Here is a 57,671-nt window from a genome sequence, read left to right on the forward strand (position 1 = left end):
AGGTTAAATTAAGGTTGTTGTAACAATTGCGCTTTTATGGCTTTATCTGTTTCCATATGTTGAGCGTTGAACAGAAATACGAACAATGATTTTCAAAGTTGATTGACCATGAAATCACTAAAATATCCATTCTAGATATTTAGATTGAGATTTCAGTATAAAAGCTGAGAAAGGCCTAGTGTGCTAGGGTCAAGCGCAATGCTAAACTAAGCGGCATAAACTCTGGTGACAGAGATATGATCAATCAGTTTGAAAAAGGGATTCATTTTGGCGCAATTGTACTTTTACTATTCAGCAATGAATGCGGGTAAATCTACCTCTTTATTACAATCTTCCTATAACTACCGTGAGCGCGGTATGAATACGTTAGTGATGACGGCTTCTATCGATGATCGATACGGTAAGGGCAAAGTAGCTTCGCGGATTGGTATTGAGACCGAGGCGCAGGTTTTTAGCCGTGATGACAACTTGATTGAAATGATTACCGCTGCCCATCAAGTGAATCATCTGAGTTGTGTGTTGGTAGACGAATGCCAGTTTTTAACTAAAGAACAAGTCAAACAACTTACATATATTGTTGATAATATAGATATCCCTGTATTGTGCTATGGATTGAGGACTGACTTTCAAGGTGAGCTTTTTAGTGGTAGTCATTATTTATTAGCTTGGGCAGATAAATTAATTGAGCTAAAAACCATTTGTCACTGTGGTCGCAAAGCGAATATGGTGGTGCGGCTAGATGGTGAAGGAAAAGTCATGCGCGAAGGTGAGCAGGTCGCAATTGGCGGTAATGAAAGTTACGAATCGGTATGCCGTAAACATTTTCGTGAGTTTATTTGGGATTAACCTAAGCTCGGTTAGCACTTAACCAAAATATAAGAATTTTTGTGCTAACCACTTTGAGGCTTGCTGCCAAGTCATTAAAATATGGTGAGATATAACACATATAATCCATCATCCAAGAGCAGTTAGATCTTGTTCGAGCAAGGTAATAAGAATGTATCGCGGCGATACACTCAGATAAGCATAAGTGTGAGTTTTGCCGTTGTACTTCATGTTGATGTATTAAGCATAAGTTGGGAAAAATCCCACGTAGAAAGGATGTGTTAAGTGATTTTTTGGAGCCGTTTTGCCTAATTCTACGCAAGAAATGCAATTTGAAAACTATCGTCCTCGTCCGCCACAACCCGAGCCTAAGGCAAAGCGTGAGCGTAAGCCTAGATCTAAAGGGCGTGCTTGGTTTCTATTATTTATTCTTGTTTTTTGTTTAGCGATTTTGATTGGTCAGGAGGTCAAAACCTCTTATTACCAGTCTAAGTATATTCACCAATACGCTAAAACTCTGACCTATGAGCTGAAAAACGAGCCTACTCAGTCGATTATCTATCCAAGTTATGGCCCCTTCGATGAGCGTCATGGCTACAGTAAGTTGCCACAATATATTGATCGCTTATTGCAACGTAATTTCCAAGTGACACAGCAGGTTGAGTTTTCTCCTGCGTTGCAGGAATACGCCCAGATAGGCTTTTTCCCGCCTTACCATGAGAAAGCACAATCGGGTTTGACTTTGCTTGACTGTCGCAATACCGATCTCTACGAGTTCACTTATCCAAAACGTGTGTATCAGGATGACGATAAAATCCCGAATGAAATCGTCAATACTTTGCTGTTTATTGAAAACCGCGAGTTGTGGACCACAGAGCCAAAACTAAATCCGGTGATTGATTGGCCACGTTTTATTGTGGCGGGGATGAGCCAAATCGCTGAAATGGTGGGGATGAATGTCTCAACAGCGGGTGGCAGTACACTGGCGACGCAAATTGAGAAGTTCCGCCATTCTTCTCAGGGATTAACTTTAAGTATCAAGGATAAATTGCTACAAATAGCCTCAGCAACAGTGCGAGTGTACCAACAGGGAGAAATCACTGAACCTGCCCGTAAACGTATCATCCAAGATTACTTAAACACAGTGCCTTTATCCTCAGCCCCTAACCACGGTGAAGTGCATGGCATAGGTGACGGCCTATGGGCTTGGTTTGGTACAGATTTCGATACAGCAAACCAGCTGTTGTCTTCACCCCAAATTAAAGCTAATACAGCCAAACGTGGCCAAGTATTTCGCCAGGTGGTAGCACTGATGATTGCTCAGCGTCGTCCTTCCTATTACCTATTACAGGGACATGAAGATTTAGAGAATCTAGTTGATAGCCATATCCGTTTACTCGGCCAATATTATCTGATCGACCGTAAACTCAGGGATGCCGCACTAGGACAAAAATTACAGTTTAAAGTCGCTAAACCTCAGCGTAATATCCAATCGGGCGCAGACAAGGGCGTTAACACTATCCGTATTCGTACCGCGGGTATGTTGAATGTCGGCTTATATGATTTGGACCGACTCGATTTAACCGTGAATAGTAGTCTACACAGTGAGTTACAACAGCAAGTAAGTAACTACTTACGCAGCCTTGGGCAAACTTCAACGGCTGAAAAAGTCGGACTTTTAGGTGAGCGTTTACTCGAACCTAGCCAACTGCAAAACGTACTCTACAGTTTTACGCTGTATGAAAAAACCGCCACGGCCAATCGTGTACGGGTACAAACAGACAGTACTGACCAACCTTTCGATATTAACGAAGGTAGTAAGTTGGAGCTCGGATCGACGGCAAAGCTTAGGGTGCTCGCGACTTACCTTGAGATCATTGCTGAAATTCACGATAAGTATTCGAAAAAACACGGCATTGAGTTGGAGTCGATTGTGATTGAACCTCGCGATCATCTCACGCGCTGGGCGATTGACTATTTGATTGTCAATCCCGATAGGCGCCTTGATCGTATGCTCGATGCTGCGCTGCAACGGGAATATTCCGCCTCACCTAATGAGCAGTTCTTCACCGGCGGTGGTTTGCATGTATTTAATAACTTTAAGAAAACAGAAGATCTTAAGGTTCCGACCATGTATCAAGCGTTGCAGGACTCAATTAATTTGCCCTTTGTTCGTTTGATGCGTGACATTGTCAACTACAGCAGCAGCATGCAAAACGAAGGCAATATGGCGCGCTTACTGCGCAATGATAAGGATCCTCGCCGAGAGGAATATCTGCGGGTATTTGCTGATCGTGAAGGCAATACCTTCGTGACTAAGTTCTACCGTAAATATAAGAAAGTGGCACCCAATGAGCGTTTAGAACTGTTTTTCGATGGTCAAACCCAAGCTGAACAACAACTCACTGCGGCTTATCGTTATTTGCAGCCTAATGAGTCTATCGCCGCCTTTAAGGCCTTTTTACAGGTGCGGCTACCACAAAATAGTTACACCGATAAGCGCATCAAAGAGCTATATAACAAGTACGGCCCCGAAAAATATAACCTCCCAGATCAAGGTTATATCGCGCGGGTGCATCCGCTTGAACTCTGGGTACTCGATTATTTGAATCAACATCCTGAAGCTAACCTCAACGATGTGAAAGAGGCCAGTAAAGATGAGCGTCAGGAAGTCTATCGCTGGCTGTTTAGAACTCGGCACAAAAACGCAAGGGATGTGCGAGTACAAGTAATGCTGGAGGTCGAAGCTTTCCTTGATATTCATCAGCGTTGGGCGCGTTTAGGCTATCCCTTTGAATCTATGGTGCCTTCTTTAGGTTCGGCGCTCGGTAGCTCGGGCGACAGACCTGCTGCTTTAGCGGAATTAATGGGGATTATTCAAAACGATGGTTATCGTTTACCGACGGTGCGGATTAATCAATTGCACTTTGCTGAAGGTACGCCCTATGAAGTACGGCTCGAAAACCAAAATACCCAAGGCGAACGAGTGATGCGTCATGAAGTCGCCCAGGCGTTAAAGGCGGCGTTGGCAAATGTCGTTCAAAACGGCACTGCACGACGTCTTAAGGGCATCTTTACCGATGATAACGGCGAGATGCTGGCCATTGGCGGTAAAACGGGTACGGGCGATAACCGTATTGTGACCCAGATGCAGCAGGGCCGAAAAGTCGCTACCACAGCGATGAACCGTACTGCGACTTTTGTGTTTTACTTAGGTGATAACTACTTCGGCACCTTAACTGCCTTTGTACCGGGCAGTAAGTCCGATGATTTTAGTTTTACCTCGGCGCTGCCATTACAAGTGATGAAAGGGATGATGCCTATTCTTGCGCCTTATGTGAAATCATCAAAAGGCATGTGCGTGCGGGATGAGTAATGACTCACTTTTGCAATATGCGTTTTTGAAACATTAGCATTGTAATCCGAGTTTGAAGTTCCTTAGATAAAGCAAACCCCGCAGCCGTGAACCGGTTTGCGGGGTTTTTATTGGCACCGACAAGCTTATTCGTCGGCGTTGATATATTGCTTGCGGTCTAAATCGTACTTACGCATCTTGTCGTACAAGGTTTTGCGGGGCAGTTCGAGTTGTTCCATGGTTTGCTTAATACTGCCCTTGTTATGACTTAAGGCCTCTTCAATCAAGACACGCTCAAAAAACTCAACCCGTTGCAGTAAGGACATACTGGTATGCAGACTCGGTGCATTACCTAAACTGCCAGCGAAGGCGGCTTCACCACCGAGTAACACATAACGCTCAGCGAGGTTTCTAAGTTCGCGCACATTACCCGGCCAATCGTGGGAGGTAAGGATGGCATTTTGCTCGGCATTGAGGGCAATCAAGGCCTTGTGGTAGCGCGCTGATGCCATACGAGCAAAATGTAAGAACAATAAAGGGATATCTTCGCGGCGATCCCTGAGTGGTGGAATTGGCACAGTCACCAGATTCAAGCGATAAAGCAAGTCTTGGCGGAATTCCCCTGTGTCACATAGGGACTTTAAATCCACTTTAGTGGCGGCAATCACCCGAATGTCCAAATGAATGCTTTTATTGGAGCCTAGGCGTTCGACCTTGCGATCTTCGAGCACCCGCAGCAGTTTGACTTGTAACGACAGCGGTGTACTTTCGATTTCATCTAAAAAGAGTGTGCCGCCATTAGCGTACTCAAACTTACCTATCCGTAGCTTATCGACGCCGGTAAACGCGCCGGCTTCGGCACCAAAGAGTTCGCTCTCAATTAAATTTTCAGGAATAGCGCCGCAGTTAATAGCGACAAAGTTGGCTTGATTGCGACTACTGTGGTCATGCAGATAGCGGGCGACCAATTCTTTACCCGTGCCAGTTTCACCTTCAATAAGCACATCTGCGGGGGTGTCGATAACTTGGTCGATAATATGGCGCATACGCAAAATGCCGACGCTGTGGCCTAATATTCTCGGCCCTGGCACGTTATGGCTTTCTAACTCTTTCTTTAACTTGCGGTTTTCGAGGGTGAGGCTGCGTTTATCCAAGGCACGTTTCACCACATCTAACATATGCTCGTTGTTAAAGGGTTTTTCGAGAAAATCGTAGGCACCTTGCTTTAACGCATTGACTGCCATAGCTATATCGCCAAAGCCAGTGAGTAGCACGACGGGTAAATCGGGATCTTGCTGGCGAATTTGCTGCATTAGGCTGATGCCATCGAGTTGCGGCATATTCACATCTGAAATCACCACACCTGTCCAGTCTCTATCAAGGAGTTTAGCAATGCCTTTAGGATCGGTGGTGGCGAAGGCTTTGATGCCTTCAAGCTCAAACAGTTGTACTAGGACTGTGCCAATATGGGGCTCATCGTCGATGATCAGTACGCTATAGTCTTGAATTGAATTGGGAAGACTCATGATGACTGGCGTTCCTCAGCTAAATAAATCGGTAAAATAATGTGGAAAATGGCGCCGCCGTCCTCGGCATTGGCAACATTAATCTGCCCCTGCATAGACTCAATAATGCGCTGGGAAATGGATAAACCTAGGCCAAGTCCTGTACGCTCGCTAGTGGTAAAATAAGGCTCAAAAATTTTCTCCATTTGGCTTTCGCGTACTCCAGGGCCTGAATCTTGAATACTGATACAGAACTTGTCCTGACAGTTTACCCTAATACTCAGTGTACGTTTTGGAGATTGCTGCATGGCAACTATCGCATTGCTGATAATATTGACAAACACTTGCTGCAAGCGCACTTTGTCGCCCCAAACCTGATATTGGCCTTCAGGTAGCAATACATCGAGTTCAACCCCTTGTTTGTCGATTTCGGGCTGCACTATGGTCAGAGCTTGTTTTATACAGCCCTTAAGATCGGTGGCACTATCCGCACCTTTGCTCTTACGGGTAAAGCTTTTAAATTGCCCAACAATATCGGCTAAGCGGTCGGTCAGCTCAATAATAATTTTCAGGTTATCCAGTGCCTTATCTTGCATATTGCGGGCAAGGAAAGTTTGAGTATTTTGCGCGTAGCTGCGAAGGGCCGCTAAGGGCTGATTAAGCTCATGATTGATACTGGCGGATAAACTACCAATCACGGTCAGCTTAGCGGCTTGGATCAGTTCATCTTGGGTATCTTTTAGACGATCATTTGCCTGCTGCAGATCTTGGGTACGCTCCTCGACCCGTTGCTCTAACAAACTTTGTGCTAATTGCATACGCTGCAAGTTACGGCGCCGCTCGCTGCTAAAGAGTAAACCTAAGGCAAGCAGCAAGTAGATAGATGCCGATAGCAGCATCAGTGCGGGTAAAGAGTCATGTAGCGGTTTTAATGGTGCAAGAATATGTACTCGCCAACCCGCTTTAGTCATCAAATGGTGGGTATCCATATATTGCGCTTGATTATTGCCTTGGCGGATTTGGTAGATATGGCCGCTGCTGAGGCTATTTTCTTGATATTGCGGTTTTATTAATAGTTCACCTATCGGGCGTTCGGCGTAACGCTTTGAGGCATTTAAGGCATATTGTTTGGCCTGAGTCAGTGGTGTGAGTGAGGTTAAGCGCCATTCATCCACACTTGAAATAAACACGATATCGTCGGGATCGCTGATTAAAAATTGGTATTGGCCAGCCATTGCAATACTGGTGCTTTGCTGTTCAATATCGGCGATATCCACTTTCACAATAATGGCACCCAGAATGCCTTTTCCGCCTTGCTGATAAATAGGATAAGAAAAGTAAAAACCGCGTTTATCCGAGCTAGTGCCCACCGCATAGTAGCGGCCTAAATTGCCCGAAATCGCATCGGTGTAATAGGGTCTGAAGGAGTAGTCTTTGCCGATAAATGAAAATGGCTGTTGCCAGTTGCTGGCTGCGACTGCAATGCCGAGGGCATCGATAAGATAAATATCAGACGCCTCTGTCACATGCTGAATTTCCTCTAAATACAGGTTGAGCTCTTGCACCTTCTTGGCATTTTGTTGATCGTTGAGCACATTGGCGAGCATGGGATTGGTTGAGAGTACATGAGGGATGCTTTCATAACGTGACAGGGCGCCATCTAAGAAGCTGACTAGCTCTTTGAGTTGTTTCTCAGATTGTTGTTGGATGTCTATTTTTCCCTGATAAAAATGCACCCAGTACGTTAATTTTAAGATGGCAAACAAACCCGCAAGTAGCACTATGGTCATGAATAGACGTTTTTTGGCTTTAGGCGTCATGGGCAACATAGCAGGCGATCCTGATCCACACTGAATAAAACAAAGCGAGCCTGAGTAGGCTCGCTTAAAAACTATCTAGAATCAAGGAATAATCTTTATTCCTGAAGATTAATATCCATTAAGCTTATCCAGTAATTCTGGCAAGAATAGCGAGATTTGTGGCACGTAGGTGATCAGCGCCAGGAAGGCCAACATCAGTGCTAACCATGGCAGTACGGATTGGATCACCCAACCAATGCTGCGGCCAGTGATCCCCGCAGTCACAAAAAGGTTAAGCCCAACAGGCGGCGTTAGCATACCAATCTCCATGTTGACCACCATAATGATGCCTAAGTGGATAGGATCAATACCGAGTTGAGTGGCAATCGGAAATAGAATTGGTGCCATAATTAACACGATCGCTGATGGCTCCATAAAGTTACCCGCCGCTAACAGCAGTAAGTTAACAATGATTAAGAAGCCCCAAGCGGGTAGCCCCATCCCCACAATATACTCGGCAATAATATGCGGGATACGTTCAGTGGTGAGCACGTGTGCAAACAACATGGCGTTGGCAATAATAAACAGCAGCATGATGCTGACCTTGGCACCATCACGCACCACATGGCGAATTTCTTTGTCGATTGGGGTTTTTATCAGCCCCAGCACCATATGACCTAAGTTACGAGCGATCGCGCTTGGGATGGCTTCATTAGGGTTACGCCATGCAACATTTTTCAATGGACCAATATCACGATATCCAAATACCGCAATAAGGTAAGCATACATACAGGCCACGGCAGAGGCTTCAGTTGGGCTGGCTACACCACCGTAGATTGAACCTAACACGATAAAGATCAGCGCCAGACCGCCTAAGGCTTTGGCACTGGAAATTCCCAGTTGCTTAAAGCCAGGGAAGGGACGTGATGGCAGATTCTTAAAACGGGCGACGATATAAATCACTATCATCAGTAGGAAACCCATCATTAAGCCTGGGATTAAACCCGCCATGAACATTTTAGCCGCAGAGACTTCTGTCGCCGCTGCATATACTAGCATCACGATTGAAGGTGGGATCAAAATCCCTAAAGTGCCAGAGGTGGTAATTACCCCTGAAGCAAATTTTTCGGGATAACCTGCTTTTACCATGCCAACGATAACAATTGAGCCAATCGCGGCTACTGTCGCTGGGGAAGAACCTGAAACCGCGGCAAATAACATACAGGCCATCACAGAGGCCATGGCTAAACCGCCACGGATATGGCCGATACTATCCATTGCAAAGTCGATGATCCGCCTTGCCACACCACCGGTTGATAAGAAAGCCGAGGACAGAATAAAGAAAGGGATCGCCAGCAGGGTATAGTGCTCTGACGATGACTCATAAAGTTTTAATGCCACAGAGGCGAGGGAATCGTTGGAAAAGAATAAAATCGTCAGCATGCTCGAGAAACCTAACGCAATTGCGATAGGCATACCTAAAAACATACAGACGAGTAGGGCAGTAAAGAGGGTCGCAATGGCCATTACTTCGCTTCCTTATTGTCTGTTTCTTGTTGTGCGTGCTGAGCAGCTTCATCAATTAAATGCATGCTTTCTTTCGCTTCATCGGCAAATTGGAACCCAGAGACTTGGTTGCGCAGGATAGCGATAAACAGTTCTAAGAAACGCCAAGTCAACATGCTAAAACCAATCAATAGAATGCTTTGGGATAACCAAATTGGCACAGCGCCGTCTTCAATATCAATTTTTAATGTGTTCCAAGCAAAGTCAGGATCTAAGCTGTTTAACAAAAACTTAGGGAAATGAATATCTTCCATCGGAACGCCAATTTGGTACATCTGCGACAGATATTGCCAGCTACCTTTTAGAAATAGTCCGCAATAAGCCAAGCAAATCAATGCTGTCACTAGAGATGTGAGCTTTTTAGCTTTAGGTGGTAGATTTTTTACAAACGCATCAACACCGATGTGAGCGCCGACTTTCACCCCATAGGACATACCAAAGAGTACAAACCAACCACACAGGGTTAAGGTGAGTTCTTGGATCCATAAGAAACCGGTATTGAAGAAAAATCGTGCCACTACCTCTGTAAACACTAAGAGTGTCATTAAGGTGATCAAGAGATTGAGCACCCCTTCTTCAAAGTAACCAAAAATTCGCGATATCACAGCTGTACTCCCCTCGCTTAAATACCGCTTAACCTCAAAATGAGATTAAGCGGCTTATTTCATTATTATTTATTTGCAGCAACAGCGGCTTCAATCACATCTTTACCGACTTGGTCTTCAAACTTAGCCCATACTGGTTTCATCACATCAACCCATTGTTGACGTTCTGCTGGGGTTAAGGTCACCAATTGAGAACGTTTTGAATCAAGGATTAATTGCTTGTCTTCGTTATCTTTTTCTGCAGCGATCTTGTTACCTAAAGCGATAGATTCGTCTAATGCTTCTTTGATCACTTTACGTTTATCCGCAGGTAAGCTTTTCCAGAAGGCATCAGAGGTCACGACCATGTAATCCAATACGCCATGGTTACTTTCTGTAATATGGCTTTGAACTTCATAGAATTTTTGTGAGTAAGTGTTAGACCAAGTGTTTTCTTGACCGTCGATTGCGCGGGTTTGTAGCAGGGTGAACACTTCAGAGAATGGTTTTTTCACGGGGATAGCGCCAACTGCATCAAACTGTGCGGCTAATACGTCAGATGCCATTACACGGAATTTTAAGCCTTTAGCATCGGAAGGTTGCTTGAGTGGTGCGTTAGCAGAAAACTGCTTCATACCATTGTGTAAATAGCCTAAACCCACAATCCCTTTGCGGCTCATTGAGTTGAGTAGTGCTTGACCAGCTTCACCCTGTTGGAAACGGTTTACTGCATCCATGTCATTGAACAGGAAAGGCAAGTCGAAAACTTGTAAGCGTTTGGTGTAACGTTCAAATTTTGAGAGTGAAGGTGCTACAAATTGCACATCGTTTAGCAATAGTGCTGCTAACTCGTTGTTATCCCCAAATAACTGTGAGTTAGGAAATACACTGACCTTGTATTCACCCGGTAAACGTTGCTCAACGAGTTCTTTAAACTTCAGTGCCATTTGGCCTTTGGGCGTATTTTCTGCCACAACGTGCGAAAACTTAATTTCAATCGGTTCTGCAAATACGTTAAAGCTGGTTGCGAATACGGAGGCAACGGCGAGCATTTTGACTAAGGTTTTGAGTGGACGGGTCAATCCAGTTTGTTGATTCAATGTCATTTTGAGTTCCTTTTTCTGTTGTTAGGATTTGTCCTCAGCCTTGGTTAGTTTGTTACCAAGTGTGAGTAGGAATACAGCCTTGATTTCCCTGAGGTCTGTCTTAATAAAGGCAAATACCACGCCAACTTACGATGGATTCTGTAAGTGTTTGGTTAATAAAGTGTAGTTCATTTGACGTTTGTCACACTTTTAGTTTTGTGGGTGAGATCTCGCTCACGTTGATTTTGCCTATGGGTGGAAATCCACCCAAACTGCATTTTGTGAGATATGAGCTGAGGTTTTTAGCTTGATGGTTAACTGAGCAAAATAAGTTGCTTTTAGATCAAAAACGGTTTGAAAAATGACTGTGGAGTAGGGGGAGGTGACATGGATAAAATAAAGCACAGTGACGGTCAGCCGTGATCTTCGCCTATTCTTTTTAAGATCTCATCACTTGGGAGTAACTCCAAGTGTCCACGTTCATCGAAATACCAGCCAGTAATAAACCCTTTTTGGCGCATACTCACAAGGTTTTGCATGACCTCACGGGCTTCTCTTAAGGCAGTTTGCTCGTCACAGGCATGAGTATGTTTAAGATAAGCGGCGATATTGGTGAGGGATGCGGATTGACTGACGCTAGCCATAGTGCTGATCTCCAAATAGCTCAAGACAATGGATCAGCGCGTTTTAGCCAAAATCAGGGTAAATGCTAGGTAATGGACTCAATTAACGTCATGCTGATTTAGAACAAGCATAGTTGAGATACTAAGGCGGTAAAGTTTTTGAGGTAAATATGGTGGTCGCTACTGGGATCGAACCAGTGACCCCCTCCTTGTAAGGGAGGTGCTCTCCCGGCTGAGCTAAGCGACCCGGGGTAAATCAGTAGTGCAGAATATGGTGGTCGCTACTGGGATCGAACCAGTGACCCCCTCCTTGTAAGGGAGGTGCTCTCCCGGCTGAGCTAAGCGACCCGGGGTAAATCAGTAATGAAGAATATGGTGGTCGCTACTGGGATCGAACCAGTGACCCCCTCCTTGTAAGGGAGGTGCTCTCCCGGCTGAGCTAAGCGACCGGAATTCTTTCAATACAAATTTTTATGTCATTCACAAATATGGTGGTCGCTACTGGGATCGAACCAGTGACCCCCTCCTTGTAAGGGAGGTGCTCTCCCAGCTGAGCTAAGCGACCTGGGAATGACTACACAGTGAGGTTATATGGTGGTCGCTACTGGGATCGAACCAGTGACCCCCTCCTTGTAAGGGAGGTGCTCTCCCGGCTGAGCTAAGCGACCCGGGTATATAACAACATGTAAACCATGATTAAATTTGCATTTAACACATGGTGGTCGCTACTGGGATCGAACCAGTGACCCCCTCCTTGTAAGGGAGGTGCTCTCCCAGCTGAGCTAAGCGACCTCTGCTGTGTGGAGCCGTATTATAGGGAGGTTCGATCGGGTGTCAACGCTTTTTAATGAAAAAAGCATTGGTCGCGCTATTTTTGTTCGCATTGACTTAATGTTAATCACGGGCTCATTTAAAGTGTTACTTTATTGGGCAATTTAAGATTGAGTGATTTAAGCAAGCTTTGTATATCAGCCCATAGTGAATATTACCGCACAAATAACCACTAAACTTTATCAGGTTTTCTATATCGACGAGACGATGGATTTTTAGGTCGGTTATAGGGCATGAGTTCAACAGCGTTGGTATACATTTATGATCCTGAGTCGAGGTGAGTGAGCGCGTTTAGTTTCTATTATGATTGGTCAGCTAGCGATATCTATATCGAATTAATACATCGACTTTTGTGTTATCTGTATTATCAGCGGTTATGTTCCATTTGCAGCGCAGACTTAGGCTGCTAGAATAAGCCCACTTTTTATCGTGATTGTCTTTATCTAGACGACTTTATATAGGTTAGTGTCCCACTATGACAACTAAGACGCGTTTTGCCCCTAGCCCAACAGGCTTTTTGCACGTGGGCGGTGCCCGTACTGCACTTTATTCTTGGTTACAAGCCCGTGCCAATAACGGTGAGTTTGTTTTACGTATCGAAGATACGGATATTGAGCGTTCTACTCAGGCCGCTTGTGATGCCATTTTAGAGGGCATGAACTGGTTAGGTCTGACGTGGGATGAGGGCCCGTACTATCAAACTAAGCGTTTTGATCGTTATAACGAAATCATCGCGCAAATGTTAGAGCAGGGCACAGCCTATAAATGTTATTGCTCGCGTGAACGTATCGATGCGTTAAGAGAAGCACAAGCGGCAAATGGCGAAGCACAAAAATACGATGGTTGCTGCCGTGACTTGCCGGCGCGTGATACTGATGAGCCTTTTGTTGTACGTTTTAAAAACCCTATCGGTGGTTCAGTCGTATTTGATGACCATGTTCGTGGCCGTATCGAATTCTCAAACGACGCGTTAGATGATCTGATCATTGCTCGTACCGATGGTGTACCTACCTATAACTTCTGTGTAGTGGTAGACGATTGGGATATGGGGATTACCTGTGTAGTGCGTGGTGAAGACCATATCAACAACACGCCACGCCAAATCAACATCCTTAAAGCATTGGGTGCACCTATTCCTGAATACGCCCACGTATCGATGATCTTAGGGGATGATGGTGCCAAGCTGTCTAAGCGCCATGGTGCGGTAAGCGTGATGCAATACCGTGATGATGGTTATCTGCCTGAAGCACTGCTTAACTATTTAGTACGTTTAGGTTGGTCACATGGCGACCAAGAAGTATTCTCTTTAGAGGAAATGAAGCAGTACTTTAAGTTAGATGATATTAACAAAGCCCCTTCAGCCTTTAATACCGAAAAACTGGTTTGGTTAAACCAACACTATATTAAGACGCTTGATCCTGAATATGTGGCTTCCCACTTACAGTGGCATATGGACGATCAAAAGATTGATACCTCAAATGGTCCAGCTTTATCAGCTGTAGTGACAGCATTAGCTGAACGTGCCAAAACGTTAAAAGAGTTAGCTGCATCTAGCCGTTACTTCTATGAGGATTTTGCAGAGTTCGATGCCGAGCAGGCGAAAAAGCATTTACGTGGTGTGGCGCTTGAGCCATTACAATTAGTGCAACAAAAGCTAGCGGCATTAACGGAATGGACCGTTGAAGGTATCCACCAAGCGATTGAAGCCACCGCTGCGGAATTAGAAGTAGGTATGGGTAAAGTGGGGATGCCATTACGTGTCGCTGTGACCGGAGCAGGGCAGTCTCCAGGCTTAGATATCACCTTATTCTTAATAGGAAAGGCACGCTCTGAGCAAAGAATATCCAAAGCGATTGAATTTGTAGCAGATAGAATAAATTCCTAAAAAACGAGTTGACACATTTAGGTGCGCTGCATAGAATGCGCCTCGCAGTTGAGGCACAGACGAGCAAATGCTTGTAGTGCACTTAAATGTGGTTTAATAAGTTTGGGGCTATAGCTCAGCTGGGAGAGCGCTTGCATGGCATGCAAGAGGTCGACGGTTCGATCCCGTCTAGCTCCACCAAACTTACCGCCGATATTAAGCGAGAGTTTTTAACGAAATTCAAATTAATATGTCCTTGTGTCCCCTTCGTCTAGAGGCCTAGGACACCGCCCTTTCACGGCGGTAACAGGGGTTCGAATCCCCTAGGGGATACCACTATGTTTTACGGCATAGTGCTCCTACCAAATAGCTAACGAGTTGTCTGGTAAGAACAAATCTAAATTTCTGCGATATACTGAGTTTCAGTTTTGTCGAAAGAGTTTGGGGCTATAGCTCAGCTGGGAGAGCGCTTGCATGGCATGCAAGAGGTCGACGGTTCGATCCCGTCTAGCTCCACCAATTTCGCCATATTAAGCGAGAGCACTGTTAGTCATAATAGTTGTCAAATTAATATGTCCTTGTGTCCCCTTCGTCTAGAGGCCTAGGACACCGCCCTTTCACGGCGGTAACAGGGGTTCGAATCCCCTAGGGGATACCACTCTATCCCTAATAAGATAGAGTGCATCACAAATGACTAACGAGTTGTTTGAGATAAATCGCAAGACCTCAGTTATGAGGAAAAACATAAGTCCTTGTGTCCCCTTCGTCTAGAGGCCTAGGACACCGCCCTTTCACGGCGGTAACAGGGGTTCGAATCCCCTAGGGGATACCACCTTAACTAAGGTTAATCGCTAACGTTAGTTGAAGACAATAAACCATCGAAAGATGGTTTTTTTGTATCTATTATTTTATCGTGCCACAAGCCACAAGCCACAAGCCACAAGCCACAAGCCACAAGCCACAAGCCACAAGCCACAAGCCACAAGCCACAAGCCACAACGTTTATTGGTTTCCTCTGTTTCTATTGGGTTTAGACTTGCTTGCTGCATATTGGGATAAAGTCTTGGAACGATGTCTCGCTGTTAGTATGTAAACCAATCACATTAAATATTTAATCAGTTCAGAGCCTCACAGGCATTTCAATCCAAGGCGCATTGACGCAGAAATGGTCATTCCCTTTTAAGTCAATACAACATCGGAGTGGGATGCCTGGGTGGCTCCCAAAGGGCGGCTGATGTTCACTTTATGGCAACGCGCTTTATACTGCGTTTAAGGCTTTCGACAGAGCACCACTATGCCTTCAAGCCTTCGCCTTGTCTAAAGCGCGTTGAATTCCCGCTGAATGAACAGATATTCAATACAATTGGTTTAAGGTGTCAACGCTATTTAGGACGGGGCAGAACAAAATAAAAAGGCGACTTAATGTCGCCTTTAAAATCAGTTCATTAAGTTACAACTCGACACTATTCAACCCCTAAAAATCCGCCAGTTTGGTGAGCCCATAACTGGGCATAGATACCGCCAGCAGCAATCAGCTCTTGATGGGTTCCTTGTTCAACAATCCGACCTTGATCGAGCACGATTAATCTATCCATTGCGGCAATAGTCGATAATCGATGGGCGATTGCAATTACGGTTTTGCCCTGCATCAATTCGTACAAGCTTTCTTGAATCGCAGCTTCAACTTCAGAGTCCAAGGCAGAAGTGGCCTCATCGAGCAGTAAAATAGGGGCATTTTTTAATAGCACCCTAGCAATCGCGATACGTTGTCTTTGTCCGCCAGAGAGTTTCACGCCGCGTTCACCGACTTGTGCATCTAAACCATGATTGCCATTAGGGTCGGTTAGTTCATTAATAAAATCATGGGCCTGAGCTTGTTTAATCGCATGTTCGAGTTGGATTTCGCTCGCCCCTGGATTGCCGTACAGAATATTTTCACGAATCGTGCGGTGCAGTAGGGATGTGTCTTGGGTGACCATACCAATCTGTGAACGTAGCGAATCCTGTTTGACGGACTTAATGTCTTGTCCATCGATACAAATTTGGCCTTTCTCAACATCGTAAAAGCGCATTAACAGATTGACTAAGGTAGACTTACCCGCGCCCGAGCGGCCAACTAGACCGACTTTTTCGCCCGCTTTGATCGTGAGGTTGAGTTTGTCGATTACGCCAGTATTTTCACCATAATGAAAGCTCACCTGATTAAAATCGATCCGACCTTGTTCCACTACTAAGGTGTTTGCATCTGGCGAGTCTTGAATGAGTGTCGTCTTGGAAAGGGTGTTCATCCCATCGGTGACTGTACCAATATTTTCAAATAATGAACTGATTTCCCACATGATCCACTGCGACATCCCATTGAGGCGCAGCGCTAAACTCACTGCAATTGCAATTGCACCCACCGAGATAGCATTGTCACTCCAGAGCGTGATTGATACGGCGGCAATGCTGAACGCGAGTAAGTAGTTAATGATTTGTACGCTGACGCTGATCCCCGTGACAAGGCGCATTTGGCGATAAACGGTATCGAGGAAACTGCGCATACTCGCTTTAGCGTAATCGGCTTCTTTATCCGTATGGGCAAACAGTTTTACCGTGGTGATATTGGTGTAACTGTCGACAATTCGGCCCGTCATTGTCGAGCGGGCATCGGCCTGTTCGGTTGAGACCGTTTTAAGCCGCGGCACAAAGTACCATTGCAGACCAATATAGAGCGCTAGCCAAATCAGCATCGGGACCACTAGGCGCACATCGGCACTGGCCACCATCACCAGCATGGAGGTGAAGTACACTAAAATGTATACCAGTACATCGAGCAACTTCATTACGGTTTCACGCACCGCAAGGGAGGTTTGCATCACCTTAGTGGCAATACGGCCAGCAAAGTCATTCTGATAGAAGGAGACGCTTTGCTTGAGCAGATAGCGGTGCGCAAGCCAGCGGATCGACATGGGATAATTGCCCAGCAAGGTTTGATGCATGATCAGTGCATGAAATAGCACTAACAATGGCATCACCACTAGGACCATTACACCCATTAATATCAGCGTTGAACCTTCATCCTGATAGAGCGTCTCTGGGCTTTTTTTCACTAACCAATCGACTAATTGTCCCATAAAGCCAAAGAGTGAAACTTCGAGCATAGCGATGAAGGCCGTCAGCACTGACATTAATATCAGCGGTAATTCATAACCCTTAGTGTAGTGACGGCAAAACGCATACACCCCCGTGGGAGGCTTGGTTGGTTCGCCATCCGGTAGGGCTTCCACCCAAGATTCAAATCGTTTAAACATGAATTGACTCTATTTTATTGAGAAAAGTAAATGGGGAAAAACGTCGAGGTGTCTAGCATATAGGATCTTGCACTTTAAAAGCACGCGATGATCCAGTTCCGTTTTCCGCGAGTGTGCTAGCATAGGGTGACGTACAGTAACCGACAAGTACAAAATTGTGAATAAGATTGTCGGATAGCCAAATGAAGCTGATAGCAGTGAGTCCAAAACCAACCACTAAACCACTAGTCGTGCCGGTAGTAAACGATTTGCAAGAGTGCTACTTATCCGCGACGATTTGCCGCGAGGCTCGCATCAGCCGTGATCCACGTTTTGACGGTAAGTTCTTTGTGGGCGTGTTAAGTACGGGCATTTACTGCCGAACGGTGTGCCCTGCCGTTGCACCTAAAGAAGAAAACGTACGTTATTTCGACTCGGCCATTAAAGCCGCACAGGCGGGGCTGAGGCCTTGCCTACGTTGCCGCCCAGACAGTGCACCAGGCTCTAATCCGTGGAAAGGGACAGGCACAACCCTAGACAGAGCTATAGGTTTGATTGAAGCTGGCGCCTTATCGGGTGAGCATGGATTAACGGTCGAGGCCTTGGCGGACAAACTGGGGATCAGCAGCCGTTATCTAAATAAGTTATTTACCTCTGGATTTGGCACTTCGCCTAAGCAATTTGCACTCTATCGTCAGTTAATGTTCGCAAAACAGTTGTTGCATCAGACGCAGCTGCCCATCACTCAGGTTGCGCTTGCCGCAGGCTTTAACAGTATTCGCCGTTTCAACGAGGCATTTCAACAGACTCTGCAATTAACGCCCACACAGTTAAGAAAATCCAGTCTGAAGTCGACTGCCAAGTTAGAGGAAGAGGAGAGAACTAATAAGGCTAGTCCGCAGGAGATGCCAGCGCACAGTTTGAGTCTATATCAGTATTACCGACCGTCGCTCGATTGGCCGGCGCAGTTAGCCTTTTATCGCCTGCGCGCCGTGGCGGGAATGGAGTGGTTTAGTGAGGGGGCAAATCATGACTCCAACGACATGATGTCCCAAGATACACTTGAGTATGGTCGCACCTTGCAACTTGAGGATATCTGCGCAGTGGTGCGTATCGCCCATGAGGCACATTTGCATCGCTTTAAAATCACACTGACATTAACACCCGACTCGCCCTTGGCCGGCCTACAAAAACTCATCACCCAAGTGCGGCGCATTTTAGATCTCGATGCAGATATGCAGCTGATTGAGCACAACCTACAGCGTTTGACCGATCTTAAGTTAATCCCTAAATCAGGTCTTAGGATCCCGGGAGCAGGATCTTTATTTGAGGCGGGTTGCCGAGCCGTTTTAGGTCAGCAGGTGAGCGTAGTGCAGGCCACTAAGTTACTCAATTTATTGGTCGAAGCCTATGGCGAACGTTTTAGCTTAAACGGGCAAGAGTATCGCTTGTTCCCTACACCGCAGCTGATCCGTCATGCATGCCTCGATGAGCTTAAAATGCCTGGCGCGCGCAAACTGGCGCTCAATGCGCTTGCTGCGTTTATCTGTGAACACCCAGAAGCCACAGCCGATGAGTGGATTAGGGTAAAAGGCATTGGCCCCTGGACCATTGCCTATGCCAAATTACGTGGGCTTGGCGATCCAAATATCTTCCTGCACACGGATTTAATTGTGAAAAAGCAATTACTGGCGACGATGGGTGAGCAGACAGGGTTAGATACTGAAGCGCAAAAACAACTGGATTATTCAGCGATTGTTGAGCGGATAAGTGCAGATATCGCCCCTTGGGGGAGTTATTTGACCTTCCTGCTGTGGTCCAATGCATAGGACATTTCAGGCCATGTTTATTGATTCAGTACCGAGGCTCTATATGAGAGCCACTATTTGAAACACAGTACGAAAACACTGTACTAAAGCCGTTGACGAGAACCACTATGAGCCCGAATTTATCGCAACTGATTAGCGCCCCAACGGCCAAAGATTATCAGCCCTGCGCTGTCGATATTTTAAGTACCCCTGTGGGAGTACTACAACTTAATGCCAATGCCTACGGATTGAGCCATTTAACGGTCGTCGGGTCGAGTCGTACCGAGATCCCCCTAAAGGTCGCAAGTGATGACGAACTGGTGCGGGCTAAAAGTCATATTGATCAGGCAAAGGCGCAGCTTCTGGATTATTTTCGCGGTAAGCTAACCCAGTTCCACTTAAGCTTAGCGCCCAAAGGAACCGAATTTCAGCAGCAGGTGTGGCAGGCCTTGGTGCAGGTCGGTTATGGCCAGAGTTGCAGTTATGGCGAGATCGCCCAGCGTATCGCAAAACCCAAAGCCGTTCGGGCAGTTGGCGCGGCTAATGGTGCCAACCCCATCGCGATTATTGTGCCCTGTCACCGTATCATTGGTAAAAATGGTCAATTAACGGGTTATGCCTATGGACTTACGATGAAACAGCAACTGTTAATGCTGGAATCGACAAGCAAGGGCGCGCATTTTACGTTAGAATAGCGGTCATATTTGTTATTGATGAGCCATGTAATTTTTTATGACCCAAGCTTCTTCCGCCGTTGCCAGCTTTGCCGAACTTGGCATTATTGCCCCCTTATGTAATCGACTCTCTGAGCTGGGTTATGTTTTTCCCACTCCGATACAAGCGGCTACCATTCCTGCCGTACTCAGTGGACAGGACGTGTTAGCAGGGGCGAATACAGGTTCTGGAAAAACCGCTGCTTTTGCAGTGCCGTTATTGCAGCGATTGAGTGAAGCAAAAAGTGCTGATAAGTCAGCAGGCCAAGTGCGGTGTTTGGTGCTCGTACCTACCCGCGAATTGGCGCAACAAGTCGCCGACAGCTTTTTATCCTATGCATCCCACTTCAATGGCCAACTTAAGATAGTCGCGGCCTTTGGTGGTGTGTCTGTCAATCTGCAAATGCAAAGCTTACGCGCTGGCGCCGATGTGTTGGTCGCAACTCCTGGGCGTTTACTGGATTTATTAGCCAGCAATGCGCTTAAGTTAAATCGCGTCTCGGCCTTAGTGCTGGATGAAGCGGACCGCATGTTAAGCCTTGGGTTTACTGATGAATTAAATCAAGTGCTTGAGGCGCTCCCTGCCAAAAAACAAACCTTACTGTTTTCGGCGACATTCCCCGAAGAAGTGCGCGCGCTAACGACCCAATTACTCCATCAACCGCTTGAGTTTCATCTGCAAAGTGAGCAAGAAAGCACCATTGTGCAGCGTGTGATAACCGTTAACCGCGAGCAAAAAACAGCGTTATTGGCCCATTTGATTAAACAGCATCAATGGTCACAGGCGTTAATTTTTGTCAGTGCTAAAAATACCTGTAACCACCTCGCGCAAAAGTTGTCAAAACGGGGAATTAGCGCCGAAGTCTTCCATGGCGATAAAGCTCAAGGTGCGCGGACTCGCGTCCTTGATGGGTTTAAAAATGGTGACATTAGTGTGCTAATTGCGACTGATATCGCAGCCCGTGGTATTGATATTGATAAACTCCCCGTCGTGATTAACTTTGATTTACCAAGAAGTCCAGCCGATTATATGCACCGTATTGGTCGTAGCGGTCGTGCGGGCGAGGCGGGCCTCGCGGTGACTTTAATTTCCCATGAGGAATATCACCACTTTGGTGTGATTGAAAAGAAAAACAAAATCAAACTAGTGCGTGAACAAATCCCCGGATTTGAAGCCAATGCTGAAATACCGCTGGATGTGTTAGCGCAGGAAAAACCTCAGGCCAAGCCCGAAGGCTCTGGCAAGAAAAAGCGTAAACAGTTACCCGTGGCGAATGTTGAGTTTTGGGGTAAAAAGTCTTAATTCCTCAGGTGTGAGTTATGCTTAGCATATCTTCAGGTTGTTTCGAATTGGTTTGGTAGAGGCAGTATGCAGCATTTATTTTGGTTAGTTGAAGGTAAAATCGCGGGCCGCAGTGGCCCTAATAAGGACCCTTGGGATTTAGCAGAGCTTAAAGCATCGGGGATCCGCGCCGTGTTATCCGTTAATGGCGGAGAAGGCTGCGAGCCCGGTAGTTTTCAGCACCATGGTTTGCGTTATGAATGTATCCCGTTTTCCAGAAACGTGCCGCCACAGGAAGGGGATATCGCCATTTGTGTCGCCCAATTACCTAGAGCGCTAGCCTTTATTCAACAATGTGAAGCCGATGATTTACCCGTGTTAATCCATTGCCGTTCGGGAAAAGATCGTACCGGGCTCATTATGGCTTATTACCTCATGGTTAATGGTGCTGCGCCGTTGCATGCCGTTAGCCAAGTGCGCAGCATTCGCGACATTGCTTTTAGCGCTGAGGGGTGGGATCAGTTTGCCTTCGATGTGCTCTATGCTTTGCAGGATTAGTCCTTGAGAAGGGAAGATTGTTCCAAAGATAAAGTAATTGGCTGATTTGATCACATTTGACCTTAGTCATCACTTTTAAGGCATGTTAAGGTTAATATACTGGCAGTTTAATTTGAGTGAGCGCTTAGTTTTATCATGAAAAGTAAGGCAAATCAGTCACAAGGGCTACTCCTTTTTCGGTTATCTCAACATCAGGTATTTGCCTTAGGCACGCTCAAAATTCGTGAATTAGTGCCTTACACGCCGCTGAGTAAAATTCCTCAATCTCATCCGACAATCATGGGTGCCGCGACCATTCGTGGTCATACCATCCCGGTCGTGGATATGGCGGCTGCCATTGGTTATCGGCCAATCAGTGATGACGAACGTAAACATTGCTATATCATCATTACTGATTGCCAGCGCATGATTATCGGCTTTTTAGTGCGCGCCATTGATAAGATTATTGAGTGCAATTGGCGTGACATTGAAGCGCCATCGGCAAATTTAGGGAGAAATGCCTTTTTAACTGGGGTGACGCGCTACGATAACCAGTTAGTGCAGTTACTTGACGTGGAGCTGTTACTGTCTAAGGTGTTCCCCGATGCACCTGAGGCCAATCGAGCAATCCTAACGGATGTGCAGCGGGAGAAGTTAAAACCCATGCGGATTCTGTTGGTCGATGATTCTAAGGTGGCCCGCAAGCAACTTTCCGATGCGCTCGATAGTATTAATATTCCCTATTTCGTGACCCCTGATGGAAGAGAAGCGCTCTCTATTATGGAGCAGGCGGCTGCTGAGCGTCACCCGATTGATATTTTAGTTAGTGACATCGAAATGCCGGGGCTCGATGGCTATGAACTGGCATTTGAAGTCCGAGATAATCCACTGTTGGCTAATGCTTATATTATTCTCCATACCTCGTTGTCCAGCGAAATCAGCGTCAGCCAAGCCCATCAAGTAGGGGCAAATGAGGCGCTGACTAAGTTTGATGCCCATGAGCTTGTGGAAGCCATGCTACGGGGGGCTGATTTAGCGGCTAAGCGGTCAAATTAGAGCGTGTTGGATTTTTGTAAGGGTTTTGCAGGGACTGGGTAATTTAATTCGCTTATTTCCCTGCAAAGCTAGACAAGTTCCATCACATCCTATAAAACCTTATTGGCCTCAATTTTGAAGGTGTGGGATGGGGAAACTCAGCCGAAATATAATAACGATAGGTTAAGTAATGAAACAAGAATCATCTTTTTTAGCCAAGTTGGCTAATAGCAGTTTGGTGCTGCAAATTCTCGTCGGGATTATCGCTGGTGTCGCTTTAGCCAGTTTTTCACATGAATGGGCCAAACAAGTCGCTTTTTTAGGTAGTTTATTTGTTGGTGCATTAAAAGCGATAGCGCCTATTCTAGTCTTTATTCTCGTGGCATCCTCCATTGCGAATCAAAAGAAAAATACTCAAACGAATATGCGCCCAATCGTGGTGTTGTACTTATTGGGTACCTTTGCTGCTGCATTAACCGCTGTGATTTTAAGTATGATGTTCCCGACTAATCTGGTGTTAGTTGCGGGTGTTGAAGGCACCAGTCCGCCACAGGGAATTGGTGAGGTGATTAACACCCTGTTGTTTAAACTGGTTGATAACCCCGTGAATGCCCTGATGACGGGGAACTATATTGGTATTTTGGCTTGGGGTGTGGGTCTTGGCTTAGCCTTACATCATTCGAGTGATTCAACCAAACAAGTGTTTGCGGATGTGAGCCATGGTATTTCGCAAATGGTGCATTTTATCATTCGGTTAGCGCCTATTGGTATTTTCGGTCTAGTTGCTGCCACATTTGCTGAAACCGGTTTTGCGGCAATTGCGGGCTACGCTCAGTTATTAGCCGTATTGCTCGGTGCGATGGCTATTATCGCCTTAATTATTAACCCGCTGATTGTTTACGTTAAAATCAAACGTAATCCCTATCCACTTGTGATCCGCTGTCTGCGTGAGAGTGGTGTGACGGCATTTTTCACCCGCTCAAGTGCGGCCAATATTCCAGTGAATATGGCATTGTGTGAAAAGTTAAATCTGCACGAAGATACTTATTCAGTCTCTATCCCGTTAGGGGCAACCATCAATATGGGCGGCGCTGCGATTACGATTACCGTACTGACTTTAGCAGCGGCACATACTTTGGGGATTCAAGTTGATCTGCTGACTGCCTTGCTGCTTAGCGTGGTAGCTGCGATTTCTGCCTGTGGTGCATCTGGTGTGGCGGGTGGTTCGTTATTGCTTATTCCGCTTGCTTGTAGCTTGTTTGGCATTTCTAACGATGTGGCGATGCAAGTGGTTGCTGTTGGTTTTATTATCGGCGTGATCCAAGATGCAGCCGAAACGGCACTGAATAGCTCTACGGACGTGATTTTTACCGCTGCTGCTTGTGAAGCCGCTGAAAACAAAGCTAAACTTGGATAAAGTGTGCTGTTGTTAGTGTAGAAGAAAGTATCATAGGAGCAGTCACTTCGGTGGCTGCTTTTTTTATGGGAGTAGTTATGATCCTTTTCGATTTTAAAGAGTTAAATGCGGCAAAGTCTTGGTATGGCGTTAATGATACTGTGATGGGCGGTTTGTCACGCAGTAAGCTCACCATCTCTCCGTTAGGCTATGGGATGTTTAGCGGCCATGTGTCACTCGCCAATGGTGGCGGGTTTGCCTCGGTGCGCTGTGAGTTTGAACCCAAAAATGTGAGTGAATTCACTGGGATTTATCTCGAACTCGACCGTGATAGAAGCAAGCACTACAAAGTGAATCTCAAAGATGCCGACACGCCGCAGAGTACGGTTTATCAAGCACCGATGCCTGATGCTAAGCATCAGTCTTTTGGCGTTAATGGTGGCAGTATTATTCACTGGCAACGTATTGAAATCCCCTTTACGGCGTTTCATCCCCAGTGCCGTGGCAAGCCGATTGAGCGTGCTGAGATTGATTTGAGCCGTCTCACAAGTATTGGGCTAGTGATTGGTGCGCAGCAAAGTGGTGATTTTGCATTAAAAATTAAATCAATAGGCTGTTATTGAGTCATAAGGGGATAAGCTAATGCTTGTCCCCTTAATCTACTGTTACACGCTCAACTCAGCGCGATTTAGGCTCCCACAATCCCTAGGGGCTTAGCATGTTCCCATGCACCGCGGGTAAAGTCGGGAAAGTTTACTGAGTTACTGCGATTATTGAGTGATTGTTCACTTAAAATATTGACCACAGACCAAGCCGCACCATCATAGACATCCTGATCGAGTGCCTCGCCGTTACGTAGGCAATAGATCATTCGCCAAAGCATCACAAAATCCATGCCACCGTGACCGCCGTTGATTTCGGCTTCTTTACCAATACGTTGCCACAGTGGGTGATCGTATTTGTCATACCACTTTTGCATGTCCATATCCCATTCGTGGTAACTCTGACCAAACCCCCCATTTTCGATTGCGATACGATTAGGGAAGCCAGCAAACACACCGTTAGTGCCTTGGATTAGATTATGGCGACTGTAGGGTCTTGGGGTGGTGGTATCGTGTTGAACCATAATGGTTCTGCCTTTCACGGTTTTAATCAGGCTAGTGCTCATATCGCCATTAATGTATTTGAGCTGATTACGTTCATGATCGGCCGGAAATTCTCGCTTAGCATATAAAGCACGACCTAAAGCTGGCGAACTCATGGAAGTCAGGTAATCGAATCTGTCACCACGGTTGATATTCATATACTGGGAAATAGGCCCTAAACCGTGAGTGGGATATAAATTACCATTGCGTTTAGTATGCCAATAAGTACGCCATGAGCCGGTTTTATGATCAATTTCTTTCATTTGCCAGCGCAGTTCATGGATATAAGCGGCTTCGCCGTGGAGTAATTCGCCAAATAAGCCTTGGCGTACCATGTTAAGCACCATCAGTTCTTCACGGCCGTAATTGACGTTTTCCATCATCATGCAGTTTTTCTGGGTACGCTCGGCGGTATCGATGATTTGCCAGCACTCTTCGACTGTGAGGGCGAGTGGTACTTCAACAAAGGCGTGTTTACCACTTTCCATAGTGTCGATAGCCATTGGAGCATGCCATTCCCACGGAGTGGAAATAATCACAATATCGATGTCATCACGGTTTAATAGCTCGCGATAGCTCAGATCATTGCCGGTATAGATCGCAGGTTTTGGCCGTTTTTGTTTAACGATATGCTCAACCGCTCTATCAATAACCGCTTGGTGCGTATCGCAAATGGCTTTTAGCTCCACGCCGTCTAAGTGACAAAACTGTTCGACATGGCTAAATCCACGCTCTCCCACACCGATAAAACCAACTCTAACCACCTCCATTTTAGGGGCAATGAGTCCAATAACTGATTTCCCGCGACTGGGTTTCGGGGCAACGTTACTGGCGGTAGCATCGAGGGCAATATTGGCCGTAACAAGGCCGGCAGTGACCGCGCCAGCGGCTTTCAGAAAATGGCGGCGATGAATATTGTGCATAGGCTTCCTGCTTTATTGTTGTTTATTTGTAGGGCGATTTTAATCCATCTTGTTATATCAGAATCTCACTGTAAGTGGACATTAAAAGATGTAACAAGCTCATTCATACGTAATTAAATAAACCGTATTGCAACAGGTTATTTATCTTTACTTTAGCGATAGGTAAATAGTGATAAAGATCGCGTTTTTATTTTCTAATTAAGCTACACTGCCCATTAATTAATCAAGCTAAATTATCTTTTAGTTTTTAAATGTTTAGCAAATTAAATTTAACCAAAAAATTACATTTTTTGATGAGTTTGACGTAATTTGCGACTCGGGGGAGTAAAGCGGTAAATGGGTTCTATGCTTAATGTACTACCACAACTGACGTTCACTTTAGGTGAGTGGGTATTGCATAAGGATATCAGGATGTCTGGGATTGAAAAACGCCGTCGCCTACATTGGCGGGAGACAGATATGCAAAATCGTGAAATTATTGGTCGTTGGTTAGATGAGCGTCCACTGCTAGGTGACAAAATTACCCTCTATAAAGAAGCGGATAAATATTATTTAGAAACTTGGTTCAGTGATGGCTGCCATAGCTTAGATGAAGTCAATTTAACTGATACGCCACAGGGCAAAAAAGTAGAAGATGTGGGCGGTAATTTCTTCGGTGAGTATTTTATGGTAACGCCTAATATGCAACTGCAATTTTGCAACGAACAGGGCAGTTATTTTCAAGTAGATAAATTAGTTGCGGATATTGATTTTAATCAGCGTGTTGCTTAAAACGGTTGTGATTTTTTAATGGCAACTGAGTTGGGCGAATAATATTCCCTCTCAAGCTTATCCCTGTGTAGCGGGATGGTCAGGTTTGGTTAAAACAGAGGTCGCTTAACGCGACCTCTTGTATTTTTGCCGATTATTCATTGAAAGGATGCTGACTGAAAAAATGCATCCTTTTACCCGAATACGGATGGGTAAAGCTCAAGCTTTGGGCATGGAGACACAGCCTCGGTCTGGCCTTGATCACCTCAGCATTACCATAAAATTCATCCCCTAAAATGGGATGCCCAAGGGCAAGCATATGTACCCTAAGCTGGTGGGTTCGGCCCGTTTCTGGGGTTAATTCCACTAAGGTGCTGTTTTCGCGTCTTTCGAGCACTCGGTAATGGGTAAGAGCACTTTTCGCGCCAGCCGTCCCCGCCGCTTGGGTCTTTTGATAGGGTGGATGCTCGGGGTCGGGGGCGATAGCTAAATCAATTATACCTGCATCCAGCTCGACCAGTCCCATGACCTCAGCAATATACACTTTCTCACTTTGTCGATCTTGAAACTGGGTTTTTAAGTGGGATTCGGCTTTTTTATTGCGCGCAAAAACCATAATTCCTGAGGTGGCGCAGTCGAGTCTGTGCACCAGAATCGTTTCAGGATAAAGACGTTGCAGCCGAGTGAGGGCACAATCGAAGGTATGTGCGGCTCTGCCGGGATTAGACAATAAGCCCGAAGGTTTATTAATAACGATCACATCTCTATCTTGATAGCGAAGATCTAACCAAGGGACTGAAGGGGGCTGGTAATCAAATATCTGCATCGTATCCTCATCTTTTGCGTGGCCATACTAGCAAAATATCAGTTACTAAGCAGTATATTCTCAACAATGTCATGGGGCATTAAAACTGCGCTAACCATAATCTAAACTTCATCCCCCAGGTAGACGTTACTCCTGAGGTAACGTAACGAATATTTCCTTGCGTATCGATAACATAAATGGCCGGAAATGCCATCGCGCCCCAGAGAGCACTTTGCGTTCCACTATCATCATTAAGTACCGGAAAGTGATATTGATGTTCATCCATAAAGGTTTGAATCTCGCTATCACTACCTGAAGCGACGGCGACTGAAATCACCCGATGATTATGGCTGATGGTCTCAACCATCGGCGATGTTACGCGGCATACTGGACACCAGGTTCCCCAGAAATAGACTAATGTTGGCTCAGTTTGGGCTGTATTAAGTGCAAACTTGCCGCCATCAATGGTAATACCGCTTAATACTGGCGCTTGGCCTGTGACCATATCCCGTTGTAAATAGAGGCTTACCCCATAGAGCAGTAGCGCCATAATGGTGAAATCCCTAAGCTGCTTTAGCCAAAATCGAGGGCTTTGCAGTTTTTGTTTCCATCCCTTTGGATGAGGTGATTGCTCCCTTGAGCTTGCTCTTATCACTGAGATGGCCTCCTCGGGATTATTCGGGTAAATAGTCACTCGGGGTTTTACGACTCCAAATACGGGTGTAGGCCATCAACTGGGGGTAGAAGGTGCGAAAGGCGGTTTCTGTCTCAATCTGCATTTGGGCTAAAATTTTATCCGCGCCGTTAAATAAGGCACTGTGGGGATGACCTTTGGCCCTTTGGGTTAATGCCTGTTGAATGCCCTTAGGTGTGGCGTAGCCGTTTAACCAATCTTGACGGCGCATATCGGCGATAATGTCTAGGCATGGCTGAGGGTGATACACATCGCTTTGTGCGGCAAATTCTGCCAGTTCACTATAGGCTTTTTGGCTAAAATCAGGCAGTGACAGATGATGATATTCTTCCCAGTAGAAGGCTAAATAATAATCGAAACTGATGAACATCAAATCTGCTGCTATACTTGTTAACTGTTTAGGAAACAATGCGATGAGTTCTTGAGTCAACTCATGGGTCGCGCAGAGCTGATTGATTTCATGGTTTAACCACAGTCCTTGGCGTAGTGCTTGTGGGGCATTGTCTATCGACGCGGTAATAAAATTGCCTGCTAGATTGGCACCAAGGTGGGTTTTACTGATATCAGCCAGATGTAAGTGTGTAAGAATGTTCATTTTTTGTGCTTGGTTAATCGCGTTGGTTCACGTTATCATGGGCAGGCGCGCTGAGGAAAGTGCAAATAGGCAAAAATCGTGTGCTTTTGTAAGGTAGTGCTAGATTCAGCATTTCTAACAGGAGTGTAAATGCTGATGCTAAAGACAGAAAATGCGCTAATCAACTAACCTGTTAAGGATCATGGACGATGTGGAACTGGTTCATCAAAATGCTTGGTAAAGACGAGCGTCCCAAACGTAAAAAAATGCTGGTTGATATTCCCTATGAGCAACATAGTTTCAGCATCGATCATTTTGCTCGCACTCGGGCTAAATATGATGTGGATGACGCATTGAGCTCAAATACGCTCAATGAGCAGGATGCAGTGACCGATATGGATATCGTGAACAAGTAATCTTGATCTTATTGGCCTCTAACCATAGACTAGCCGCCGTTCTAAGCTATCTAGAGGCCTTTGCATGCGCGTAACAGACTTTTCTTTCGATCTTCCCGACGAACTTATCGCTCGTTATCCCATGGCGCAACGTACGGCGTCACGTCTGTTAACCTTAGATGGCAATACTGGCACGCTCGCCGATAAACAGTTTACCGATCTGCTGGAGATGATTAATCCCGGCGATTTAATGGTATTTAACAATACCCGGGTGATCCCAGCACGTTTATTTGGCCAAAAGGCCAGTGGTGGCAAACTCGAGATTTTAGTTGAGCGTATGCTCGATGATAAACGTATCCTCGCCCATGTGCGCAGCTCTAAATCCCCGAAAGTAGATAGCATTATTCATCTCGACGGCGGTTATGAGATGAAGATGGCTGCTCGCCATGACGCCTTATTTGAACTCGAACTCTTATCCGATCTCACAATTTTAGAAGTGCTCGAAGCAGTAGGGCATATGCCATTGCCACCTTATATCGACCGTCCCGATGAGGATGCCGATAAAGAGCGCTATCAAACCGTGTATAACCAGAACCCCGGTGCGGTTGCCGCGCCTACGGCGGGTCTACACTTTGATGATGTCATGCTTGAGGCATTAAAAGCCAAGGGCGTAAATATCGCCTTTGTGACTCTGCATGTCGGTGCCGGCACCTTCCAACCTGTGCGCGTCGATAATGTGCTCGAGCACAAAATGCATTCCGAGTGGGCCAATGTGCCGCAGGATGTGGTGGATTTAATTGCCCAAACGAAAGCGGCAGGCAAGCGTGTGGTTGCTGTGGGCACGACGTCTGTACGTTCACTGGAGAGTGCGGCCCGTGCAAGTGAAGGTGAGTTAACCGCTTTTAGCGGCGATACCGATATCTTTATCTACCCTGGGTATCAGTTCCAAATCGTCGATGCCATGATCACTAACTTTCACCTGCCGGAATCGACGCTCATCATGTTGGTTAGTGCCTTTGCCGGTTTTGATCATGTTATGGCGGCGTATCAACACGCAATCACGCAAAAATATCGCTTCTTTAGCTATGGCGATGCCATGTTTGTGACGAAAAAAGCTCACTAGACCAAGATTTTGTTTTAAAATAGCCGCCCACATTGAGTTTGGGCGGGTATTTTTTTCAGCCAAAGGTTGAACCTTTTTGAACTGTCCCTATCTCTATTGTTAATCAAAATGGCGCTTGCCATTAAAAATGTAGTCAGACTGTTTATCTGGCGAGGTGAATGATGAAATTTGAACTTGACACTACCGACGGCCGTGCGCGCCGTGGTCGCTTGATTTTTGAACGTGGTACAGTGGAAACCCCAGCATTTATGCCTGTAGGGACTTACGGTACGGTAAAAGGGATGACGCCAGAAGAAGTGCGTGCTACTGGCGCCGATATTCTGCTCGGTAACACTTTCCACCTGTGGTTACGCCCTGGCGAAGAAATCATGCGTAAGCATGGTGACCTTCACGATTTTATGAATTGGCAGCGTCCTATTCTGACCGATTCGGGCGGTTTCCAAGTGTTCAGTTTGGGTGACATTCGTAAGATTACTGAAGAAGGTGTGCATTTCCGCTCGCCAATTAACGGCGAGAAAATCTTCTTAGATCCTGAAAAGTCAATGCAAATTCAACATGCATTGGGCAGTGATGTGGTAATGATTTTTGACGAATGTACTCCGTATCCAGCAACCGAAGATGAAGCGCGCAAGTCAATGCAGATGTCACTGCGTTGGGCTAAGCGTTCACGCGACGAGTTTGACCGCCTGGAAAACCCCAATTCATTATTTGGGATTATCCAAGGCAGTGTTTATGAAGATTTACGCGACGAGAGCTTAAAAGGCTTAGTCGAAATTGGTTTCGACGGTTATGCCGTCGGTGGTTTGGCCGTAGGTGAGCCTAAGGAAGACATGCACCGCATTCTTGAGCATGTCTGTCCACAAATTCCTGCTGACAAGCCGCGCTATCTGATGGGGGTCGGTAAGCCAGAGGATTTAGTTGAAGGTGTGCGTCGTGGTATCGACATGTTTGACTGTGTGATGCCAACCCGTAACGCCCGCAACGGCCATCTGTTTACCAGTGAAGGTGTCATCAAGATCCGCAACGCGCGTCATCGTGATGACACTTCACCGCTCGATCCTAAGTGTGATTGTTATACCTGTAAAAACTATTCACGGGCATACCTTTACCATTTAGATCGTTGTAATGAGATTCTGGGTGCGCGTTTAAACACCATTCACAACTTGAGATACTATCAAATGTTAATGGAAGGTTTGCGCGGTGCGATTGAGACGGGTACATTAGACGCCTTTGTGAAGGACTTCTATACCAGTCAAGGTCGCGAAGTACCAGAGTTAGTCGATTGATTTTTTGCTAATAAGAAGAGAAAACTATGTTCATTTCAAATGCATATGCAAATGCTGCTGGCGCTCCACAGAGTGGTGGCACTATGGAATTGATTTTCATGCTGGTGATTTTCGGCCTGATTTTCTATTTCATGATTTTCCGTCCGCAATCGAAGCGTGTTAAAGAGCACAAAAACCTGATGTCATCACTTGGAAAAGGTGATGAAGTGCTGACCAGCGGCGGCATTTTAGGCAAGATTGCAAAGATCAGCGATGACAATGACTACGTGTTACTGAGCTTGAACGACACGACTCAAATTACAATTAAAAAAGATTACATTGCAGCTGTATTGCCTAAGGGCTCTATCCAGTCGTTGTAAGCCAAGAGGGCTCAGGCGTGTTAAATAAATACCCAATGTGGAAGAACATTATGGTGGTGCTTATCATCGCCATAGGTTGTTTCTATGCCGTACCTAACCTGTTCGGTGAAGATCATGCGGTGCAAGTAGTGGCGACTCGAGGTGCTGAAGTCACGGCATCTACCCAAGCCAGAGTGAACGAGCTGTTAGCCAGTAAGGGCATTGCGGTAAAGCGTTCTGAGCTTGAAAAAGGCCAATTGTTGGTTCGCGTACAAAACGCGGATCAACAGTTGTTGGCCAAGGAAACCATCGCCGAAGACTTAGGTGATAAGTTTACCGTAGCACTTAACCTTGCCCCTGCAACACCTAAATGGCTCGAGTCTATGGGTGGTAGCCCAATGAAACTCGGTTTGGACCTTCGTGGTGGTGTGCACTTCCTGATGGAAGTGGACATGGGCGAAGCCATTCGTAAGATGGAAGAAGCCAAAGTGGCTGATTTCCGTTCACAATTACGGGAAGAAAAAATCCGTTACGCGGGCATTCGCAACAATGCTCAAGGTATCGAGATTAAATTCCGTGATGCTGAAAGTTTAGCCAGTGCAGAACGTTTCTTAAAATCTCGCAGCAACGATATGGTGTTCACCGATGTGAGCAAGGGTGAAGATTTTGCCCTGCAAGCCGTGATGAGCGAAACCTATCTCAAGCAGATTAAAGAAGAAGCGTTGCAGCAAAACATTACCACTATCCGTAACCGTGTGAACGAGTTAGGGGTAGCTGAGCCTGTGGTACAACGCCAAGGTGCTGAGCGTATTATCGTTGAGTTACCAGGTGTACAAGATACTGCTCGCGCCAAGGAAATTTTAGGTGCAACCGCATCGATTGAATTCCATATGGTGGACGATAAGGCTGACCCTAATGCGGCGCAATCTGGCCGTATACCCGCGGGTTCTGAGGTGTATCAACGCCGTGAAGGTGGTCAAGTGGTGCTGAAGAAGGAAGTGATGCTAACGGGTGATCATATCACTGGCGCACAACCCAGCTTTGACCAATATAGCCGTCCACAGGTAAGCATTAACCTCGACGCTAAAGGCGGTACCATTTTTTCTAATGTGACTAAGGACAATATCGGTAAACCGATGGCGACCTTATTCATTGAATATAAAGACAGTGGTGAACGTAACGCCGATGGCAGCGTCAAAATGCTGAAAATCCAAGAAGTGATTTCAGTAGCGACGATTCAAGCACGTTTAGGCCGCAACTTTGTGATCACTGGGTTAAGCCACGGTGAAGCACAAAACCTCGCGTTATTGCTACGTGCGGGTGCTTTGATCGCGCCAGTATCGATTGTGGAAGAGCGTACCATTGGTCCAAGCCTAGGTGCGGAAAACATCGAAAGCGGTGTGCAAGCCATGATCTGGGGTATGGCAGTCGTGCTTATCTTCATGTTGGTTTACTACCGCAGTTTTGGCTTTATCGCCAACTTGGCCCTAACGGCAAACCTAGTGATGGTGGTTGGGGTGATGTCTATGATCCCTGGCGCCGTATTAACCCTGCCAGGTATTGCGGGTATGGTGTTAACTGTGGGTATGGCGGTTGACGGTAACGTACTGATTTACGAGCGTATTCGTGAGGAGTTACGTGCAGGTCGCAGTGTGCAGCAGGCCATTCACGAAGGTTACGGCAACGCATTCTCTACTATCGCCGACGCTAACATTACTACCTTCTTAACAGCATTGATCCTGTTCGCCGTAGGTACGGGCGCGATCAAAGGCTTCGCTGTGACCCTGATGATCGGTATTGCGACATCAATGTTTACCGCTATCGTGGGAACCCGCGCAATCGTTAACGCGATGTGGGGCGGTAAGCGCGTGAAGACGCTGTCTATCTAAGGGGAAGCGATAATGTTAGAAATTTTATCTTTAAAACGTACGGTTAACTTCCTCCGTCATGCGCTGCCTATCAGTATTATGTCGGCCATTTTGGTATTGGGTTCGCTTGTTTCTCTGGCAACTAAGGGTATCAACTGGGGCTTAGACTTTACTGGCGGTACTGTGGTTGAGATGGAGTTCACTCAACCTGTTGATTTGAATGTGTTGCGTACAAAACTGTCATCGCCTGAATTAGATGGCGCGATTGTGCAAAACTTTGGTTCAAGTCGCGACGTGTTAGTTCGTCTGTCGGTGAAAGAAGGCGTGAGCAGCGATGCTCAGGTTAAATCTGTGATGACAGCTGCTCAGCAAGTAGATGCAGGCGTTCAACAAAAACGGGTTGAATTCGTCGGTCCTCAGGTGGGTAAAGAACTGGCAGAGCAGGGCGGTTTAGCCGTGTTAGTTGCACTAATCTGTATCATGATCTACGTGTCGTTTCGTTTCGAATGGCGTTTGGCTGCGGGTTCAGTCGCGGCATTGGCCCATGACGTGATTGTGACCTTAGGGGTGTTTTCAGTATTTCAACTGGAGTTTGACCTAACAGTATTAGCCGGTCTGTTAACCGTTGTGGGTTACTCACTGAACGATACCATTGTGGTATTTGACCGTATCCGTGAAAACTTCCTCAAGATGCGTAAGAGCGATCCTGAAGAAGTCGTGAACGTTTCAATTACCCAAACCATGAGCCGTACCATTATCACGACGGGTACGACGCTGGTGACAGTTGTGGCGCTGTTCCTGAAGGGCGGCACCATGATCCATGGCTTTGCGACCGCACTGTTACTGGGTATTTTCGTTGGTACTTACTCTTCTATCTATGTGGCGAGTTTCTTAGCGATCAAACTCGGCATTTGCCGCGAGCATATGATGCCAGTTGAGATAGAGAAAGAAGGTGCAGATCAACCACCGATGATGCCGTAAATGGGCCTCAAATTAATCTATTTTAGATACCAATATTGTTGATAAAAATGCCACTTTTAAAGTGGCATTTTTTTCGCCATGATTACTCACTTTCGATAATCTGCTATCAAACTCACAACTTTATAGTGACTAATGCTGTAAAACGTAAATGTTAAATTGATTAACAACTGGCGTAAAAAACAGCACTCGACAGGCTCAGTTATTTCACTGTAGGATGTCGGCTGCCGCTATTTTTAAAAGATAAATGCAGTAGGAAGTCGCATGGAAGAACGTAAAACATTAATTGCTGGTGGAAACCTATTACAGGCCCATACATGGAAGGGATTATTAGAAGCCTGCGGTATTCATGTGGAGTTGCGTGGAGAGGCCTTGTTGGGTGGCGTCGGTGAGTTACCTGCCAATCTTCACAATGTTGAGCTTTGGGTTCGAGAGTCGCAGTTGGCTAACGCACAAGCGCAATTAAGCGGCTTGGATGTGGTTAGTCCCCAATGGCAATGTGTACAGTGCCATGAGATGAATGAGGGCAGCTTCGAATTGTGTTGGCATTGTAGTGCTGAGCGTAGCGAGAGCCATAATTAATTTACTCATCAATCCATCTATCGTCGGGATCCATATTCCCGACCATCATTGCATATTTTTATTTAGATAAAAATTTTCTAACTTATTCATATTATTAAGTATTTATTGTTGAGTATCGTGTTAATCTACGCTGACTTATCATTTAGTTAGTACGATAAGATATGCCTGCATTATTCTGTCAGATAATGCGCTTATTCATAATGTTGAGTTAACGCTGTTTATAATCAGAGCCCTGATTTTTATATAGGCCAAAACAGATGTTAACCCTGTGCATGAAAATAATTGAAGTTTGTTTTTACTCAATATTTATTAGGCTTATACGATGCAATATTTCCCGTTATTTATTGATACCGTTAATCTGAATGTGCTGCTTGTTGGGGCAGGGGATGTAGCGAGTCGTAAACTTGCCTTGCTGACGCGTACCGAAGCGAATATCCATGTTATTGCGCCAGAGGTAAATTCTGAGGTGCAAGCCTATGCTGATAAGGGACGGATATTATTGTCACAACGATCAGTCGTGCAGGCTGATATTCAAAATTACGATCTTATTTATCTCGCAACGGCCAACGATAAACTCAATAGTGAATTAGCGACCTTAGCCACTGAGCGTGGCATATGGGTCAATGCCGTGGACAATCCCGCTTTTTGCCGTTTTATTACGCCGTCCATCGTGGATAGAGGGCGCCTTGTTGTGGCGATCAGTACCGCAGGGGCCGCGCCTGTATTTGCCCGTACCATCCGAGCGAGATTAGAAACTAGTCTACCGCAATCCTTGAAACCGCTATTTGACTTTGTGGCCGACAAACGTATCGAAGTACAACAACGCCTCACCAAAACCGCGACGCGTCGATTATTTTGGGAACGTTTTTTCGATACCAATGGTGATAGGTTTGATGCACGTACGCTAGAGCATTACCAAAATGCTTTTAACCATATCGTCAGCCGTGGAGAAATCCTGTTATTGGATGAGGCCACCCCCGTCGAGTTATTGCCGCTGGCGGCCATGCCGTTATTGCAGCGCCTCGACTGGATTTATAGCCAAGAGACCTTAACGGATGAATTATCAGAATTAGTTCGCCGTGATGCTAACCGCGGCGGATTACTCGCTCTGAGCGAAATAACTCACGAATATGAGCAGGGCACAAGAATGCTGATTGTTGCCGATACTCAGAAAATTAATCAGCTAAAGGCCCACTTTCCTGTCGCGAAGCATTTACGCCCCGGTGCGATTTAGTCTTCTTTATCGTAGTTTGTTTGAGCTGACGGCGAGTCTTAGGTAGACTCGCCGTTATTTTTTATCATTAAGCTTAGGATTTACTATGGCGCTTAAAGCGACCGTGTTTAAGGTCAATCTTCAGATCGCTGATATGGACCGGGGATATTATCAAGATCATCAACTGACGTTAGCTCAGCATCCTTCGGAAACCGATGGTCGCATGATGGTGCGTTTGCTGGCTTTTATCCTCAATGCTTCCGAGACCTTAAGCTTTACTAAGGGATTGTGTGTGGATGACGAACCCGAACTGTGGGATAAGAGTCTCTCAGGGGAAGTAAACCTGTGGATTGAGTTTGGCCAAGCCGATGAAAAATGGCTGCGTAAGGCGAGCGGCCGCGCGAAAGCGGTGCAGCTGTTTACCTACGGCGGACGTAGTGTTCCTATTTGGTGGAAACAGAATCAAGCGGCATTAGAGCGCTATAAAAATTTGAAAGTATGGAATATTGCCGAAGAGTCAGTGACGGCGATGGAGGCGTTAGTGAGCCGCACTATGTCGCTGCAAGCGTCTATCAGTGAAGGGCAAGTCTGGCTATCTGACAATGAGCATAGTCTGCTTATCGAACCAGAGATGCTTAAGGATTATCAATAATAAAAGAGCCTGTGATTGCAGGCTCTTGTGTTAATTCGCTGTGATTATTGGAATTTCAATTCCCAGCTATCGATATAGCCTACGTCACCACGGCCGCTATCTACCGCTTTAAGTTTCCACACACCGCTTGACTCAACGCCAGTCATATCCACTGTGTAGCTCTTGTTGATATTGTCAGTGCCAGAACCTGTTCTATTGTGCAATGTTGAAGTTTGACCACTTGGGCTGATGAGCTGCACTTTTAAGTCACCAATATAAGGGTGAACAATATTCACCACGGCAGTCACTGTGCCTGAGTTACCCGTGCGAGTCACTGTGATTGGGCTCGTGATACCTGCGGTCTTGTTATCAGGAATATTGTAGTTATCGGTGTTGGTGTAGCTTGCTGGCGTGGTAGGAGTACCACCACCGCTTTGGGCTGTGTAGCTTGCGGTTAACGATACACCGCTAAAGGCTGAATAGCCTTTCACCATCGCGTAGTAAGTACCTGATTGAACGTTGCTGATTGGGCAAGATTCACTGTTACCACCTTTGTATGGACGGCAATCGTAGTTTGAGGTCGTTGGCGCTGCGCCGTACTGTACGTACAGATCCGCATCACCCGTGCCACCGTTCATCACAAAGCCTAAGTTAGTTGCACCCTGTGGTACTTCAAAAGAGAAATGCAGTTCTTCACTGGCGGCGCCGCTTAGACCTGTTTTTGGCACACCGTTCACTAACACGCTGTCAGTTGGTGTAGGGTCAACCGGATCCGTAGGACCATTACAGGACGCATCTAAGAAGGTTTTCGCTGCAACGGCATTGACCAGACCATAACCATAGTAATCATCACGGCCAGCTGTGCCTAAGTCTTCAGCCGTTTGCTTGAGTGCATTACGCACCTGAGCAGCGCTACATTCTGGGTGATAGCTCCACACTAAGGTTGCTACGCCTGACACATGTGGAGTCGCCATCGATGTACCGTTGTAGTACTCGTAGTCTTTATTACCTTGGTTGCTTACGGTAACGGTTGCACCTAACTGGTTACGCAGTGCTAGACCGGTTGCACGGTCAACAGACACTGACACCATGTTGATTTCGCTGTTAGCATCGACCAAGAAGGGGTTTTGTAGTCCAGGTAAGGCGGTGTTACTGTACACGATAACAGCGCTAGCGCCCGCATTCTTACAGGCTTTTACCGCATTGATTTCTGGATAAGAAGTGCCTTGGTTACCCACTCGCTCAACTAGACAGACTTTGTTGGTCATATTGCCGCAGTTGAAGGTTGAGCCGCTAACCGTACATTCGGCTAAGGTTGCGGTTGCCGTGCCATTGTATGGATTGGGCGCATAGTTAGTGCCTGATGGCGTAAAGCGATTGTGTGGCACAACGCCGGAGTTAAAGTATGACTGACCACCGATAGTAATATCGGCTAAACGTCCTTCACCGCGTGTAACGGTAGAGAGAATGGCTTCACCAGGACCCGAGATCTCGACTTGGTTGGTGTATTGCGAGAAGGCTGAGTGGTCTTTGTGATTATCAACAGACGCTACTGACATTACCGCATCGTACGAAGCGGGGTAGCTATGGGTATTGTTACCATCGTTACCCGCAGCGGCAATCAAGAGTACGCCGTTATTGTAGTGGGCGGCTAAGGCATTGCGCTCGGTTGTGCTTGAGCCTGCGCCACCTAAACTCATGGTGACCACATTGGCGCCATTATTAACACAGGTATCGACCGCGGATACGAGTGAAGATGAGTAACCCCAGCCAGCTTCATTAAATACTTTAATCACATGGATATTGGCATTTTGATTTGGCATCACGCCAATCACGCCGTCGTTGTTGGCGATCGCCGCGATAGTACCAGCAACGTGAGTACCATGGGCATTGTTATTGCCAGGTTCAAACCAATTACCGGTGCCGGAGTTATTGGTACCTGTGACATTGTTACCGCTTAAGTCGCTGTGACCACGGTCATAACCTGAGTCGATAATACAGATGGTGCGGTTACCCGCTTGGCTATCGCTTAATTGAGTAGCACCCACAAAGGTTTGCCCCCAAGGGGTTGTTTCACTTAAAAAGCGGCGTGGCATGTCTTCTTCCACATATTCCACATCGGCGCGGGCTCTTAATGCCTTAATGCCATTGTTATCCAGCTTAACTGAGTAGCTGTTACTGCGGCCAATACGCTTCATTTCTTTGGCTTGCGCCTTGTTCAGCACACTGTGCTGGGCGCTAATTTCAGCCACTTGAGGCTGGTAGTTCATGGTGGTGGGTAATTGGTCGCTGACTTGAGCACTATCGACAGACATCAGAGCGGGGGCATCGGCATTTTTAAATTTAACGATATAGCGCTTAGGCAAAGGAGAGGTCTGTGCTTGCATCGCCGCGTTGAAACCCGGTACGTCGGGGGCAGCATGAACACTTGCTGAAATTGCAATAGCTAAGCTGGATAAACTCAGGGCTATCTTAGTGGTTCGATTGATTGTCATGTTTTTCTTCCATGTTCAATTTAGAGTTAATCATTATTATTTTGTGCTTTTAAAGAATAACTACGACTCAGATGCTACTCAGTTAGTGAATTTATCTTTCGTGTAAGCATTTGTAAATTAAATGTTAATAGTATGGCGGTTGGTAAAATTGCCTGAGGTAATAAGCGGATTTATTGAATAAATAATCAGTTGTTACAACTTGTAACGAATGTGTTGGCACTATTTATGTTTATTTATGTGGAAAAGGTGAATAAGTAAAAGTGAATTCTAGCGGCTTTAACAGCGAATAATGAGTTAGGATGATTGTTTAAGTGGTTGAAATTTAAATTTATAATTTTTTGGAATTAAAAGATGAGAAATATATAGTATTTTTAAGCGTTTGATGTTGAGTTTAATTCAAGTGATTGATTATGCAATTTTATTGAGTTAATGCGTCGGTGGTTTGGCATTTGCCAATTTATTGGCTTTTATGCATGAGCGCAACAGGATAATCGACTAGTGAGTGGTGGGTGAGATACATGAATCTCGGCAGAAATATAAAAAAGCGCCAACAGGCGCTTTTCCATCGTGAATCGAAACAGCAAGTTACTCTGTTTTAGGCTGAGCGTCGGCTAAGGTCTGATAACCGCCACCGTTATAGGTTTGAGTGTAACCCGCCGCGACTAAGGCTTCGGTCGCGATACTGCTGCGTCGACCGCTGCGGCAATACAACACCACTGGCGCATCTTTGGCGATACCGCGTTTAGCGAATTCTGCGGCGACTTGCTCAAAGGGAATATTAACCGCATTGGCTAAATGGCCCGCGGCAAATTCCTCAGGGGTGCGAACATCAAGCACCATGGCCCCAGCAGCGATTTTCTCCCATGCTACTTGAGGCTGTTGATCTGCCGCATTTGCTGCATGAGGTACTATGGAGAGTGACAAAAGACTCAATAGGGCTACTCCAAGTAATTTTTTACTGCCAAACAGTAACTTGTTAAACACTGACTTTCTCCTTTGCAAATCTGCATTAACGTTGTTTAGCGATTTCAGCTTCGGATTTGACGCCGAGTTTGCGTAATACCATTGCCGCTGGGCAAAAACCCGTGAAAGCGCTTTGGAATAGGTTAGCGCCTACGAAGGCGGTTAACCACAAAAAGTTATGGTGAACAAAAGCGGTTAATACCAAAGACAGTAACACCATAAATCCGGCAAAGGCCATAATGCTGCGTTCGAGTGACATAGCTTGCTCCTAGAGGCAGCGCGATGGCTGCCTATTGTGGGTTAATCGGCTGTTTGAGTTAAGTTTATGCGATTTTTCATCGCCGCGTAGTAAAGCACAGGGATCACGATTAGGGTCAGTAAGGTCGAGATAAAGATCCCGAAAATCAGACTGATCGCAAGCCCATTGAAAATCGGATCATCCAAAATAAACAGGGCGCCAATCATGGCCGCCAAAGCGGTCAGCATAATCGGTTTGGCTCGCACCGCACCCGAGTGGATCACTGCGCGCTCAAAGGGTACACCTGAGGCGGTTTCCTGATTGATAAAATCCACTAATAATATCGAGTTACGGACAATAATCCCCGCTAAGGCAATCATGCCAATCATCGAGGTGGCGGTAAATTGCGCACCAAGCAGGGCATGGCCCGGCATCACTCCAATCACCGTCAGTGGGATGGGCGCCATAATGATAAGCGGCACGAGATAGGATCTAAATTGGGCGACGACCAATAAGTAAATTGCAATCATGCCCACGGCATAGGCGATACCCATATCTCTAAAAGTTTCATAGGTGATCTTCCATTCCCCGTCCCAAAGTACGGCGACAGAGTCTAAGCCTGTTGGTTGGTGGATATAATGCTGATCGAAACCTAAGCCACCATCGCCGTCGATTTTGCCCGCCATGTCGAACATGCCATAGAGCGGACTGTCGAGCGGGCCTGCCATATCGGCAACCACCATCACCATAGGGATCATATTCTTATGGATAATAGGGGCATCGATTTTACCGCGCTTGATGGTCACCAGCTCAGACACGGGCACGGATTGCCCAGTTTGGCTTTGTAACTTCATGTTTAGCACTTGCTCTAAATCGATTTTCGCCCCTTCTTGCAGTTGCAGGCGGATAGGCACGGGGTGTTTTTGCTGAGCAATATGCAAGTAGCTTACATCCTTACCGCCCACTGAGGTCGCAATTAAATCAACGATATTGCTATAGGGCACTGCCATCAGGCTAGCTTTCGAGCGGTCGATCATCACCTGCCATTTTTGCTGTGCTGCGGGCAAGAAAATATCAATATCGACAATATCTTGAGTCTCACGGAACAGTGACTGCAGATCATAAGCTGCTTGTTCACGAATCGTAGGGCTTGGGCCATAGACTTCGGCCACAATCGGCGACCAGACTGGTGGGCCTGGTGGTACTTCAACCACTTTTATATTGGCTTGATATGGCGCACCAATTTGCTGTAGTTCCTCTCTCACTGAGAGTGCAATGCTATGGCTATCGCGTTTGCGATGCTTTTTATCGACTAAATTGACCTGAATATCGCCTAGTTCTTGGCTATTACGCAGGAAATAGTGACGCACTAAGCCGTTAAAGTTCATTGGCGCATTGGTGCCAGCATACAGCTGCAAATGTTCCACCTCAGGCACAGTGGCAAGGTAACGACTTAAATCCTGAAGTACGCGCTGGGTTTGTTCCACTGGTGTGCCTTCTGGCATGTCCACCATCACTTGGAACTCTGACTTATTATCGAAGGGCAGCATCTTTAACACCACGAGCTGACCTATGGGCAAGGCCACGGCGATACCGATCAATACAAATACACCCGCAGCGAGTCCAATCCGTGCTTTACGGGCGCCTTTACCTAATAGGAAGGGGCCAATTAGACGGGTAAACAGGCGCACCATTTTACTTTCATTTATCGCGGCATCGTCGCTGTGGACAGTTTCGGTCGCTGGGCCACTATGGTGTTTGAGCAGCTTACGGCTTAGCCAGGGCGTGACCACAAAGGCAACCACAAGGGAGATCAGCATGCCCATACTGGCGTTGATGGGAATCGGGCTCATGTATGGGCCCATTAATCCTGACACAAATGCCATGGGCAGCAGGGCGGCGATAACCGTAAAGGTGGCGAGAATCGTCGGGCCGCCGACTTCATCCACCGCAACGGGGATGAGTTCACTAAAGGATTTTTTACCCAGCGCCATATGCCTGTGAATGTTTTCCACTACCACAATGGCATCGTCGACCAAGATCCCGATGGAGAAAATCAGCGCGAAGAGTGACACTCGGTTGAGGGTAAATCCCCACGCCCATGAGGCGAATAGAGTGATCGCCAAGGTGATAATAATGGCGACACCGACCACTAAGGACTCGCGGGCGCCCATGGTTAAAAATACCAATACGACAACGGCGCTGGTGGCAAAAATCAGCTTAAGAATAAGGGTGTTAGATTTATCCGCCGCCGTCTCACCATAGTTGCGCGAAACAGTCACTTCGACATTGCTGGGGATCAATACATTCTTGACCTTAGCAATGCGAGCAAGCGTTGCATCGGCGATATCGACAGCGTTTTGCCCCGGTTGTTTACCTATGGCAATCGTCACCGCAGGGTAAATATCTGTCTTGTCACTGTGCCAAACGCTTTGAGTGGGAATATCACTCTTTAAACTGATGTCGGCGATATCGGCCAAATAAACAGGGGTAGGCTTGCCGTTTTTATCCTGCGAAATACTCACAACGAGCTGTTTTACATCGTCTATTGTTTGTAAAAATTGCCCAGCCTGAACCTTAATCTCTTGATTACCTTGTACTAAAGACGCAGGCATCGAGATGTGATTATTGTCATTTAGGCTTTGTCTCAACTTGTCGTAGGTAAGATTAAAGCTATTCATTTTGGCGGGATCGATGCGTACATTGGCCACTATCTCATGTTGGCCGACGGTGTATATCTCCCGCGTGCCAGGGATACGCTTGATTTCGGTTTCTAACCCTTGCGCAACATGGGTCAATTGTTCGGCCGAGACCTGTTTGTCCTTGGACCAGAGTGTTAGGCTGACAATAGGCACATCATCGATACCGCGTGGTTTAATCAATGGTTCGCCAACACCCGCGCCCTGCGGCAGTTTATCCATATTGGAATAAATCTGGTTGTAGAGACTCACTATGGCATCATTGCGGGTAACGCCGACTTTAAAGATCACAATGATCATGGCGCCATCGGGTTGGGAGAAAGAATAGAGCGTGTCTATCCCTTTGATTTCAGATATCACTTGCTCGGCTGGCAGGGTGACTAAGTTTTCAACTTCGGCCGGAGTGGCGCCAGGAAAGGGGATAAAGACATCGGCAAAGGTAACGTCAATCTGTGGTTCTTCTTCCTTTGGGGTCACTAAAATCGCAAATAAGCCGAGCAATAAGCCTAAAAGTGCCAGCAGCGGTGTGATGGCACTGTTTTGGAAGGCGGCCGCAATTCGACCAGAAATGCCAAGTGACGTCGAAGATTCAGTAGCGTGTTTCATTCAACAACCTCATCAAATTGATATCGCTAGGGAATTTATTGCTTTTGCTCAAGCAACACTTGGTAAGCATCCATGGCGACAATATCTCCGGATTTAAGTCCTGCGAGTATTTCCACTTCACCATTGACAGGTTCTGATACTCGTACCTGAGTGAGTACAAATTGCTCGCCTTTTTTCAGGTAAACGCTACTGAGTTCATTCATAGTGATTAGCGCTGAGATCGGTAGCTGGATTTTTTCTCGCTCGCCATTTTTAAACAGCGCCTTGGCCCAAGTTCCGGGTTGCAGGTTAGGTTCATCCTTTGGCAGGTTAATCCGCACTTGATAGCTATGGCTCACGGGATCGGCAAAGCTAAAGATGGTGAGGTCCTTAGAGAGGATTTCACGACCATCATTTAAGCGTACTAAAAATTCTGGGGCGCTTTTTAGCTGTTGAATATAGCGTTGTGGCACTTGGGTGATAGCGCGCATTTGGCTTGGTGAAAATCCAGAGAGTAGCGGCTGACCGACAATCACGGTTTCACCTAATTCGACTAAACGCTCGGTAACAATCCCGCTAAATGGGGCCGATACCACAGTATATTTGAGAGACTCAGTCGCCTTGATAACCCGCGCCTTAGCCGCACTCACGGCTTGTTCGGCAGCTTTAGCATTGGCGGTTGCTTCATCCATAGCGCCTTTTGAAATCGCGCCTTGGGGAAAGAGTTCTTTGTAGCGTTTATATTGTGCCTGCGCCTCCACATTTAGTGCGGTGGCTTTGGCGAGATCGGCTTCATAGCTTGCGAGTTCAGCGCCTTGCTCTTTACTAGTTATCTCGAGTAAGGCTGCGCCTTCTGGTACCACATCATTGACATCGTAGTTGAGTTTGACGATACGCCCTGAGGTTTGCGCTGATACCGTGGCAGCTTTTACCGCCTCAATATTGGCATCTAAAGTCACCCAATTCGCGTAGGGTTTGCTCATCACTTCGAGAGTTTCTAAAGAAGATGCCTGCGTCGTGAAGGTAGAAAATGCTAATAATGTGAACAGAGTTCGTGATATTGCTGCCATAACAAATCATCCCAAAAGTAATTCATGAGTAAATTCTAATGGAGTTGGTTTCAATAGGCAATCAATATTTATTAGAAAAATTTAATGTAATCGGTTTCACTAATATAGGGGAAAGGCGAATGCGTTTTCCCTTACATCAATCGCCATCGTCATCATTTTTAAGCCGCAATCAGAGCGGCTTAAATATCAGTCGTTTAAATAATAGGTCAGCGTAGAAACAATGCGAATTTGTTTTATATAAGGCGTGCTGCTGTCACGATCGGAAATCGTGAACTGGCCTTGGCTGGCACTCTTAATCTTACCCAGACGCGATTGTGAGTCCTTAGCAAACTTTTCAGCCACTTCCCGCGCATTTTGCGTTGCTTCCTGCACCATGGTCGGTTTGACATCATTGAGCGCCGTAAATAAAAACTCAGTGCGGTTTTCATAGTCTTGGCTGGCGATAGCAATGCCTTCTTTAACTAAGTTTATCATTTGCTTACGGGTGCTTAGCATGAGATCAATTTGTGAGGTATAGACAGAGAGATTAATCTTAGCCGAGTAACGATACCTGACATTGGGGTCGACATAGCCTTGGGCTTGACGATCTTCAATGGATGGCAATGACACCGTAATCTCACTGTCGCTAAATCCACTTTCTTTAAGGAAGGCGACGACTCTGTCGGTTTTTTGCTGAACAGTTTCATAAAGTTTAGGGAGGTTGTTGTCGACCTCAGTAAAGTTAATCGGCCAGATAGCGATGTTGGCTTTGACTTCTTTTTCTGCAAGACCTTTTACGGTGACTGTGCGTTCTAGTGCTTTCATTTCTAGTAGCGCTGAGCTGGCGCTTTGTCCAACATAAACCATGCCAGCACATAAAAAACCACCGAGCACGATGGCGGGAAGTAGATAATTGCGTTGCATAACAGACTCTCTTGATAGAATTCCTTCAGATACCTTACTTCAATTAGCTAGCTTTGTGCATAGGCAAATGCCTAACACATTCAACTTTATACTAAATGCTCAGGTGTTATTCAGGATTAGCGTCATGCTGTCGCAAAAGTGGCTTGTAAGTTAATCTGTTAGCTCATGGGTGGGATTGCACTAGGTTGCCACAATTCGACTTTATTACCATCGGGGTCAATAAACCAGCCGAAACGGCCGAATTCAGAGTCTTCAATATCGCCGATTTGCTCGCCGCCACCCTGCGTGACTTGAAGTAGGGCTTGCTCAAGATCGTCCACGATAAAGTTCACCATAAAGCTTTTATTCGTGGGGGCAAAATAGGTCGTGTTATCGTCAAACGGTGTCCATACATGGTAACTCGGGATGGATTTATCACTATGATAGAACGCCGCGCCTCCCCAGTTTTCAATAGGGATCTCAAGGTGAGTTTTATACCAGGTTGCTAAGGCAACGGGATCGGTACTTTTGAAGAAAATACCACCAAGTCCAATGACTTTTGCCATAAGGGTTATAGAGTGAGAGGAATATGGATTAACTTTAGGCAATAAATACGCAAGATACAAAAAAGCCGCAAAAATGCGGCTTTTTTGTGTTCGAAACAGCTTAGAACTGGTAGCTGTACTGTACTGAGTAGTACATACCGCTTGATTCTGTTACTGCGTTCACAGGGCCTGTGATTGCGCTGTTTTCAATCAGGTGAACTTCTTCACCCTTAATAAAGGCAATACCAAAGTCAAGGGTGTTTTGTGGATTGATGTGGTAGCTCATACCTGCTGTGTACCAGTTACGGTCAGAGTCTGGGAATGAAATCGAACTAATCTCATCTACAACGCCTTGGTCATGCATATAACCCGCACGAACGGTGAATTGTTCGTTGATGGTGTAAGTACCACCTAAGCTGAATAACCATGAATCTTTCCATTGGTATTCTTTAAGGGCGATATCACCTACGCTTTTAGTGGCGCCTACAGCTGCAATTGTTGCTGTACCGTCTTTAGCTGTGATTTGATCAAAGTTGCCCCACTTACTGTATTGCGCGGTATAGTGCAGTGCAAACTTAGGTGTAATCTGATGGAAGCCCGCAACTTGGAAAATATCTGCTAGCGGTACATCTAAACTATCAAAACTGGTCGTAACAGGAACCGTACCCACACCAGGTATTGTTGTTGAGGTGATGGTGTTGATATCCCCTTCAACATTGACCGTTGGGCTGAAACGGTAGCTGATACCGAAGCGGTTATCCTTATCTAACTCAACTGTGGCACCCACGATACCACCAAATGCCCAGCCGTCTGCGTCTACGTCAACCAGAGGTGTTGCGCCCGCGTTACGGGTTAAACGACCTTCACCATAGACGGCATCTACACCCGCACCTATGCTGAACATATCGTTGATGCGGTAAGACACGCTGGCGTTAAAGTTGACCGTTGTTACTTCTGTTTCACCAAGCAGGTCGAAAGGCGCAGCAGGCTTGTTTTTAGACAAAGAGCTTGCGTCAGTACCTGTACCAAAGTTAGAGAATGCGGCAAAACCCACGGCGAATTTATCGTCGATAGGGTGGATGTAGAAAATGTTTGGGATAACTTTAGAGCTACCCGCATCGTCGATGCTGCCTAAGTCAACGGCGCCACCGGCAAAGTTAACGTCTTTAACGTCAACAGTAATATCGGCATAGGTTAAGCCGAAAGAGATCGCATCTTTATCAAATAATGCCATCGCTGCGGGGTTACGCGATAACACGGAAGCGTTGTCAGCAATAACAGCATCACCTGCAAAAGCACGACCCATACCCGTGGCCGATTGACTGTTTAATTGGAAACCCGAAGCGAAAGTCTGTGAGCTCGCCAATGCAACAGCAACAGCAAGCAACGTCTTGTTGAATGATTTCATTATTATTCTCTCATTATTTTGATATTGGATTTTGTTCGGTCCTAGTTACCAGAACAACGCGCAAATCCTTTTATAGTCTTCGGCATGTTAGGGATTGTGTGTAATCTCAACAAGTCCGACCAGATTTGAAATTTGTTAAATTTCAGTTAATTAAAACTGAGTTGTACTTTAGCTTGAACGAATGGTCTGGCCAGATGCTTGGTATCTATGGCTTTTAATTGGTGAGGTGGTTTTAATTGAGGTTAATACTTTGTAATGAGGCGAAGGTTAATAAAATTATACAAATTGTAAAAAGCGTACACTTGTACGCTTTTTACAAGAAGAAGCGATATTCGGCGGTTATAACGCTGACTTAAATTGCTCAAATTCGGCGGTGATTTCATCGCTTGGTCGAGTGAGTTTACTCACAATTACACCGGCGATAATGGCAAACATAAATCCGGGCAAAATTTCATATAAGTCAAAAATACCGCCAGAAAGTTGCTTCCAAAACACCACGGTTAACGCACCGACGATAATCGTTGCGATAGCGCCATTACGGCTATAGTGCTTCCAAAACAGCGACAAAAGCACAACTGGGCCGAAGGCTGCACCAAATCCCGCCCATGCATAACTCACCAGGTTTAATACACTACTTTCAGGATTCAAGGCGATAACACCGGCAATCACTGCAATTGCAAGTACGCCCATGCGACCAACCATCATAAGTTCACGGTCATCTGCTTTAGGGCGTAACCATTTGCGGTAAAAGTCTTCGGTAATCACACTCGAGCACACCAATAATTGAGAATCTATGGTACTCATAATGGCCGATAAAATGGCCGCAATCAGTAAACCTCCTATCCAAGGATTAAATGCCGCCTGAGCTAAGTGAATGAAGACAGTTTCGGCATTTGCGAGTGGTTCATTGGCAAAATACAATGATCCCGCCAAGCCTGTCGCTAGTGCACCGAGCAGGGATAAAATCATCCAGCTCATAGCAATACGGCGTGACACAGGCAGCGCATCGGCACTACCGATCGCCATAAAGCGCGACAAAATATGTGGCTGACCAAAATAACCTAGTCCCCAAGCCAAGAGTGATAACAAACCAATCACGGTAGTTTTATCGCTGATTAATGCCAGCATGGCAGGATCGATAGATTCAATGCCTGCATGACTCTCGGGATGAGAAAATACCGCAAACGGGATGATCAGCAGGGCAATCAACATTAAACTGCCCTGAAAGAAGTCGGTCCAACTCACGGCAAAAAAACCGCCAATAAAGGTATAACCTACGATAATGGCTGAGCCTATTACCAAGGCTACGTTGTAATCTAAGCCAAAGACCTTTTCAAATAGAATGGCGCCGCCCACCATGCCAGAGGAGGCATAGAAGGTAAAAAACACTAGAATCGTGATCGCTGAAACCAGCTTGAGATAGCCCTGTTTATCGTGAAAGCGTTTCTCGAAAAAGTCAGGTAGAGTGAGGGCGTTATCTGCTAATTGGGTATAAATGCGTAAGCGTTTTGCTACAAATAACCAGTTTAGCCAAGCACCTATCACTAAGCCAATACCAATCCACGCTTCACCTAAACCACCTAAATATACCGCGCCGGGTAAGCCTAACAGTAACCAACCTGACATATCGGAGGCGCCAACGCTGAGTGCGGTTACGGCGGGGCCCATTTTGCGGCCACCTAAAATATAATCATCCACAGTATCGGTAGCACGGTAAGCCCAAAATCCGATGCCCATCATCAATACTAAATAGCCAACAAATGTGATTAAAATTGGGGTTTCAATCGTCATATTGTTTTTATCCCATCTTGTTATTATTTAAAGTGGCAAGCATGCTACCAGATGTTTGAGCAAGAGCCCATTAGTAGATGGAGATGTGATCGAAATCCGACCTCCGAACGTGAAAAAATATCGGAGGTGGATTTAAGAAAGGTTTATATATTAGTTGGTTAGATAAAGGTGTTGTTGATTTCGTCTTTTACAAAGCTAAGGTCTGCTTGATCCTCACCCACAAGCAAAATATAAGCATCGCGGGTTTCAAATCCCATTCCTTTATATTTGCCATCGGCAAAGGTGTTATCCAGCACCATGCGTTTTTCAATCGGCACAATAAACAGTGTGACTTTGCCTTTTTCTGCTTGTAAAACTAAATGCAGACTCTTAACACCTTGAAAATCACAGTAAGAGGTGTAGTAAACTTTGCCTGGTTGTTCGATAAATTTTGCATTTTGAAGGTTTTTCATCGAGGCAAGCTGCGCATTCACTTGGCTGAAATTGACATTCTGATCAACCTGCAACGCCACTCCTTCATGGTAGACATGGGCTAATGCATGCTCAGCTAAATCCACCGGACCTAAACGTAGCAGGCTAAAACTGATGCCCACGATAAAGGCTATAGAGGCAGCCATCGCCACTAAAAAACCCGTTTGACGGCGCTGTTTGTGGTGTTGTTGTAGTTGTTGGCGTAGGATGAGTTTATCGGCTAAGTCTTCCGGTACTTCCACTTTTAAGGCTTGGTTGAGTTTAGCATCGAAGCGTTTAAGCTCAGAAACAAGGGCCTGATGCTCAGGTTTGGCACGCATTTGCTCAAGAAACTCTGGGTCTTGATTATGAGGATCTTCATAAGCTTGACGTCTAAATTTAAGCTCATCCATTGGATTGACCTCTTACCTCTGTTTTCTCAAGTAATTCTTTCAATTGGTTCCTCGCCCGAAATAAGCGCGTCATTACTGTGTTACGATTCAGTTCCAACAGTTCGGCGATTTCATCCCCACTAAAACCACCAATCAATTGCAGTAGTAATGGCTCTCGATATTCGATATCCAACTTAGCGATTTGCCTTCTCAACCAGTACTGCTCGGTTTGCTCTTCAGTGCTGGAGGCTAGGTGATCTTCTAAGCTGTCTTGCTCGACATCGGCGTAATCAAATTGTTTGCGCTCGAAACGACGGGCATTTTCACGTCTTAAAATCGTGATCAGCCAAGCCTTCGCCGCTTTATCATCCTGAAGGGAATCTAAAGAGCGCCACGCCCGCAAGAAGGTTTCTTGGGTTATATCTTCAGCAACCGGCTTATCACCGCACAACCAAAAGGCATAACGGAAAATATCGGCGTGCAGCGCCTTGACTAGGCTGTTATATCGTCGTTGTTTACTCAGCATGTCAGAAGAGACCGCAGGCTCAACGGATTTCTTTCGCCAGTTAGTAAACATTTTTTTGATTTTTTCTTTTTATTTTACGATTCAAAATATTACACCTTATTCATTCGAGTAAGCCGTCGCGCTGTTTAGGATTAGCCGTTTGGATTTAGCGGCCGTAATGGCGTAGATGGCTGCACCATGGTTTTTAGATTGCCGCTTTTTACCGCGCTTAACAATGCTTTTACCGCGTCAGCCAGTTGTGTACCGCTATTGGCTTTTCCGCCGTAGGCCAATGCTTGTAATTGGCGAATAGCCTCTGCTAATTCATTCGATTGCGCGGCAATTTTATCGAGCGTCATAGGGCGAGCGGCCTGCTCACTAAAGTATTGCTGTAATTGCTGCAAAATATCGCTGACATGACCTCTAGCGCAGGCCTGCTCCAAGCCTTTAAGACCATTGCCAAGGACGAGTGGTTGAGGTTGAACCTGAGTGTTAACAGGTGCTTGGCGCTTAAGTGCACGGCGCCAAGCAACCAAGGTCACGCCCCATGCAATCAATGTTACTAGCCATAGCAGGGCAAACAGATTGGCGCTCCAACTGCCTTCATTGCGGGTGCTGGTGTTTGCCTGCCAGTTGGGTTCGACGGGTGTATCGATAATGGCGCCACCTTTTACTTCAATAGTGCGAGCGGGCAGGGTCGCGATTTCTTGGCGTTTAAGATGTGGATTCCACCAAGGTACTTTCACTTCAGGTAAGGTAAAAGTGCCTGCTTTACTGGGCACAATCGCTGAGGTAATACTGTATTGGGACACTATCTGCGCGTCACGCACAAAGCTCTGGCGCTGGGGTTTTTCGGGATAGGATTTGAGCTCTGGCGGCAGCCCTTGCACAATATCCGGCAGACTATTTTCATCGGCATTGGATGCCAACAGGGTGATTGTGCGGGTAATGGGACTACCAACAGTAAACTCTTTTACATCCTCAGGAAAACTCTCTTTTAATACCACCAAGTCAGCTACAAGCCATTGCCCAAGGAAGCTTGCTGGGGCCGGATTTACTTGAATGCTTAAGGACGGCGCACCTGCTTGCATAGGACGGCTTTCATTAAAGCCAAACATGCCGCCGCGGCGTTGTGATTCTACTAATACATCACCAGAAAAGGTGGCGCCTTTAATGTTCACTTGGCCGGGCAAATCGGGAATGATGCCATAGGTGCGCTCAATGACGCGGTAACGACGGCCATCGATGATCTCCGAGCCGTCTTTATCTTCGCCAATTTGCTTAATCTGCGCGCCTTCGATAACGGGAGCATTAAGCACACCGCGTTGCAGTTCGACCGCAAGGTAGAGCTTCACTTTATAGGTGATAAGCTGGCCGACGTAGGCCTCATCACTCGATACCTTAGCATCGATAAACAGATTCTTAGCCTGCTCAGGTTGCGCACCGGCTTGGACTACTTTGAGGGGAATTTCGGCGGAGCTGACGCCATCAATACTAAAGGATGGAATGGTCAGTTGACCCTTTTGCTTTGGCGCTAGCAGCACTTGCCAGCGGGTTTCTTTAACCGCGTCAAAGTTCATGATCTGAGTGCTGCGGCTCACGCTGGTGCGACCCACAATAAAATCCTTTAGCAGGATGGAGGTGTCGAGTTTACCTGTGTCGACCTCATCGTCGGCACTGACATTGAGCACAAAATACTCTCCCTCCATTACTGGATTGCGATCGACCGACGCCTCGAGTTTGCTCAGGGCAAAGGCGGGATTGATAACCGCGATGCAAAGAATGAGGAGGATAAAAAATTGTCTGATTACCACTGTTCGTTATCCCTTGATATTTGGCCATTTTGACGGCGTTTTTGATATTCGAGTTGCATTTTGTTTCGCAGCAATACTTGTGGATCTTCACTCACGCCTCGCAGGGCTCGCTGCATCTCAGCGGGCAAAGGTTCACTGTTACTGGGCGGGGCTTCTAGTGTTTCACTGATGGCGGTTTCAGTGTCTTTATCTGCCTGCGACTGTTTCTCTTTATCCGCTTTTTGCGCTAGGGCTTGTTGTTCTTGCTCCGTGTTGGACTTATCATCCGCGACCTTTGCCTGCATTTGGGCTTCGTTGCTGGCTTGCTCTTCTGCATTATCTTCAGCATTGTTATCGGCGCTATTTTGCTGATTGGCTTCTTGCTGTGCCTGCTGTTGTTCATTTTTAGCTTCTTGCTGATCTCGTTGTGCTTTATCAGCATCTTGCTGTTTATCCTGCGCGCCTGGCTCAGCATTATCCTGCTGCTCGGATGAGGTGTCTTGATCCTGCGACGGTTTTTCGTCCGCTTGGTCGGCATTATTTTGCTGTTGGGACTGTTGCTCTTGAGACTGCTCTTGAGCTTGGTCGTTTTGCGAGGATTGCTGATCTTGCTGCTGGTTTTGTCCTTGCTGCTGATCGTTTTGGTTCTGTCCCTGTTGGTTTTGGTCGCCCTGAGACTGCTGATCTTGGTTGTCAGCATTTTGCTGGGATTGTTGCTGATCCAGCAGTTTTTCCGCTAACTCAAGGTTGGCCTTGGCCTGTGGGAAATCGGGTTGCTTGTCGAGCGCTGCTTGGTACCGTTCTTTAGCTTTATCGGGTTTGCCCATTTGCATCAGCGCGTTGCCTTGATTGTAAAGCCCATTGGCTGAATTATCTTGCTCAAAGGTTTTTAGCGCTTGTTCGAAATTGCCTGCCTTATATTGCGCAGCGCCTTGCCATTGGGGCGTCTCGAATTTTTGAGCGGCATTGGCATAGTCCTCGGCTTGGTAAGCCTGCATCGCTTGCTGCTCTTGAGTGTGCCAGAGCGAGTCCCAGGCGCTGGCGTGGGCGTTTTGTGGCAATGCGCCGAATAATAAACCAGTTAATCCCATCAACAGCCAGTTGGCGAGCATACCTTGCTTAAAGCTCAGCAGGGCAGGAATGAGTAAGAATAAGGCGAGGTAAGGACCGAGATCCTGCCAAGTTTCACCATCGAGATCCGTGGCTTTGGCATCACCACTATCGCTTAACCAATGTTGAAGTTGGACAAGATCCTCACCATCGGTGCGATTGGGGATCATAGTGCCATTATGGTTATCGGCTAATTTTTGCAGCAAGCCAAAGTCGGTTTTCGCGACGACAACCTCATTACTGCTATCTCGTTGTAGTTGACCATCGGGTAAGCGAATTGGTGCGCCTTGGGGGCTACCAAATCCCATAATCGCGAGGCGATATTGGCTGCCTGATAAGGCTGAGTTGGCCTCATCGAATTGTTTAGGCGTGATGCCATCCGTCATCACAATAATATCGCCACGAAGATGTCCACCCTGTGCCAGCAGGTTTTTGGCTTGGGTTAATGCGGCGGCTAAGTTTGACCCTAGCACGGGCATAATCTCAGGGCTTAAGGTGGGTAATAAATTGAGTAGTGTGCCCGTATCGCGGGTTAAGGGGCTTATGGTAAAGGCATCGCCGGCGAAGGCGATGAGCCCGGTTTCCCCTTCTTTTAGGCCGCGTAATAAATCCGTCGCCCTAAACTTGGCTTGGGTTAAACGGTTAGGTGCCAAATCGGTGGCAAACATGGAGACGGACATATCCATCACCAGCACTCGGCCTTGCTCCGCGGCGAAGACGGGCAAAGATTGTTTATTGAGGGCGGGTCCCGCTAACGCTAACACGGCGATAAACCAAGAAAAGGCCAAGATATACAGCGGCCTGCGGGACTTTTGCGAACCTTCTGTGACTAATATTTTTGCCAAATGTGGCGCAATATAACGATTCCACGCACTGTTAGTTGCATGCTGGCGCCAAAGCGTCCATAAAATAATCCCTAACGGCAATAGGGCGAGTAACCATTCAGGACGAATAAAATGCAGGCTCATTAACGGACATTCCCCCGCGGTGTGGCTGATAAAACAAGGGTTTTAGCGCGAGTAAAAAACGGTAACTGCGCTAGTGCAATCCAGAGACTGGTGAGAAGTGCTAATGCGAGCGGCCAGTAAAATAGCTCCGCTTGAGGGCGATAACTGAGTTGATCGCGGCTAACGGGTTCAAGTTTATCGATTTCTTGATAAATCTGCTCTAACTCCTGACTATTGCGGGCGCGGAAATAGCGGCCGTGGGTGACATCGGCAATCTGCTGCAGTTGGTTTTCATCCAAATCCATTGACGGATTGACGCGCTCACGACCAAAGAGGGTGCGTCTTTCCATGACATCGGCGCCCACGCCAACGGTATAAATCGTCACTTTACGATTGGCGGCAATTTGGGCCGCTTGCTCAGGATCGATATTGCCGGCGTTGTTTGAACCGTCAGTCAATAAAATCAATACTCTGTTACTCTCATCCATTTTATCGAAACGTTTTACCGCGAGTGCAATCGATTCGCCGATCGCCGTTTGTTTACCAACGAGGCCGATTTGGGCCTCTTTTAAAAACTGGGCAACGGAACGTCTATCTTGAGTCAGTGGTGCCTGTAAATAGGCGTGATCGGCAAATAGAATCAAACCGATACGATCGCCTTTGCGGCGTTCAATAAACTCACTGACCACGTGTTGGATGAGGGTAAAACGGTCGACCACTTTGCCGTCGATCACCATATCTTCAATCTGCATACTGCCGGATAAATCCACCGCCAGCATGAGATCGCGACCTTGGCTAGGGAGCTCAATTGGATCACCAAGCCATTGTGGACGGGCGATAGCAAGCACTAACAAGCACCACATTAACCAATAGCGTTTACGGCTTTGGCGGTTGTGGCTAGTGATATTGGCCTTGCCCGTTTGACTAATACCGGGCAGTTGCAGGCGCGCACCTTCGGCATGTACTGATTGGCGACGCCAAAAAATAAAAGGTAAAGGCAGTAAAATCAATGCAAAAGGCCAAGCGAAAGTTAACATTGCTCCTCCGCAGGCTTTGCAGGAGCCGGTGTTAATGCTGCTGACGTAGCCGGGTTTGGGTTTGTAGCCGCGTGCATTATCGGCGCGCTTAATTTGGCTTTTGAGGCAAACCAGCTGCGGGCGAGGGCCTGTAACTCACGGGCCTCGTCAGCGCTTAGTGGTTTAGCCTGATGACGCTTTCCCAATAAGGGCCCAATGCGGCCACGCTGTTTTGCGGGCAAATGGCTATCTAACCAAGTTGCCCAAGCGGGGCCATCGAGTTTCGCTATTTCTTCTCTTGGTAAGTAACTCAGTGCAGTTCGTTTTAATAGCTGATTGACTTCCGAGGCGTACTGGCTTGAATTGGGGTCAAGTACTGCAAACAAACCTTGGGCGGCTTTTTTCGGCGCTAAGTAAGCGGCGCGTTTTTTAAGCCAAAGGATCGCGCTGATGATTAGCACCAGCAGGATAGCAAGTACTAACCAATAGCCTACGGCCCATGGCCAAGCACCAATAGGATCGGGGAGAATAATATCCTGCAAATCCGCCAACATGGGATTTGGCGTTACAGCCTTATCCGAGGCTGGCGGTAAAGTTTGTGGGTTCACGCTTTGGACTCACTTATTCTTTCTGTTCATTGTCAACTGAATTGCTTCTCTGCCATGTGGTTACTGCAGCAATGCTAATTGCTCTGCAAGCGGTAAGCCTGCATCGATAAATTGGGTGTGTACCCTAAGCTTTTGCATCATGGTAATAAAGTCATTCTGTTGCTGGTGTTGCAGCGCAAGCCACGCCTGATAGCTATGGCGAGTCAACACTAAGTCTTGCTCCCCATCTCGGACGGGTAAACTGAACTGTTTAGGCAAATTCAGGTTACCTTGCCTCAAAGGGTCTGTTATCAAATACGCGCCAATATCACAGTGGCGTTTGAGTTCTGTCAGCGGCGCGATACATTGCGGCGTAAAATGGCTGCCATCGGTGATGATCCAAATTAATGAGCCCGGTTTAGCGATGCGTTGCAACCGCTGGCAGGCGCGCAGGATATGATCAGGATCGCGCGGATGACTGCCGAGCTGATTGAGTTGCTGCTCGTGCACTCGGCGCAGGCTTGAGATGAGCTGCAATATCCCTTGGCGGCGACTGCGGGGTTTTAATTCAAGGTGCTCCGATTCGCAGGCGATTAAGGCGCCGAGTCGGTCGCCGTGGTTAATTGCGTTCCAGCCAAGCGTGGTAGCCAGATGCCCCGCTTGAACCGACTGTAACAGCAAACTCGAGCCAAAATACAGACTCTGGCTTAAATCGAGCAGCAGCAGAATAGGGCGCTCGCGCTCTTCGATAAAGAGTTTGGTGTGGGTTTGCCCAGTGCGGGCTGTGACGCGCCAATCTATGGTGCGGAC

47 protein-coding genes and 11 tRNA genes (1 of these 58 running past the window's edge) are annotated in these 57,671 nt (G+C 46.5%); 25 read left to right on the forward strand and 33 right to left on the reverse strand.

All coding sequences use genetic code 11. The features are described 5' to 3' along the window. Nucleotides 1-267 precede the first annotated feature (267 nt). Both MMG82_RS11865 and MMG82_RS11870 read left to right on the forward strand, forming a co-directional pair. On the forward strand, nucleotides 268-846 hold the full coding sequence (locus MMG82_RS11865; protein ID WP_037420539.1) for a thymidine kinase: 579 nt from the start codon (nucleotides 268-270) through the stop codon (nucleotides 844-846). A gap of 283 nt (nucleotides 847-1,129) precedes the next feature. After that, on the forward strand, nucleotides 1,130-4,201 hold the full coding sequence (locus MMG82_RS11870; RefSeq protein ID WP_241406885.1) for a transglycosylase domain-containing protein: 3,072 nt from the start codon (nucleotides 1,130-1,132) through the stop codon (nucleotides 4,199-4,201). Between the two features lie 125 nt (nucleotides 4,202-4,326). Here MMG82_RS11870 and MMG82_RS11875 read toward each other — a convergent pair whose 3' ends face one another. From MMG82_RS11875 to MMG82_RS11930, 12 genes are all read right to left on the reverse strand, one after another. Then, nucleotides 4,327-5,706, reverse strand: a complete 1,380-nt coding sequence (locus tag MMG82_RS11875; protein WP_037420542.1) for a sigma-54 dependent transcriptional regulator — start codon at nucleotides 5,704-5,706, stop codon at nucleotides 4,327-4,329. Then, nucleotides 5,703-7,514, reverse strand: coding sequence for an ATP-binding protein (locus MMG82_RS11880; RefSeq protein ID WP_241406886.1), 1,812 nt, complete (start codon nucleotides 7,512-7,514; stop codon nucleotides 5,703-5,705). The genes MMG82_RS11875 and MMG82_RS11880 overlap by 4 nt, the downstream gene beginning before the upstream one ends. Before the next feature lie 99 nt (nucleotides 7,515-7,613). Further along, nucleotides 7,614-9,011 (reverse strand): TRAP transporter large permease subunit, encoded by a 1,398-nt coding sequence (locus tag MMG82_RS11885; RefSeq protein WP_037420547.1) that lies wholly within the window; start codon nucleotides 9,009-9,011, stop codon nucleotides 7,614-7,616. Beyond that, nucleotides 9,011-9,655: a TRAP transporter small permease gene (locus MMG82_RS11890; RefSeq protein ID WP_037420550.1), complete on the reverse strand. Its 645-nt coding sequence runs from the start codon at nucleotides 9,653-9,655 to the stop codon at nucleotides 9,011-9,013. Before MMG82_RS11890 ends, MMG82_RS11885 begins: the two co-directional genes overlap by 1 nt. 65 nt (nucleotides 9,656-9,720) lie before the next feature. Continuing rightward, nucleotides 9,721-10,740 (reverse strand): TRAP transporter substrate-binding protein, encoded by a 1,020-nt coding sequence (locus MMG82_RS11895; protein ID WP_037420553.1) that lies wholly within the window; start codon nucleotides 10,738-10,740, stop codon nucleotides 9,721-9,723. Between the two features lie 392 nt (nucleotides 10,741-11,132). Further along, nucleotides 11,133-11,363 (reverse strand): hypothetical protein, encoded by a 231-nt coding sequence (locus tag MMG82_RS11900; RefSeq protein ID WP_011073026.1) that lies wholly within the window; start codon nucleotides 11,361-11,363, stop codon nucleotides 11,133-11,135. 150 nt (nucleotides 11,364-11,513) lie between these two features. Next, nucleotides 11,514-11,589, reverse strand: a tRNA-Val gene (locus MMG82_RS11905). A gap of 25 nt (nucleotides 11,590-11,614) precedes the next feature. Then, nucleotides 11,615-11,690, reverse strand: a tRNA-Val gene (locus MMG82_RS11910). 25 nt (nucleotides 11,691-11,715) lie between these two features. After that, nucleotides 11,716-11,791, reverse strand: a tRNA-Val gene (locus MMG82_RS11915). 40 nt (nucleotides 11,792-11,831) lie between these two features. Next, nucleotides 11,832-11,907, reverse strand: a tRNA-Val gene (locus MMG82_RS11920). Between the two features lie 27 nt (nucleotides 11,908-11,934). Further along, nucleotides 11,935-12,010 (reverse strand) — tRNA-Val (locus tag MMG82_RS11925). 48 nt (nucleotides 12,011-12,058) lie between these two features. Continuing rightward, nucleotides 12,059-12,134: transfer RNA gene (locus MMG82_RS11930), tRNA-Val, on the reverse strand. Between the two features lie 514 nt (nucleotides 12,135-12,648). On the opposite strand from MMG82_RS11930, the gene gltX reads away from it, so the two are divergent. The 6 genes from gltX (at nucleotide 12,649) to MMG82_RS11960 (ending at nucleotide 14,869) form a co-directional block, all read left to right on the forward strand. Continuing rightward, nucleotides 12,649-14,058, forward strand: coding sequence for a glutamate--tRNA ligase (gene gltX / locus MMG82_RS11935; RefSeq protein WP_037420556.1), 1,410 nt, complete (start codon nucleotides 12,649-12,651; stop codon nucleotides 14,056-14,058). Nucleotides 14,059-14,162: 104 nt separating this feature from the next. Continuing rightward, nucleotides 14,163-14,238 (forward strand) — tRNA-Ala (locus MMG82_RS11940). 59 nt (nucleotides 14,239-14,297) lie between these two features. Further along, a tRNA-Glu gene (locus tag MMG82_RS11945) sits at nucleotides 14,298-14,373 on the forward strand. A gap of 107 nt (nucleotides 14,374-14,480) precedes the next feature. Next, nucleotides 14,481-14,556 (forward strand) — tRNA-Ala (locus MMG82_RS11950). Between the two features lie 63 nt (nucleotides 14,557-14,619). After that, nucleotides 14,620-14,695 (forward strand) — tRNA-Glu (locus MMG82_RS11955). Between the two features lie 98 nt (nucleotides 14,696-14,793). After that, a tRNA-Glu gene (locus tag MMG82_RS11960) sits at nucleotides 14,794-14,869 on the forward strand. Between the two features lie 631 nt (nucleotides 14,870-15,500). Here the strand turns inward: MMG82_RS11960 and MMG82_RS11965 are convergent. Beyond that, nucleotides 15,501-17,330 carry an ABC transporter ATP-binding protein gene (locus MMG82_RS11965; protein ID WP_173944676.1) on the reverse strand — a complete coding sequence of 610 codons (1,830 nt, stop codon included), beginning with the start codon at nucleotides 17,328-17,330 and terminating at the stop codon, nucleotides 15,501-15,503. A 182-nt stretch (nucleotides 17,331-17,512) separates the two neighbouring features. Between MMG82_RS11965 and MMG82_RS11970 the strand changes: the two genes are divergently transcribed. The 7 genes from MMG82_RS11970 to MMG82_RS12000 all read left to right on the forward strand — a co-directional run bounded on the left by MMG82_RS11970 (nucleotide 17,513) and on the right by MMG82_RS12000 (nucleotide 24,703). Further along, nucleotides 17,513-19,138: an AlkA N-terminal domain-containing protein gene (locus tag MMG82_RS11970; RefSeq protein ID WP_173944677.1), complete on the forward strand. Its 1,626-nt coding sequence runs from the start codon at nucleotides 17,513-17,515 to the stop codon at nucleotides 19,136-19,138. 107 nt (nucleotides 19,139-19,245) lie between these two features. Further along, on the forward strand, nucleotides 19,246-19,812 hold the full coding sequence (locus tag MMG82_RS11975) for a methylated-DNA--[protein]-cysteine S-methyltransferase (protein ID WP_047537294.1): 567 nt from the start codon (nucleotides 19,246-19,248) through the stop codon (nucleotides 19,810-19,812). Between the two features lie 37 nt (nucleotides 19,813-19,849). After that, nucleotides 19,850-21,133 carry a DEAD/DEAH box helicase gene (locus MMG82_RS11980; RefSeq protein ID WP_241406887.1) on the forward strand — a complete coding sequence of 428 codons (1,284 nt, stop codon included), beginning with the start codon at nucleotides 19,850-19,852 and terminating at the stop codon, nucleotides 21,131-21,133. A gap of 66 nt (nucleotides 21,134-21,199) precedes the next feature. Further along, nucleotides 21,200-21,670 (forward strand): dual specificity protein phosphatase family protein, encoded by a 471-nt coding sequence (locus tag MMG82_RS11985; protein ID WP_037420279.1) that lies wholly within the window; start codon nucleotides 21,200-21,202, stop codon nucleotides 21,668-21,670. Between the two features lie 135 nt (nucleotides 21,671-21,805). Next, a complete protein-coding gene (locus tag MMG82_RS11990) occupies nucleotides 21,806-22,705 on the forward strand; it encodes a chemotaxis protein CheV (RefSeq protein ID WP_047537289.1) in 900 nt (299 codons plus the stop codon). A 169-nt stretch (nucleotides 22,706-22,874) separates the two neighbouring features. Continuing rightward, nucleotides 22,875-24,101, forward strand: coding sequence for a serine/threonine transporter SstT (gene sstT, locus MMG82_RS11995; RefSeq protein WP_037420273.1), 1,227 nt, complete (start codon nucleotides 22,875-22,877; stop codon nucleotides 24,099-24,101). 77 nt (nucleotides 24,102-24,178) lie between these two features. Beyond that, complete coding sequence (locus tag MMG82_RS12000; protein ID WP_037428213.1) at nucleotides 24,179-24,703, forward strand: CIA30 family protein; 525 nt, start codon at nucleotides 24,179-24,181, stop codon at nucleotides 24,701-24,703. A 65-nt stretch (nucleotides 24,704-24,768) separates the two neighbouring features. Here MMG82_RS12000 and MMG82_RS12005 read toward each other — a convergent pair whose 3' ends face one another. Continuing rightward, nucleotides 24,769-26,148, reverse strand: coding sequence for a Gfo/Idh/MocA family oxidoreductase (locus tag MMG82_RS12005; RefSeq protein ID WP_047537287.1), 1,380 nt, complete (start codon nucleotides 26,146-26,148; stop codon nucleotides 24,769-24,771). A gap of 336 nt (nucleotides 26,149-26,484) precedes the next feature. On the opposite strand from MMG82_RS12005, the gene MMG82_RS12010 reads away from it, so the two are divergent. Next, nucleotides 26,485-26,919 carry a hypothetical protein gene (locus tag MMG82_RS12010; RefSeq protein WP_037420263.1) on the forward strand — a complete coding sequence of 145 codons (435 nt, stop codon included), beginning with the start codon at nucleotides 26,485-26,487 and terminating at the stop codon, nucleotides 26,917-26,919. Nucleotides 26,920-27,052: 133 nt separating this feature from the next. On the opposite strand, the gene MMG82_RS12015 is transcribed toward MMG82_RS12010, so the two are convergent. The 3 genes from MMG82_RS12015 to MMG82_RS12025 all read right to left on the reverse strand — a co-directional run bounded on the left by MMG82_RS12015 (nucleotide 27,053) and on the right by MMG82_RS12025 (nucleotide 28,992). After that, on the reverse strand, nucleotides 27,053-27,724 hold the full coding sequence (locus MMG82_RS12015) for an RluA family pseudouridine synthase (protein WP_037428215.1): 672 nt from the start codon (nucleotides 27,722-27,724) through the stop codon (nucleotides 27,053-27,055). Between the two features lie 79 nt (nucleotides 27,725-27,803). Beyond that, nucleotides 27,804-28,253, reverse strand: a complete 450-nt coding sequence (locus tag MMG82_RS12020) for a protein disulfide oxidoreductase (RefSeq protein WP_161808784.1) — start codon at nucleotides 28,251-28,253, stop codon at nucleotides 27,804-27,806. A gap of 124 nt (nucleotides 28,254-28,377) precedes the next feature. Then, complete coding sequence (locus tag MMG82_RS12025; protein ID WP_144345057.1) at nucleotides 28,378-28,992, reverse strand: acyl carrier protein phosphodiesterase; 615 nt, start codon at nucleotides 28,990-28,992, stop codon at nucleotides 28,378-28,380. Nucleotides 28,993-29,180: 188 nt separating this feature from the next. On the opposite strand from MMG82_RS12025, the gene MMG82_RS12030 reads away from it, so the two are divergent. The 9 genes from MMG82_RS12030 (at nucleotide 29,181) to MMG82_RS12070 (ending at nucleotide 37,406) form a co-directional block, all read left to right on the forward strand. Beyond that, nucleotides 29,181-29,387 carry a hypothetical protein gene (locus MMG82_RS12030; RefSeq protein WP_037420254.1) on the forward strand — a complete coding sequence of 69 codons (207 nt, stop codon included), beginning with the start codon at nucleotides 29,181-29,183 and terminating at the stop codon, nucleotides 29,385-29,387. A 64-nt stretch (nucleotides 29,388-29,451) separates the two neighbouring features. Then, nucleotides 29,452-30,489, forward strand: a complete 1,038-nt coding sequence (gene queA, locus MMG82_RS12035; RefSeq protein WP_037420251.1) for a tRNA preQ1(34) S-adenosylmethionine ribosyltransferase-isomerase QueA — start codon at nucleotides 29,452-29,454, stop codon at nucleotides 30,487-30,489. A 161-nt stretch (nucleotides 30,490-30,650) separates the two neighbouring features. After that, nucleotides 30,651-31,775, forward strand: coding sequence for a tRNA guanosine(34) transglycosylase Tgt (gene tgt, locus MMG82_RS12040; protein ID WP_011622165.1), 1,125 nt, complete (start codon nucleotides 30,651-30,653; stop codon nucleotides 31,773-31,775). A 26-nt stretch (nucleotides 31,776-31,801) separates the two neighbouring features. Continuing rightward, on the forward strand, nucleotides 31,802-32,134 hold the full coding sequence (yajC, locus tag MMG82_RS12045) for a preprotein translocase subunit YajC (protein ID WP_037420249.1): 333 nt from the start codon (nucleotides 31,802-31,804) through the stop codon (nucleotides 32,132-32,134). A 17-nt stretch (nucleotides 32,135-32,151) separates the two neighbouring features. Then, entirely contained in the window at nucleotides 32,152-34,002 is a 1,851-nt protein-coding gene (gene secD, locus MMG82_RS12050) for a protein translocase subunit SecD (RefSeq protein WP_240293237.1), read from the forward strand. A 12-nt stretch (nucleotides 34,003-34,014) separates the two neighbouring features. Next, nucleotides 34,015-34,962, forward strand: a complete 948-nt coding sequence (gene secF, locus MMG82_RS12055) for a protein translocase subunit SecF (RefSeq protein WP_169547924.1) — start codon at nucleotides 34,015-34,017, stop codon at nucleotides 34,960-34,962. Between the two features lie 261 nt (nucleotides 34,963-35,223). Next, nucleotides 35,224-35,541, forward strand: coding sequence for a DUF2007 domain-containing protein (locus MMG82_RS12060; RefSeq protein ID WP_037420242.1), 318 nt, complete (start codon nucleotides 35,224-35,226; stop codon nucleotides 35,539-35,541). 322 nt (nucleotides 35,542-35,863) lie between these two features. Next, on the forward strand, nucleotides 35,864-36,775 hold the full coding sequence (locus tag MMG82_RS12065; protein WP_241406888.1) for a bifunctional precorrin-2 dehydrogenase/sirohydrochlorin ferrochelatase: 912 nt from the start codon (nucleotides 35,864-35,866) through the stop codon (nucleotides 36,773-36,775). 85 nt (nucleotides 36,776-36,860) lie between these two features. Then, nucleotides 36,861-37,406 (forward strand): YaeQ family protein, encoded by a 546-nt coding sequence (locus MMG82_RS12070; RefSeq protein ID WP_037420235.1) that lies wholly within the window; start codon nucleotides 36,861-36,863, stop codon nucleotides 37,404-37,406. A gap of 44 nt (nucleotides 37,407-37,450) precedes the next feature. On the opposite strand, the gene MMG82_RS12075 is transcribed toward MMG82_RS12070, so the two are convergent. The 16 genes from MMG82_RS12075 to MMG82_RS12150 form a co-directional block, all read right to left on the reverse strand. Then, nucleotides 37,451-39,880 (reverse strand): S8 family serine peptidase, encoded by a 2,430-nt coding sequence (locus MMG82_RS12075; protein WP_169547923.1) that lies wholly within the window; start codon nucleotides 39,878-39,880, stop codon nucleotides 37,451-37,453. A gap of 585 nt (nucleotides 39,881-40,465) precedes the next feature. After that, entirely contained in the window at nucleotides 40,466-40,864 is a 399-nt protein-coding gene (locus MMG82_RS12080) for a rhodanese-like domain-containing protein (RefSeq protein ID WP_037428230.1), read from the reverse strand. A 25-nt stretch (nucleotides 40,865-40,889) separates the two neighbouring features. Beyond that, complete coding sequence (locus tag MMG82_RS12085) at nucleotides 40,890-41,102, reverse strand: DUF2892 domain-containing protein (RefSeq protein ID WP_037420227.1); 213 nt, start codon at nucleotides 41,100-41,102, stop codon at nucleotides 40,890-40,892. Between the two features lie 41 nt (nucleotides 41,103-41,143). Further along, nucleotides 41,144-44,386, reverse strand: a complete 3,243-nt coding sequence (locus tag MMG82_RS12090; RefSeq protein ID WP_241406889.1) for an efflux RND transporter permease subunit — start codon at nucleotides 44,384-44,386, stop codon at nucleotides 41,144-41,146. Between the two features lie 35 nt (nucleotides 44,387-44,421). Further along, nucleotides 44,422-45,435, reverse strand: coding sequence for an efflux RND transporter periplasmic adaptor subunit (locus MMG82_RS12095; protein WP_172589787.1), 1,014 nt, complete (start codon nucleotides 45,433-45,435; stop codon nucleotides 44,422-44,424). 186 nt (nucleotides 45,436-45,621) lie between these two features. Continuing rightward, nucleotides 45,622-46,338, reverse strand: coding sequence for an SIMPL domain-containing protein (locus tag MMG82_RS12100; RefSeq protein ID WP_037420219.1), 717 nt, complete (start codon nucleotides 46,336-46,338; stop codon nucleotides 45,622-45,624). A gap of 158 nt (nucleotides 46,339-46,496) precedes the next feature. Further along, on the reverse strand, nucleotides 46,497-46,883 hold the full coding sequence (locus MMG82_RS12105) for a VOC family protein (protein ID WP_037428235.1): 387 nt from the start codon (nucleotides 46,881-46,883) through the stop codon (nucleotides 46,497-46,499). A gap of 100 nt (nucleotides 46,884-46,983) precedes the next feature. Next, nucleotides 46,984-48,270 carry an outer membrane protein transport protein gene (locus MMG82_RS12110; RefSeq protein WP_055648746.1) on the reverse strand — a complete coding sequence of 429 codons (1,287 nt, stop codon included), beginning with the start codon at nucleotides 48,268-48,270 and terminating at the stop codon, nucleotides 46,984-46,986. A gap of 339 nt (nucleotides 48,271-48,609) precedes the next feature. Continuing rightward, the gene (putP, locus tag MMG82_RS12115; RefSeq protein WP_241406890.1) at nucleotides 48,610-50,061 is read right to left on the reverse strand and encodes a sodium/proline symporter PutP; all 1,452 of its coding nucleotides are present in this window, start codon (nucleotides 50,059-50,061) and stop codon (nucleotides 48,610-48,612) included. 158 nt (nucleotides 50,062-50,219) lie between these two features. Further along, complete coding sequence (locus MMG82_RS12120; RefSeq protein WP_037420207.1) at nucleotides 50,220-50,924, reverse strand: DUF3379 domain-containing protein; 705 nt, start codon at nucleotides 50,922-50,924, stop codon at nucleotides 50,220-50,222. After that, nucleotides 50,917-51,480 carry a sigma-70 family RNA polymerase sigma factor gene (locus MMG82_RS12125; RefSeq protein ID WP_240293241.1) on the reverse strand — a complete coding sequence of 188 codons (564 nt, stop codon included), beginning with the start codon at nucleotides 51,478-51,480 and terminating at the stop codon, nucleotides 50,917-50,919. Before MMG82_RS12125 ends, MMG82_RS12120 begins: the two co-directional genes overlap by 8 nt. 80 nt (nucleotides 51,481-51,560) lie before the next feature. Next, on the reverse strand, nucleotides 51,561-53,222 hold the full coding sequence (locus tag MMG82_RS12130) for a BatD family protein (protein WP_240293242.1): 1,662 nt from the start codon (nucleotides 53,220-53,222) through the stop codon (nucleotides 51,561-51,563). Next, entirely contained in the window at nucleotides 53,216-55,279 is a 2,064-nt protein-coding gene (locus MMG82_RS12135) for a VWA domain-containing protein (RefSeq protein ID WP_047535096.1), read from the reverse strand. Before MMG82_RS12135 ends, MMG82_RS12130 begins: the two co-directional genes overlap by 7 nt. Next, the gene (locus MMG82_RS12140) at nucleotides 55,279-56,295 is read right to left on the reverse strand and encodes a VWA domain-containing protein (RefSeq protein WP_240293244.1); all 1,017 of its coding nucleotides are present in this window, start codon (nucleotides 56,293-56,295) and stop codon (nucleotides 55,279-55,281) included. The genes MMG82_RS12135 and MMG82_RS12140 overlap by 1 nt, the downstream gene beginning before the upstream one ends. Then, on the reverse strand, nucleotides 56,289-56,882 hold the full coding sequence (locus tag MMG82_RS12145) for a DUF4381 domain-containing protein (protein WP_099458379.1): 594 nt from the start codon (nucleotides 56,880-56,882) through the stop codon (nucleotides 56,289-56,291). The genes MMG82_RS12140 and MMG82_RS12145 overlap by 7 nt, the downstream gene beginning before the upstream one ends. A gap of 60 nt (nucleotides 56,883-56,942) precedes the next feature. Beyond that, nucleotides 56,943-57,671 carry the 3' portion of a DUF58 domain-containing protein gene (locus MMG82_RS12150; RefSeq protein WP_241406891.1) on the reverse strand. 255 nt of this gene lie beyond the right edge of the window, so the window shows 729 of its 984 coding nt (coding positions 256-984); the start codon falls outside the window, past its right edge; it ends in the stop codon at nucleotides 56,943-56,945.

Origin of the sequence: Shewanella sp. MM_2022_3 (genome assembly GCF_022557375.1) — a bacterium.
Lineage (GTDB): Bacteria > Pseudomonadota > Gammaproteobacteria > Enterobacterales > Shewanellaceae > Shewanella > Shewanella xiamenensis.

What these genes read in the sequence shown, in the direction of transcription:
- MMG82_RS12120 (WP_037420207.1), bottom strand. Translation starts at nt 50,924, where the DNA reads ATGGATGAGCTTAAATTTAGACGTCAAGCTTATGAAGATCCTCATAAT.
- yajC (WP_037420249.1), top strand. Translation starts at nt 31,802, where the DNA reads ATGTTCATTTCAAATGCATATGCAAATGCTGCTGGCGCTCCACAGAGT.
- MMG82_RS12015 (WP_037428215.1), bottom strand. Translation starts at nt 27,724, where the DNA reads ATGCAGATATTTGATTACCAGCCCCCTTCAGTCCCTTGGTTAGATCTT.
- MMG82_RS12000 (WP_037428213.1), top strand. Translation starts at nt 24,179, where the DNA reads ATGATCCTTTTCGATTTTAAAGAGTTAAATGCGGCAAAGTCTTGGTAT.
- MMG82_RS11885 (WP_037420547.1), bottom strand. Translation starts at nt 9,011, where the DNA reads ATGGCCATTGCGACCCTCTTTACTGCCCTACTCGTCTGTATGTTTTTA.
- MMG82_RS12085 (WP_037420227.1), bottom strand. Translation starts at nt 41,102, where the DNA reads ATGTCACTCGAACGCAGCATTATGGCCTTTGCCGGATTTATGGTGTTA.
- MMG82_RS12135 (WP_047535096.1), bottom strand. Translation starts at nt 55,279, where the DNA reads ATGAGCCTGCATTTTATTCGTCCTGAATGGTTACTCGCCCTATTGCCG.
- MMG82_RS12060 (WP_037420242.1), top strand. Translation starts at nt 35,224, where the DNA reads ATGGAAGAACGTAAAACATTAATTGCTGGTGGAAACCTATTACAGGCC.
- MMG82_RS12140 (WP_240293244.1), bottom strand. Translation starts at nt 56,295, where the DNA reads ATGTTAACTTTCGCTTGGCCTTTTGCATTGATTTTACTGCCTTTACCT.
- MMG82_RS11970 (WP_173944677.1), top strand. Translation starts at nt 17,513, where the DNA reads ATGAAGCTGATAGCAGTGAGTCCAAAACCAACCACTAAACCACTAGTC.
- MMG82_RS11895 (WP_037420553.1), bottom strand. Translation starts at nt 10,740, where the DNA reads ATGACATTGAATCAACAAACTGGATTGACCCGTCCACTCAAAACCTTA.
- MMG82_RS11965 (WP_173944676.1), bottom strand. Translation starts at nt 17,330, where the DNA reads ATGTTTAAACGATTTGAATCTTGGGTGGAAGCCCTACCGGATGGCGAA.
- gltX (WP_037420556.1), top strand. Translation starts at nt 12,649, where the DNA reads ATGACAACTAAGACGCGTTTTGCCCCTAGCCCAACAGGCTTTTTGCAC.
- MMG82_RS11990 (WP_047537289.1), top strand. Translation starts at nt 21,806, where the DNA reads ATGAAAAGTAAGGCAAATCAGTCACAAGGGCTACTCCTTTTTCGGTTA.
- MMG82_RS12125 (WP_240293241.1), bottom strand. Translation starts at nt 51,480, where the DNA reads ATGTTTACTAACTGGCGAAAGAAATCCGTTGAGCCTGCGGTCTCTTCT.
- MMG82_RS11900 (WP_011073026.1), bottom strand. Translation starts at nt 11,363, where the DNA reads ATGGCTAGCGTCAGTCAATCCGCATCCCTCACCAATATCGCCGCTTAT.
- MMG82_RS12070 (WP_037420235.1), top strand. Translation starts at nt 36,861, where the DNA reads ATGGCGCTTAAAGCGACCGTGTTTAAGGTCAATCTTCAGATCGCTGAT.
- MMG82_RS12030 (WP_037420254.1), top strand. Translation starts at nt 29,181, where the DNA reads ATGTGGAACTGGTTCATCAAAATGCTTGGTAAAGACGAGCGTCCCAAA.
- MMG82_RS12005 (WP_047537287.1), bottom strand. Translation starts at nt 26,148, where the DNA reads ATGCACAATATTCATCGCCGCCATTTTCTGAAAGCCGCTGGCGCGGTC.
- MMG82_RS12065 (WP_241406888.1), top strand. Translation starts at nt 35,864, where the DNA reads ATGCAATATTTCCCGTTATTTATTGATACCGTTAATCTGAATGTGCTG.
- putP (WP_241406890.1), bottom strand. Translation starts at nt 50,061, where the DNA reads ATGACGATTGAAACCCCAATTTTAATCACATTTGTTGGCTATTTAGTA.
- MMG82_RS12090 (WP_241406889.1), bottom strand. Translation starts at nt 44,386, where the DNA reads ATGAAACACGCTACTGAATCTTCGACGTCACTTGGCATTTCTGGTCGA.
- MMG82_RS12025 (WP_144345057.1), bottom strand. Translation starts at nt 28,992, where the DNA reads ATGAACATTCTTACACACTTACATCTGGCTGATATCAGTAAAACCCAC.
- MMG82_RS12095 (WP_172589787.1), bottom strand. Translation starts at nt 45,435, where the DNA reads ATGGCAGCAATATCACGAACTCTGTTCACATTATTAGCATTTTCTACC.
- tgt (WP_011622165.1), top strand. Translation starts at nt 30,651, where the DNA reads ATGAAATTTGAACTTGACACTACCGACGGCCGTGCGCGCCGTGGTCGC.
- MMG82_RS11975 (WP_047537294.1), top strand. Translation starts at nt 19,246, where the DNA reads ATGAGCCCGAATTTATCGCAACTGATTAGCGCCCCAACGGCCAAAGAT.
- MMG82_RS12100 (WP_037420219.1), bottom strand. Translation starts at nt 46,338, where the DNA reads ATGCAACGCAATTATCTACTTCCCGCCATCGTGCTCGGTGGTTTTTTA.
- MMG82_RS12105 (WP_037428235.1), bottom strand. Translation starts at nt 46,883, where the DNA reads ATGGCAAAAGTCATTGGACTTGGTGGTATTTTCTTCAAAAGTACCGAT.
- MMG82_RS12110 (WP_055648746.1), bottom strand. Translation starts at nt 48,270, where the DNA reads ATGAAATCATTCAACAAGACGTTGCTTGCTGTTGCTGTTGCATTGGCG.
- sstT (WP_037420273.1), top strand. Translation starts at nt 22,875, where the DNA reads ATGAAACAAGAATCATCTTTTTTAGCCAAGTTGGCTAATAGCAGTTTG.
- secF (WP_169547924.1), top strand. Translation starts at nt 34,015, where the DNA reads ATGTTAGAAATTTTATCTTTAAAACGTACGGTTAACTTCCTCCGTCAT.
- MMG82_RS11985 (WP_037420279.1), top strand. Translation starts at nt 21,200, where the DNA reads ATGCAGCATTTATTTTGGTTAGTTGAAGGTAAAATCGCGGGCCGCAGT.
- MMG82_RS12020 (WP_161808784.1), bottom strand. Translation starts at nt 28,253, where the DNA reads ATGGCGCTACTGCTCTATGGGGTAAGCCTCTATTTACAACGGGATATG.
- MMG82_RS11875 (WP_037420542.1), bottom strand. Translation starts at nt 5,706, where the DNA reads ATGAGTCTTCCCAATTCAATTCAAGACTATAGCGTACTGATCATCGAC.
- queA (WP_037420251.1), top strand. Translation starts at nt 29,452, where the DNA reads ATGCGCGTAACAGACTTTTCTTTCGATCTTCCCGACGAACTTATCGCT.
- MMG82_RS11980 (WP_241406887.1), top strand. Translation starts at nt 19,850, where the DNA reads ATGACCCAAGCTTCTTCCGCCGTTGCCAGCTTTGCCGAACTTGGCATT.
- MMG82_RS11880 (WP_241406886.1), bottom strand. Translation starts at nt 7,514, where the DNA reads ATGTTGCCCATGACGCCTAAAGCCAAAAAACGTCTATTCATGACCATA.
- MMG82_RS12010 (WP_037420263.1), top strand. Translation starts at nt 26,485, where the DNA reads ATGGGTTCTATGCTTAATGTACTACCACAACTGACGTTCACTTTAGGT.
- MMG82_RS12075 (WP_169547923.1), bottom strand. Translation starts at nt 39,880, where the DNA reads ATGACAATCAATCGAACCACTAAGATAGCCCTGAGTTTATCCAGCTTA.